Below are 57,671 nucleotides of genomic sequence, written 5' to 3'. Positions count from 1 at the left end.
CCGCTGGGCCGTGATCGTGAAAAATTCCGGCGCCGACATCGAATAACAACAATTTAATGTACGGGTCCGGCGATGGAAGCCTGCAAGGAAGTCTTCAAGCCATGACCGACGCCAACGTCCTCATCGTCGGTGCCGGACCGGTGGGGCTCACGCTCGCGATTGATCTGGCTTGGCGCGGCATCGACGTGACCGTCGTCGAGACGCGCGCGCCAGCCGCACCGCCCGAGCCGAAATGCAATCACGTCGCCGCGCGCACGATGGAGATATTCCGGCGGCTTGGCCTTGCCGACAAGGTGCGCAACGCCGGATTGCCCGCGGACTATCCGCACGACGTCAGCTACCGCACCTCCTTCACCGGACAGGAGCTGACACGGATCAAGATCCCCTGCCGCCGCGACCGCTTCACGGCCAGAGATGGACCCGATTGCAACTGGCCGACGCCGGAGCCGCCGCACCGGATCAACCAGATTTTTCTCGAGCCGATCCTGTTTGCGCACGCCGCCGCTCAACCGCGCATCCGCATCGTCAACCGAACATCAGTCGACAATGTCGTGATCGAGGACACCGGCGCGCGCGTGGACTTGCGCGATCTCGACACCGGCACGATCACGTCCCTCGAGTGCCGCTTCCTGATCGGCTGCGACGGCGCGCGCTCGATCGTGCGCAAGGCGATCGGCGCGGAGTTCGAAGGCGATGCCGTGATCCAGCGTGTGCAGTCGACCTATATCAGCGCGCCCGGCCTGATCGATCTGCAACGATGCGAGCGCGCCTGGGGGACGGGTGCGATCAATCCGCGCCGCTCCGGCATGGTCTATGCGATCGACGGACGCGAGCGCTGGCTGGTGCACAATTACATGAAGCCGGGGGAGGGCGATTTCGAGGACGTCGACCGCGATGCGTCCTTGCGCACCATCCTCGGCGTCGATGCTGATTTCAAATACGAGATGCTGTCGAAGGAGGACTGGTACGGCCGCCGCCTGATCGCCAGCCGCTTCCGTCATCGCTGCGCGTTCATCGCCGGCGACGCGGCGCATATCTGGGTGCCCTATGCCGGCTACGGCATGAATGCGGGCATTGCGGATGCGATGAACCTGTCATGGCTGCTGGCGGCGCATCTCAACGGCTGGGCGCCGGCTGCGATCCTCGATGCCTACGAGGCCGAGCGCTTGCCGATCACAAGCCAGGTCTCGAAATTCGCGATGTCGCATGCGGAGGCCGAGATCCGCCGCCGCGGCGCGGTGCCGGCCGAGATCGAGGAGGAGGGGCCGGACGGCGATGTCGTGCGCGCGGCGGTCGGCCGGCTGACCTATGAGATCAACGTGCAGCAATATGCCGCCGCAGGTCTCAATTTCGGCAGCTACTATGATCGCTCGCCGATCATTGCCTATGACGGCGCCGTGCATCCCGCCTACACGATGAACAGCTACACGCCGTCGACCGTGCCGGGCTGCCGTACGCCGCATGTGGCGATGGCGGACGGCGGCTCGCTTTACGATGCGATGGGGCCGGAATTCACGCTGCTGCGGCTTGATGCCGCGATCGACGTCACGTCGCTCGTGGCCGCGGCCGAACGTCGCGGTGTGCCGCTCAGGGTTCTCGACCTTCAAAGTCAAAGCGATTTGCAAAACAAAAGCGCCGCCATCGATGACGGCAGCGCTCTGATCCTGTCGCGACCGGACCAGGTCGTCGCCTGGCGCGGCAAACACCCTCCGGTCGACTCGCTTGCGCTGATCGACCGGGCGCGCGGGGCTGCCAGCCAAAGCGCGATCGGGATCGCGCCTTAGTTTTCGTTTTGAGCATGATCTTTCCGGAAAACCGCTTCGCACTTTTCCGGATCATGCTCGCGAACGATTAGTCCTCGTTGGCGGCAATCGATTCCATCAAGGACACCAGCTGGCGTTGCACGGTCTGGTCCTTGATCTTGCTGTAGGCGCGCAGCAGGCGCAGGCTGAACGCGCTGTCGAGGAACAGCAGGCTCTCGACCTCGCGGGCCTTGTTGTCGCCGTCGTAGAAGAAGGTGACCGGCACGTCGAGCGCGGTCGCGATCTGCTGCAGGCGGGCTGCGCCAACGCGGTTGACGCCCTTCTCGTACTTCTGGACCTGCTGGAAGCTGACACCAAGCTTGTCGCCGAGCTCGGCCTGGGAGATCTTCTGCTCCACACGGCGCAGGCGAATGCGCTTGCCCAACTCAATGTCCGGCTTGCCGGCACTGCGCTGTTTCATCTTCTTTGCTGCTGATCTGTTCATTCTGGTGACCCGTCCTTCAATCGGGAATCCCTGAGCGGATGCGTCAGGGATTCGTCCATAATGTACCGCGTTAAAGTTCCTTTGGACCGTTCAGTTCGTTCAGTCAGAACCACGGACATCCAAGAGATCTCGGGATGGCATCCAAACGCATGCGCGCAGTGGATACACCCGGATACCGACACCCTCAACTACCTAAAGTCGCTGATGTCCGAGATACCCGAGGATATCTCGCCCAGTACATTTGGCAAAATATTGGCCGATACACAACTAGCGCGAGTTTGATCGCCACAGATTTTGCCTGCATGCTTACCGCGGCTATTCGCCGGCCAAACCAGTATTTCTACGGAGCTGGCGCGACGCACTGATCTTACGGGCGCGGAATGACGGATGCAACCCTTGATGGTGAGCTACCCAAGGTCGAAACATCCCGACACGGTAGTGCCGGTCATATTTGATGAAATACAGCATCGATTGTGACCGGCCGCGCCCGGATTCGCTTGTCCGATTGTTGCTGGACAATTGCTCAAAAGTTCTTGATCATCAGGAACTATACTGATTGCCCGACCACAGCGTGTAATATTGGTGGAGAGGCCTATGAAACGTAAATCGGGAACGCCTCGGATTTATCTGGCGAGTTCGGGAATGGGGAACATGCCGGTCGCAAATACTGAAGAACGATTGCTGTCGCTGTTGGCGACGTTGGAAGAATGCCGGGCCTTTTTGCTCGACAAGGCGAGTGCCGAGACCGCACAGCTGTTGTCGCTCGCCATCCTCGAACTGCGGATGGAACTGCACAAGGTCACGGACGGCGAGTTGAAGGCGCTCTGCGACATGATGTCCGAGGAGCACCAAGCGCCGGAGCCGCCGCCTCCCGCCCTGACCAGACGGCTGCCGCCGTACCTGAAGCTGGTGAAGTAGGCGGTCCCTCAAACCAAAACGCCCCGCGCAGCCCGCGGGGCGTTTTTGTCTGGTCCGCGTTTGCCGGATCCGCGACGGCTTTGCTTGATTCAACCGGCGGTGACGTCGACGGTCTCGGCACCGTCGAGCACGCGGTGCGCCTGGTCGCGGTCGAGATCGCCTTCCCAGGCCGCGACCACGACGGTGGCGACGCAGTTGCCGATCAGATTGCCGAGCGCGCGCGCCATGCCGATGAACCAGTCGACCGACAGCACCAGCACGAGACCGATGGCGGGGATGCTGGGCACCGCGTTCAGCGTCGCCGCCAGGATCACGATCGCCGAACCGGGCACGCCATGCGCGCCCTTGGAGGTGATCAGCGAGACCCCGAGCACCAGCAAGAGGTCGCCGAACGACAGCGGCGTGTTGGTGGCCTGCGCGATGAACACCACCGCCAGCGTCAGGTAGATCGAGAAGGCGTCGAGGTTGAAGGAGTAGCCGGTCGGGATCACGAGCCCGACCACCGACTTCTTGACGCCGAGCGCCTCCAGCTTCTTCATGATCTGCGGCAGCACGGCGTCGGACGAGGCGGTCGCCAGCACGATCATCAGTTCCTCGCGCAGGTAGCCGAGGAATTTGAGGATGTTGACGCCGGCGAGCGCCAGCACCCCGCCGAGCACGCCGAGCACGAAGATCGCCAGCGAGACGTAGAACAGCATGACCAGCGACAGCAGCTGCTTCAGCGAGCCGACGCCGTATTTGCCGACGGTGTAGGCGACCGCGCCGAGCACGCCGAGCGGGGCGACGCGCACGATCAGGCCCATGGCGCGGAACAGCACGGTCGAGGCCGCGTCGATGAAGGAGGTGATCTTCTCGCCCTTCTCGCCGCCGACCAGCGCCAGGCTGGTGCCGAAGATGATGGCGAAGAACAAGACCTGCAGCACGTCGTTGCGCGCCAGCGCGTCGAACGAGGTGGTCGGGATGATGTTCATCAGGAACGAGCCGATGCCGCCGCCCTGCAGCTTGTGCGCATTGTCGGCATAGGAGCCGAGCGCCTTGGCATCCAGCGTCGCGGTGTCGATGTTCATGCCGTGGCCCGGCCCAAAGAGATAGGCGAGCAGCAGGCCGACGATCAGCGCGACCGTCGTCATCGCCTCGAAATAGACCAGCGCCTTGACGCCGACGCGCCCGACCTTCTTGAGATCGCCGGCGCCGGCAATGCCGTGCACCACGACGCAGAACACGATCGGCGCCACGATCATCGAGATCAGCTTGAGGAAGGCGTCGCTGAGGATCTTCAAGCCGACGGCAAAGTCGGGCGCGGCCATGCCGAGCACGATGCCGAGCACCAGCGCCGCCAGCACCTGGACGAACAAGGACGTGTAAAGCGGCTTGCGCGCCTCGGTGGCGGCTTCCGCGGTGATGGTCGACATGACTGCTACTCCCCCATGATGCCGGTCGAGCCCGAACCCCGGATCACGTAGCAACTTGCGTGCCAAAATGTCGCATCAGGACGTGCGCGAATCCGGCCCCGGCGACGCGCGGCTGCCCAAATTTGCGGCGGAAGCTGCAGGTGTTAGGTTGCCTGGTCGAGCGCACAGGTCACGGTGGTGACGACGCCGCGGGGCAGGAAGTCGACGGTTGCCGAGCCGCCGAGCTGGTCGCGGGCGCTGCGCTCGATCAGCCGCGAGCCGAAGCCGCGCTGCACGGGGGCGGTGACCAGCGGGCCGCCGGCCTCGGTCCAGATCAGCCGCAACTGCTTCCCCGAGCTCTCCTGCAGGATCTCCCAATCCAGCGTCACGGTGCCGGTGTCGTTCGACAGCGCGCCATATTTCGTCGCGTTGGTCGCGATCTCGTGCACGATCATCGACAGCACCACCGCAAGCCGCGGCGACAGCGGCACGGGCGGACCGAACATCCTGACCCGGTCGGGATTGTTGATCCGGTAGGGCTGCAGCACGCGGTTGATCACGTCCTGCAGATCCGAGCCCTGCCATTTCGCGGTGCTGAGCAGATTGTGTGCTTCGGCGAGTGCGCCGAGGCGGCCCTCGAAGGTCTGGCGCTCGGCGCGGGTGGCGCTGCGGAAGGTCTGCGCCGCGATCGACTGCAGGATCGCCAGCGTGTTCTTGACGCGGTGGTTGAGCTCCTCGATCAGGAGATCGTGCAGCATCTCGCCGCGCGCGATCGTGGTCGCCATCCGCAGCGCAAAGGCAAGGCCGACCAGCAGCAGCACGCCGCCGATCACAGAGGTGATCGCCAGCGTCCGCCACAGTGGCGCCACCAGCGAACTTTCCGGAATGCCGGCCGCCACCGTCCAGCCGGTGAGCTTCGATCGCGTGAAGCTCGTGATCAGCGGGACGCCTTCGAGCGAGACCGTCGGCAGGGTGGCTTCCTCACTGCGAAACATCTCGGCATGGAGCGAGGGCGAGGCGCGCTGGCCGATGGTCTGCTCCGGGTTCGGAACGCGTCCGAGATTGACGCCTTCGCCGTCGAAGATAGAGATGGTCCACTCCTGGCTCAGGCGTTGTTGTTCGATGATTTTCTGGAACACCTCGATCGGCGGGCTGAAGGAGAGATCGTAGATCACTTCGCCGCCTCGGATTGCCGGCACCTCGACGGTGACGATCGGGCGCTTCTTCACGGCGCCGACGAACAGGTTGGAATATTGCGGACGCTTGGTCGAAAACACCTTCTCGACGATCTCGAGGTTGTTGCGTGGCGGCAGGCTCGCGGTATCAGACGTCACCGAGGAGAACAGCTGCCGTCCGCGGCGATCGGCGACCAGTATGACGCCGTCCTTGCCGTACTGGTCGAGGAAGCCGGTCGCGACCCTGCGGAAATTGTCGAAGTCGCCGTTGCGCAGCGAGTTGGTCAGCGCCAGCACCTGCAGGCCGCCGGTCATGCGCTGCATCTCGGCGTCCAGCACCAGGCGAATGCTGCGCACCGTCTCGAGCACGCGCTGGCTCGCGTCCTTGCGGTCCTGGGCGTAGTTGTTGAAGACGATGCCGACCGCGAACACGATCAGCGGCAACATCGTCCCCGCGACCAGGAGCGCGAGACGCACTGGCAATGTCAGTTTCGGCACAAAGAATCCGGATCCACGCCCAATGGCAGGGAGCATAGGAGAGGCGGCGAAAAACCGCCAAACAAATAGCCGGGATTAAAGTCGTAGGCCGCGGTGCAGCAGCGTGCACCGCGGAAAGTGCGCGCCTCAGAGATTGCTCTCGGTGATCGCCGCATAGACCATGGTGCGCAGCTCGCGGCGCAGCGGGTAGGCGCTCGACGGCAGCACCTGGGTCATGAAGATCGTGATCAGCTCCTCGGCCGGATCGATGAAGAAGGAGGTCGTCGCCGCGCCGCCCCAATTGTACTCGCCGGGGCTGCCGGCGATCAGCGTCAGTGCGGGGCTCATGGTGACGGCGAAGCCGAGGCCGAAGCCGATCCCGTTATAGGTGGCCTCGGAGAACAGCGAGCGCGACATGCCCGGCAGGTCCATGCCGCCCGGCAGATGGTTCGAGGTCATCAGCGCCAGCGTCTTCGGCCCGATCAGCCTGACGCCGCCGAGCTCGCCGCCATTGAGCAGCGCGCGGCAGAAGGTGAGGTAGTCGGCGGTGGTCGAGCACAGCCCGCCGCCGCCCGAGATCAGCGAGGGCGGTTGCAGGAACGAGCTCGTGGTCGGATCGTCCTGCAGGGTCAGCGTGCCGTCGCGTTCGGCGGCCATGCCGATCTGGGAGGCGGCGGAGTAGCAGGCGGCGAAGCGGTGCGCCTTGTCGGCCGGCACGAAGAAATCGGTGTCATTCATGCCGAGCGGCTTGAAGATGCGCTCCTTGAGAAACTGCTCGAACGGCTGACCTGAGATCTTGCCGATGAGATAGCCGAGCACGTCGGTGGCGACGGAATAGTTCCAGGCTTCGCCCGGCGAGAACTCCAGCGGGATCTTGGCGAGTTCCTCGATCATGCTGTCGAGCGTGCCGGTCTTGATGACCTCGCCGATCTTCTTCTCGCGATAGGCCGCATCCACATTGGAGCGCTGCTGGAAGCCATAAGTCAGACCGGACGTGTGGCGGAGCAGGTCGACGATCAGCATCGGCCGGGTCGGCGGCCGCGTCAGGAAGGCCGGCGCGGTGCCGGCGACGAACACGCCGAGGTTCTTCCATTCCGGAATGTAGCGGGAGACCGGCTCGTCGATCGCAACGCGGCCTTCCTCGACCAGCATCATGAAGGCGACCGAGGTGATCGGCTTGGTCATGGAATAGATGCGGAAGATGGTGTCGTCCTTGACCGGCACCTTGCGCTCGAGATCGGCAAAGCCCTGGCTCACCGAATGCACCACCTTGCCGCGGCGATAGATCATCACCTGTGTGCCGGGGAAGCGGCCGCCGTCGATGTAGCGGGACTTCAGATGCGCTTCGAGGCGATTGAGGGCGGCAGTCGACATGCCCGCGGATTCGGGCGAGGCGGGGGTGGGGGCTAGCATGGGGCTCTTCTCCGGTTGGATTTCAGGCCTTGATAGCCGAAAAGTGTGCCGCGTTCCAAGCGCTTGGCGCTTAACCGCACGGGAGCGCTGGTGTAGGCTCGTATCAGCCATTTGGGCCAAGGAAACGCCAAAAATGCCCCAGTTCAACGAAGCCGAACTCACCGCCGCCGTCATCCGCAGCTTTGACAATACGCCGAACCCGCGCGCCAAGTTCCTGCTGCAGGAATTGGTGAAGTCGCTGCACGACTATGTCAGCAAGACCAACCTCACTTTCGACGAGTGGGACTACGCAATCAATTTCCTCACCCGCACCGGCCACACCTGCACCGACATCCGCCAGGAGTTCATCCTGCTCTCCGACGTGCTCGGTGTCTCCATGCTGGTCGACGCCGTCAACCATCGCGACCGCGACGGCGCCACCGAGACCACGGTGCTCGGCCCGTTCTATGTCGGCGAGCACAAGGTGACCGCGCACGGCACGGATATTTCCGAAGCGCTCGACGGCGAGCGGATGTACGTGCAGACCCGCGTCACCGACCTCGAGGGCAAGCCGATCGCGAATGCGCCGGTCGATGTCTGGCATGCCGATGGCGACGGCTACTATGATTCACAGAAGCCGGAGTTCCTCACCGAAGGCCCGGTGTCGCGCGCGCGCTTCATCACCGATGCCGACGGCAGTTTCCATTTCAAGACGATCCTGCCCTGCAGCTATCCGGTGCCGACCGACGGCCCGGTCGGCGAGATGATCAAGCAGACCAACCGTCATCCGATGCGCCCCGCGCACATCCACTTCCTGGTCGCGGCCAAGGGCTACGAGCCCCTGATCACCCACGTCTTCATGGAGGGCGACAAATATCTCGACTCCGACGTGGTGTTCGGCGTCAAGGATGAGCTGATCGCGAAGATCGAGAAGCGCAGCGATGCGACGATGCCCGACGGCAGCAAGGCCTCCGCGCCATGGCATCTGATGACCTACGAATTCCACGTCAAACCGGGCGAGGGCGCGCCGCCGGCGCCGCTCGGCACCAAGCCCGCAAAGGTTTCCGAGCCCGCCGAGTAACGCCTGAAAGTTGATCTGCTCAATCCTTGTGCGACGCACAAGGATTGGGCGAATCGCAAAAATCGAATGCGGTCGCCCGCCGCGCCGCGAGCTGCGACATCCTGCGCAAGCTTATCTGTTCCATCGTCTTTTTGCGCTGCAGCGTATCTGGCACGATGCTTGAATAGTTAGTCGTCGACGCCATCGACGCCGTCCCTTGAGACCAATGATCCGAATTGTGTTGCCGCAAACCGGGGCCACCCCGGAACGCGCCCCCGTGCGCGATTGGCGTGCGGCAGTACCAGACGGACGGCAGCCCTCAGCACAGACGCAGAAGGACGAAGACACGACATGACCAAGCGCAACGACCGTCTTGCAGGCCGCGGAATGAACCGTCGCCAGCTTCTCAAAGCGGCCAGCGGCACGGCGGCCCTGCTCGCCGCCGCCAAACTGAATTTCCCGGCCGGCGCGTTTGCGCAAGGCGCGGGCCCCGAAGTGAAGGGCGCCAAGCTCGGCTTCATCGCACTGAGTGACGCCGGTCCCCTGTTCGTCGCCAAGGACAAGGGCCTGTTCGCCAAATACGGCATGCCCGATGTCGACGTGCAGAAGCAGGCCTCATGGGGCACCACGCGCGACAATCTCGTGCTCGGCTCCGAAGGCAACGGCATCGACGGCGCGCATATCCTGACCCCGATGCCGTATCTGATCTCGGCCGGCAAGGTGACGCAGAACAACCAGCCGACACCGATGTACATCCTGGCGCGGCTCAATCTCGACAGTCAGTGCATCTCGGTCGCCAAGGAATATGCCGACCTCAAGCTCGGCGTCGACGCCACGCCGTTCAAGGCGGCGCTGGAGAAGAAGAAGGCGTCGGGCAAGGCGGTGAAGGCGGCGATGACCTTCCCCGGCGGCACGCATGATCTCTGGATCCGCTACTGGCTCGCCGCCGGCGGCATCGATCCTGACAAGGACATCGAGACCATCGTGGTGCCGCCGCCGCAGATGGTCGCCAACATGAAGGTTGGCACCATGGATTGCTTCTGCGTCGGCGAGCCCTGGAACCTGCAGTTGATCCACCAGGACATCGGCTACACCGCCGTCAACACCGGCGAGCTCTGGAACAAGCATCCGGAGAAGTCGTTCGCGATGCGCGCCGCCTGGGTCGACAAATATCCGAACGCGGCGAAGGCGATCACGATGGCCGTGATGGAAGCTCAGCAATGGTCCGACAAGGCCGAGAACAAGCAGGAGCTCGCCACCATCATGGGCAAGCGGCAGTGGATGAACTGCCCGGTCGAGGACGTCTACGACCGCACCGCCGGCAAGTTCGACTACGGCATTCCGGGCAAGGTGGTCGAGAACTCGCCGCACATCATGAAGTACTGGCGCGACTTCGCCTCCTATCCCTACCAGAGCCACGACCTCTGGTTCCTCACCGAGGATATCCGCTGGGGCAAGTACGAGGCGAACTTCGATACCAAGGCGCTGATCGGCAAGGTCAACCGCGAGGACATCTGGCGCGCCGCGGCCAAGGATCTCGGGGTGCCTGCAGCCGAGATTCCGACCTCCACCTCGCGCGGCAAGGAGACCTTCTTCGACGGCAAGGTGTTCGATCCCGAGAATCCCTCAGCCTATCTGAAGTCGCTGTCGATCAAGCGCGTCGAAGTCTGATTTGAACTTGGCCGCGCGCCTCTCGCGCGCGGCTTCTCCCTTTGCATCACGGAGATTCATTTTCAATGTCCATGCCTGCCCTCAAGACCGAAGTCACCACGGCGGCGATGCCGGCGCCCGTGATTGCGGCGCCGGTTGTCACGCTGACGCCGAAGTCGGCGCCGCGCGCCGAGAAGTACGCCAAGATGGCAAGAGAGGCTGCGGTGCGCGTGGTGCCGCCGCTGATCGTGCTCGCGCTGCTGCTGGTGGTGTGGGAGTTGATCTGCCGCCGCGCCGGCTCGACCCTGCCGCCGCCGTCGCGCGTGTTCAAGGACACCAAGGAGCTGATCCTCGATCCCTTCTTCGATCATGGCGGCATCGACAAGGGCCTGTTCTGGCATCTCTCCGCGAGTCTCCAGCGCGTCGCGCTGGGCTATTCGATCGCAGCCGTCGCCGGCATCGCGCTCGGCACGCTGGTCGGGCAATCGGTCTGGGCGATGCGCGGGCTCGATCCGCTGTTCCAGGTTTTGCGCACCATCCCGCCGCTCGCCTGGCTGCCGCTCTCGCTCGCCGCGTTCCGCGACGGCCAGCCGAGCGCGATCTTCGTCATCTTCATCACCTCGGTGTGGCCGATCATCATCAACACCGCGGTCGGCATCCGCAACATCCCGCAGGACTACCGCAACGTCGCCGCCGTCGTGCAGCTCAATCCGCTGGAGTTCTTCGGCAAGATCATGATCCCGGCGGCCGCGCCCTACATCTTCACGGGCCTGCGCATCGGCATCGGCCTGTCATGGCTTGCGATCGTCGCAGCCGAAATGCTGATCGGCGGCGTCGGCATCGGCTTCTTCATCTGGGATGCGTGGAATTCCTCGCACATCAGCGAGATCATCCTGGCGCTGTTCTATGTCGGCATCATCGGCTTCGTGCTCGACCGCCTGATCGCGGGGCTCGGCAAGTTCGTGACCCACGGCACCTCCGTGAGCTGAAGGAAACAGACCCATGCAGCACGCCTATCTGAAGCTCGACCACATCGACAAGTCCTTCACCCGCGGCAATGCCACGACCGAGGTGCTGAAGGAGATCAACCTGACGATCGACAAGGGCGAATACGTCTCGATCATCGGCCACTCCGGCTGCGGCAAGTCGACCCTGCTCAACATCGTCGCCGGCCTCACCGGCACCACGCAAGGCTGCGTGCTGCTGGAAAACCGCGAGGTCAATTCGCCGGGACCGGATCGCGCCGTGGTGTTCCAGAACCACAGCCTGCTGCCGTGGCTCACGGTCTACGAGAACGTCAAGCTCGGCGTCGACAAGGTGTTCTCGGCGACCAAGACCCGGGTCGAGCGCCACGCCTGGGTGATGCACAATCTCAATCTGGTGCAGATGGCTCATGCCAAGGACAAGCGCCCGAGCGAAATCTCAGGCGGCATGAAGCAGCGCGTCGGCATTGCACGCGCGCTCGCCATGGAGCCGAAGGTGCTGCTGCTCGACGAGCCCTTCGGCGCGCTCGATGCGCTGACCCGCGCGCATCTGCAGGACTCCGTGATGGCCCTGCACCAGAAGCTCGGCAACACCATCCTGATGATCACCCACGACGTCGACGAGGCCGTGCTGCTGTCGGACCGGATCGTGATGATGACCAACGGCCCGAGCGCACGGATCGGTGAGGTGCTCGAGGTGCCGCTGGCGCGCCCGCGCAAGCGGCTCGAGCTCGCGACCAATCCGGCCTACCTCAAATGCCGACAGCGCGTGCTCGAATTCCTCTACGAGCGGCATCGGTTTGTGGAGGCGGCCTGATTCTTCTTTCGGCCTCGCCGCAACGACGCGGCGAGGAAACCTTTGTGCAAGGAGGCACAGATGACCCCGGAACAGATCACGCTTGTCCAGGACAGTTTTGCCAAGGTCGCGCCGATCTCCGAGCAGGCCGCGACGATCTTCTACGATCGCCTGTTCGAGGTGGCGCCCGCGGTGAAGCCGATGTTTCCCGCAGATATGACCGAGCAACGCAAGAAGCTGATGGCGACGCTCGCCGTCGTCGTCAATGGTCTGGGCACGCTCGAAGCCATCCTGCCCGCCGCGAGTGCCCTCGCCAAACGTCACGTCGCCTATGGTGCCAAGCCGGATCATTATCCCGTGGTCGGCAGCACGCTGCTCTGGACGCTGGAGAAGGGCCTCGGCGAAGCCTGGACGCCGGCCGTCGCCGCGGCCTGGACCGCAGCCTACGGCACGCTCTCGACCTACATGATCTCGGAAGCCTACGGCACCGCGCAGGCCGCGGAGTAGAGCAAGCGAAGCGGCCTCGAAAGTCACCTCGCCCCGCTTGCGGGGAGAGGTCGGATCGCATGCAGCGAAGCGCAATGCGATCCGGGTGAGGGGGAGCCTCCACGAACTCTTTTGCCAATTATTTTGCGGAAGCTGCCCCTCACCCCAACCCTCTCCCCGCGAAGAGCGGGGAGAGGGGGAAGAGCGACGCGCACTCACCCGTCCCCGTGCATCTTCTCCAAAAACTCCTTCACGCCGCTCACCACACCCGTATTCACCGCGACGTACCCAGGCAGCGCACCGACCGCCTTGCGAAACTCCGCGCTCCGCATGATGTCGAGCACCCGCTGCATCGGCTCGCTCTCCAGGAAGCCGCGTTTGCAGACGAAGAAATAGTCCTCGGTCAACAGGCGGATGAAGTCGAGCCCGAACTGCGTTGCCGCGGCCTCGACGCCAAAGCTCGCATCCGCCATGCCGCTGGCGACATAGGCCGCGACCGCGGCATGGGTGAATTCGATCTGCTGCGCGCCGTTGATCCTGCTCTCGGGGATCTTGTGCTGCGCCAGGAGTTGATCGAACAGCAGCCGTGTCCCGGAATCATGATCGCGGTTGACGAAGCGCGCCTTGCGCGCGACCAGATCCTTCAGTGAGGCGATCTTCAAGGGATTGCCGCGCTTCACCATCAGCCCCATCTCGCGCGTCACAAAGCTGATCACGCGATCCTCGCGCGGGTCGAGCCATTCCTTGCACGCTCTTATGCCCTGCGCGCGCAATTCGCCGCGCGGCAGGTGCACGCCGGACAGATCGCAGGCGCCCTGCGCCAGCGAGACCAGCGAGTTCTGGTTGCTGACATAGCGCAGGTCGACGCCCATGCCGCTCTCGCGGTCGAGGAATTCGCGCAGCTTCGACACCGCAAAGCCGTGGCTGGCATGGACGCGGATCACCGAGGGACGCTGATGCAGGAACGGCTTGATCTCGGTCGCAAGCTCCTGCGCGAGGTTTTCCAGCTGCAGCCCGAGCCGCGCCTGCATGCGTTCGCCGGCCCACACCAGCTTCTCGCCGAACGGCGTCAGCTTCGAGCCCTTGCCGCGCTGCGTCTCCACCAGCGGCACACCGAAGAACTCCGACCATTGCTCGATCAGGTTCCAGACATGGCGATACGACAGCTGCGCATCGTTGGCGGCGCTGGTGATCTTCCCCGTCTTCCTGATCTCGTTGAGGATGCCGAGCATCACGACCGCAGTCTGCGGGCTTTTTTCCTTGCGAAACCGCCAGACGGTCTCGATCTCGATCTGCAGCATCGTGGCCTCACTTATGAAGTCTGATTCATATTAGGGCATGCCAATAGGCACAACATATCATATTTACTGCGGTTAAAATCCCCCTAGGCTGGATCCAGCACAGGAAGAAATATGATGTCGATTGCATATGATTATGCCGAGGCAACTCCCAGCCGGTCCGCCATCCGGGACGAACTGCTGCTGATCGACGGTGCCCGCGTCCGCGCGGCGTCCGGCCGAAGCTTCAAAACCCTCAATCCCGCGACCGAGCAGGTCATCGCGTTAGTCGCGGAAGGCAACGAGGTCGATGTCGACCGCGCCGTCGCCGCCGCGCGCCGTGCTTTTGAAGGACCATGGCGCACCATGCGCGCCGCCGAGCGCGGCCATATCCTCGCGCGCTGGGCCGAACTGCTGAAGCAGCATGTCGACGAGATCGCTGCACTCGAAAGCCTCGATGCCGGCAAGCCGATCTCGGCGGTGTTGCGTCAGGATTTCAAGGCCGCGGTGGACACGCTGACCTATTACGCCGGCTGGGCCGACAAGATCTCAGGCGACGTGGTCGCAACCCGCGATGACGCGCTGACCTACACCGTGCGCGAGCCGGTCGGCGTGGTCGCCGCCATCGTGCCGTGGAATTTCCCGCTGATGATCGGCATGTGGAAACTCGCGCCGGCGCTGGCCTGCGGCTGTACCATCGTGATGAAGCCGGCCGAGCTGACGTCGCTTTCCGCGCTGCGGATCGCCGAGCTCGCGCTCGAGGCCGGCCTGCCGCGCGGCGTGTTCAACGTCGTCACCGGCCCCGGCCGCGTGGTCGGCGATGCCCTGGTCAATCATCCCGATGTCGACAAGGTGACGTTCACGGGCTCGCCCGGCGTCGGCCGTGGAATCATGAAGGGCGCGGCGTCCAACTTCAAGCGCGTGTCGCTCGAGCTCGGCGGCAAATCCGCCAACGTGATCTTCGACGACGCCAATCTCGAAGCCGCATCCAAGGCCGCCGCCGCCGGCATCTTCTTCAACGCCGGCCAGGTCTGCTCGGCGGGCTCCCGCGTGCTGGTGCAGAAGAAGGCCTATGACGAAGTCGTCGATCGCCTGGTCGCCCGCGCCGAAGCGCTCCGTATTGGTGATCCCGCCGACCGTGCCACCGCGCTCGGCCCCGTCATCTCCGAGAAGCAGATGCGTTCGATCCTCGACTATGTGGAGATCGGCCAACGTGAAGGCGCGCAGCTTGCGACCGGCGGCGAGCGGGTCGGTGATCGCGGCTATTTCATCCGGCCGACGGTGTTCGCCAACGTCGCACACGAGATGCGCATCTCGCAGGAGGAGATTTTCGGCCCCGTCGTCAGCGTGATCAGGTTCAAGGACGAGGCCGATGCGCTGCGATTGGCCAACGGCACCGCCTACAGCCTCGCCGCCGGCGTGTGGAGCGCCGACATCGGCCGCGTGCAGCGCTTTGCGAAGAAGGCGCGCGCCGGCACGGTGTGGATCAACACCTATGGCTACACCGACGTCCGCCTGCCATGGGGCGGCGAACGCGACTCCGGCCTCGGTCGCGAGCACGGCACATCAGCGCTCGACAATTTCACAGAGCCGAAGGCGGTGTGGATGAACCTCAACGTTTGACGGCGCGTTGCGCCGGTGACCAAGGGCGGCGCAACAGACACAACTGTCGTCCTGGCTTTCGCCTGGCTTTCGCCGGGACGACGATGAGGAGGCACGATCGCCTGCTTTCCTCAAATGACCGTGCGGCCGCAGCAACGTGAAAAGGGGTCGCGCGTTGTTCCACCGCGGTCGCAAGAATCGAAAATTGCAGTGGCTCGCACCGCCGGCGAGCGTTTGCGTCCGTTCCGCGCGGGTGTCTCGCGTGGCATAGGCATCAAAATCGAGCCCGCAAATGTTCGGCAGGATGTCCTTGTCGCCATGGCGCGCCCGTGCTTGGCTGCGCGGCCTGCCGGCCGCAAATTCGCCCGCGATGCGTGGTCGTTGTCTCGTCGGCGTCATCAGGAGTTGAGGTTAGCTGTGCAAACAAGACCCTTCGGCAGAGGCGGCCCGCATGTGTCCGTGATCGGGCAGGGCACCTGGTATCTCGACCGTGGTGACCGCAAGGCTGCAATTGCAGCGCTGCGCTGCGGCGTCGAGGCCGGCATGACGCATATCGATACCGCGGAGATGTATGGCGACGCCGAGCTCGTGATTGCGGACGCGGTGGCGAATGAGCGCGACAAACTGTTCCTGGTGTCAAAGGTGCTGCCGAGCAACGCGTCGCGCAAGGGCACCATCACCGCCTGCGAGCGTTCGCTGAAACGGCTGAAGACCGATCGGCTCGATTGTTATCTGCTGCACTGGCGCGGCACCTATCCGCTCGCCGATACCGTTGCGGCATTCGAGGAGCTGAAGGCCGCCGGAAAGATCCGCTCCTGGGGCGTCAGCAATTTCGACGCCGACGATCTCGATGAGCTGCGCGAGGTCGCCGGCGACGGCAAGATCGCCTGCAACCAGGTGCTCTATCATCTGCAGGAGCGCGCAATCGAGCACGCGGTGATTCCCTGGTGCGAGCAGCACGGCGTCACCGTGGTCGCCTATTCACCGTTCGGCCACAATGATTTTCCGCCTGCGTCGAGCAAGCGCGGCGCGGTGCTGCAGTCGATCGCGGACGCGCACAAGGTCAGCGCGCGCCAGGTCGCGCTGGCCTTCCTGACGCGCGCACCATCCGTGGTCGCAATTCCCAAGGCGTCAAGCGCGGCGCACGCAGCCGACAATGCCGCAGCGGGGGACCTGAAACTCAGCGCGGGCGAGATCGCTGCACTCGACGAGGCGTTTCCGCGCGGGCCGAAGCCGCGCGGGCTGCCGATGCTGTGAGCATGATCGCGGATTAGTCACGCTCGCGTCAGAGAGTTCTTAACAAAACCTTTCGATTCCGTAAGCGTACGGTATGCGGCGCGCCGTCGCGTGCGCTGATGCATATCGGAGTCCCGTTTTCGGGCATTGTCCTTGTGCACGAAATGTCGTTTTTTAGAGCATCGCCAGTTCGATTCATTCTGCTCCGAGATTGCCGTGACTCCGCCCCCCGCCGCAGCCGCCAGGCTGGACAGCGTTGATTTGCCTTTGCCCGAGAAAAAGTCCGCCGCGCGAAAAGCGTCTGCGCGTGTCGATCGACCGTTCAAGGGCATTGCGCTGATCCTCACTTCCACGGTGTTTTTGGGAACCTCCGACGTCACCGCAAAATATCTCTCGGCCACGCTGCCTTCGATCGAGATCACCTGGATCCGCTTCCTGGTGTTCGCGCTAATCATGACGCCGGCGATGGTGCCGGGCTCGCCGCTGTATGCGATGCCGACCAAGCGCCTCGGCCTGCACATGGCGCGTGGCGCCACGCTGCTCGGCTCGTCGCTGTTCTTCATCTCCGGTCTGAAATTCCTGCCGATCGCTGAGGCCTCCGCCACCGGCTTCGTCGCGCCGCTGTTCGTGACCGCGCTGTCGATCATCTTCCTCAACGAGAAGGTCGGCATGCGCCGCTGGATCGCGACCGGGTTCGGCCTGATCGGCGTCTTCATCATCCTGCGGCCGGGCACCGGCGCATTCCATCCCGCGGCGTTCTTCCCGATCGTCTCGGCGCTGGCCTGGGCCTGCACGCTGATCATGACGCGCATGATGAGCGGCGGTGAACGCTCGATCACCATCATGACCTATTCGTCGATCGCGGGCCTTGCGATCCTCACCGCGCTGGTGCCGTTCGTCTGGGTCACGCCGACCTGGCACGACATCATGTTCGGCATCCTGATCGGCGTCGCCTCGACCGCCGGCCAGTGGATCGTGGTGCTGGCCTTCCGCTACGGTGACGCCTCGGTGCTGGCGCCGTTCTCCTACACGCAACTGCTGTGGGTCAGCATCCTCGGCTTCTTCGTGTTCGGCGAGGTGCCGGATCGCTGGACCATCCTCGGCGCCGCCTTCATCGTCGCCAGCGGGCTCTACACCGCCCATCGCGAGCGAATCCGCCGCTCGCAACTCGCGGCCGTCTCCGCCGAGCCGACCCCGAACGCCTGACATCTTTTGGCGTGCCGCTGCGATCGTCCGTGCTACTGTGAATCAACAGTCAGCACAGCATGATCCGGAAAAGTGCGTAGCGGTTTTCCGATAAGATCATGCTCAAAAAAAAGCGGAGGAACCATGCGCGCAGCGATCTTCAGGAACGGCGAGATTGTCGTCGACACCATGCCGGAGCCTGTGCCGGGTGCGGGGCAGGTGCTGGTCAAGTCGCTGGCCTGCGGCATCTGCGGTTCCGACCTGCACGCGCGCAAGCACGCCCACCGCATGGTCGAGCTGACCAAGTTCTTTCCCGGCCGCAAGCCGATGGACCTGTCGCGCGACGTCGTGTTCGGCCATGAGTTCTGCTGCGAGGTGCTCGATTACGGTCCGGGCACCGAGCGCAAGCTGAAGCCGGGCACGAAGGTCTGCTCGCTGCCGGCGCTGGTGACGCCGCAGGGCCCGATCGGCATCGGCTATTCCAACGACAGCGTCGGCGCCTATGCCGAGCGGATGGTGCTCAGCGAGCCGTTGCTGCTGGAAGTGCCGAACGGATTGTCGGCCGAGCACGCCGCGCTGACCGAGCCGCTTGCGGTCGGCGTCCATGCGGTGGAGAAGGCCGGCATCCGCGGCGGCGAGGTGCCGCTGGTGATCGGCTGCGGTCCGGTCGGGCTCGCTGTCATCGCGGCGCTGAAGCTGAAGGGCCTGCACCCGATCATCGCCGCCGACTATTCGCCGACGCGGCGCCGCCTCGCCGAGATCATGGGCGCCGACGTCGTGCTCGATCCCGCCAAGACGCAACCTTACGCGAGCTGGGCCGAGCACGCGCAGATGTCGGAGCAGGAGAGGGCGGCGCGGCCGCCGTTCCAGGCGCATCTGCCGGCGCTGAAGCCGGCATTGATCTTCGAATGCGTCGGCGTGCCCGGCCTGCTGCAGCAGGTGTTCGAAGGCGCGCCGCGCGATGCGCGCATCGTCGTGGTCGGCGTCTGCATGGAGACCGACCGCTCCGAGCCGATGCTCGGCATCATGAAGGAGCTCAACGTCCAGTACGTGCTGGGCTACACGCCGGAGGAATTCGCCCGCTCGCTGCGCCTGATCGCCGACGGCAAGGTCGACGCCGCCTCGCTGATCACCGGCCGCGTCGGCATCGACGGCGTCGCGCAAGCCTTCACCGATCTCGCCAATCCCGAGGCGCACACGAAGATCCTGGTCGAGCCGTGGCGGTAATTTCTTCACCTCTCCCCGCGCTTCAGCGGGGAGAGGTCGAAATTCGCATAGCGAATTTCGGGTGAGGGGCATGGCACGCTACCTACCGCAGGCTCGATGTTTGCCGACTGGTCCATCGGGGAGTCGGAGAGGCTGATTGCCGGGCACCGTCGTGCACAGCCCCTCACCCGGATCGCATCTTTGATGCGATCCGACCTCTCCCCGCCAAAGAGCGGGGAGAGGTGAAAGCAGCGCCTGCTCGCATTGGCCGCGAGCTGTGATAAGACGCTCCGAAGAACCGTTACGGAGGAACTGCCGATGATCTCGCTCACGCCCAAAGACGTCCTGCCGGAAGACGGCACGCGCGGCACGCTGGTCGGCCGCGTCTGGCTGCCGCAGGTGGGGCCCGCCGTGGTCGCGGTGCGCGAGGACGGCGCGTTCGACGTCACCGCGCGGTTTCCGACCGTCACCGCGCTGTGCGAGGAGGCCGATCCGGCGGCCGCGCTCCGCGCCGCCAAGGGCGAGCGGATCGGCGATCTTGCCGCGATCCTCGCCAACACGCCGCCCGACGGCCGCGATGCGACAAAGCCGCATCTGCTGGCGCCGGTCGATCTGCAGGTCCTGAAGGCCGCCGGCGTCACCTTCGCGATCTCGATGCTGGAGCGCGTGATCGAGGAGCGCGCCCGCGGCAATCCAGCCTCAGCCGAAGCGATCCGCAAGGAGGTCGTCAGCCTCGTCGGCGATGACTTTTCAAAACTGAAGCCGGGCTCCGCGCAGGCGATGAAGCTGAAGCAGGTGCTGATCGAGCAGAACGCCTGGAGCCAATATCTCGAAGTCGGCATCGGCCCCGATGCGGAGGTCTTCACCAAGGCGCCGACGCTGTCCTCCGTGGGCACTGGCATGGATGCCGGCCTGCATCCGAAATCGACCTGGAACAATCCGGAGCCGGAGGTGGTGATGATCGTCTCCAGCACGGGCCAGATCGTCGGCGCCGCGCTCGGCAACGACGTCAACCTGCGCGACTTCGAGGGCCGCTCGGCGCTGTTGCTGTCGAAAGCCAAGGACAACAACGCCTCCTGTTCGATCGGCCCGCTGGTCCGCCTGTTCGACGCGACCTTCTCGCTCGACGACGTGCGCAAGATGGATGTCGGCCTGACCGTGAAAGGCACCGACGGCTTCGTGCTCGACGGCCATTCCTCGATCAGCAAGATCAGCCGCGATCCGACCGACCTGGTCGCCCAGACCATCGGCGCCGTGCATCAATATCCCGACGGTTTCGCGCTGTTCCTCGGCACGATGTTCGCGCCGGTGAAAGACCGCGACGCCCCCGGCCAGGGCTTTACCCACAAGCGCGACGATATCGTCACGATTGCCGCTCCGCAGCTCGGCAAGCTCGTCAACCGCATGCGCAACAGCGACGAATGCGAGCATTGGACGTTTGGTGTCAGTGCGCTGATGGCGAGCCTGGCAAAGCGGAAGGTGATTTGAAGAGGCAGAGCGATCGTGAGGTGAGCACTCTCGTGGGCTCCCTCTCCCCTTGCGGGAGAGGGTGGGGAGAGGGGTGGCCCCGGGCGAGATACTCAATGGGTCCATCGCTCGCGCAATCTTTCGATCGTATTTCATCGCAATGCATACGGAGAGAGCGCGCCGTGTGGTACCCCTCTCCCTAACCCTCTCCCGCAAGGGGAGAGGGAACCCTTCCGCCCGTGCGTCCCTCACATGACAACGCTCCCGCTGACATTAGACCGCTGATTTGCCCGACGGCGCAAGGCCGTCAGGCTAAAATAATGTTCTTTACACGAACTTCGGAATATGCTAACAATGTCGCGTCTCACCCGACACGAGGGGCGCTCGCGAACGCCACGAACGTGGGTGCAGATGCGGTGGCCGCTGGGCGTGCAACAGGCGTGTGTGCGCAAGGCGGACGGTGAAGTCGTGTGGGCCTGTCGCCCCGATGCTGGTGGCAAGTCCGCGAGAGGTTCAAAGCCGATCGTGGACGATGGTGGCACAAAAGCAGAGTCTCACCAGGGCGAGCACGTATAAGCCGTAAGACCATCGCGCAGGGAAGGCCGGGATGTCTCAGCCAAACCTGTATGCTCGTGTGCGCACTTTCTTTGTGCACATTGCACGCGAGACCGCGGGTGCGGCGTGCACCCGGTCTTCCCTGCGCCCTCGCTCAAGAGAGAGGGCGGAACGAACGGCAAGACTCGGACAAATCATGTCGCGAGAATGCGGACGCATGTTTTGTGGTTTAACGGCGATACAAATTCAGTGTCGTCCCGGCGAAGGCCGGGACCCATAACCACTACTCTGTCTTGTTTTGCACCGCTGGAACGACGAGTCCCTTTCACAACATCTGCTGCGGCGTATGGATCCCGGCCTTCGCCGGGACGACACCGGTGTTTTGGCGCAATCACGACCACGAAAGGCATAGCCCTACACCGGCAGCGCGATCGAATACTTCACCTGGCTCAGCGCAAAGCTCGACTCGATCGACGCGATGCCGTCCAGCCGGGTCAGCTTGTTCTTCAGGAACGCCTCATACGACGACAGGTCCGCCGCCACCACGCGCAGCAGGTAGTCGCGATTGCCGGTCATCAGATAGCACTCCAGCACCTCGTCCCATTTGGAGATCGCCTTGGCAAAACGATTCAGGTCCTCCTCCTTCTGCCGCGCGAGCTTGATCGAGATGAAGACGCTGACATGCAGCCCCAGCGATTTCTGGTCGACGGTCGCGACATAGCGCGTGATGACGCCGCGCTCCTCCAGCAGCTTCACGCGGCGATGGCAGGGTGAGACGGAGAGGCCAACCTGGTCGGCGAGCTCCTGCATGGTCATGCGGCTGTCGGTCTGCAGCAGGCTGAGGATCTTGCGGTCGATGGCGTCTAGCGAAGGCATTGGGATAAACTCGCAGTCTGAGGCCAAGTTATGGGAAACTATCCCAATTTTGCCAGTTCTGTCGCGAAAATTTGAGATTTCTGGCCGCCGCCGCAGGGCTAAAATCCCAAGATACTTGCAAAGCCCGAAGATACCGCCAGGGAGCATTGCCATGGGAATTGCGCCGCAACGTCTCGAATTGTTGTCCGCGCTGGCGCGCAAGGTGCTGTGGCTGTCGTCCTGGACGATCCACCACGCCAACCATGTCCGCCCCAACACCGACGGCCTGAAGGTCGGCGGCCACCAGGCCTCGTCGGCCTCGCTCGCCAATATCATGTCGGCGCTGTATTTCTCGGTGCTGCGCCCGCCGGATCGTGTCGCGGTGAAGCCGCATGCGAGCCCGGTGTTCCATGCCATCCAGTATCTGTTCGGCCACCAGAGCAAAGAGAAGCTGGAGAACTTCCGCGGCTACAAGGGCGCGCAGTCCTATCCGTCGCGCACCAAGGATGTCGACGACGTCGACTTCTCGACCGGCTCGGTCGGCCTTGGCGTCGCGCAGACGCTGTTCGCCTCGCTGGTGCAGGACTACGTCACCGCGCATGGCTGGATGAAGGACCGGCCCGAGGGCCGCATGATCGCGCTGGTCGGCGACGCCGAGATGGACGAAGGCAACATCTTCGAGGCGCTGGCCGAGGGCTGGAAGCACGGCCTGCGCAACACCTGGTGGGTGGTCGACTATAACCGCCAGTCGCTCGATGCCGTCGTGCGCGAAGGGCTCTGGGAAAAGTTCGAGACCATGTTCCGCAATTTCGGCTGGGACGTCGTCATCGTGAAGTACGGCAAGTTGATGGATCGGGCGTTTGCCGAGCCCGGCGGCGCGGCGCTCAAGCGCTGGATCGACAATTGCCCGAACCAGATGTACGCGGCGCTGTGCTTCCAGGGCGGTGCGGCGTTCCGCAAGCATCTGCATGACGACATCGGCGACCAGGGTCCTGTCACCGCGCTGATCGACCGCCGCAGCGACGATGAGCTGCTGGCGCTGATGTCGAATCTCGGCGGCCATGACATGGCGAGCATGATCGAGGCCTTCGAGTCCATCGATCACGATCGTCCAGTCTGCTTCATCGCCTACACCATCAAGGGTGTCGGCCTGCCGATGCAGGGCCACAAGGACAACCACGCCGGCCTGATGACGGTCGCGCAGATGGAGAAGTGGCGCGCGGCGCAGAACATCCGCGTCGGCCATGAGTGGGACAAGTTCGAGGGGCTGTCGCAGGATACCGCGAAGCTTGAAGCGTTCCTGGCCGAGGCGCCGTTCAATCGCGATGGACGGCGGCGCCTGTCAGCGCCCGTGATCGAGGTGCCGCAACAGCTCACCTTCAAGCCATCCGCGCAGATGTCGACCCAGCAGGGCTTCGGCCTCGTGCTGCACGAGCTCGCGCGCGGCGACACCGAGCTCGCCTCGCGCATCGTCACCACGTCGCCCGACGTCACCGTGTCGACCAATCTCGGCGCCTGGGTCAATCGCCGCGGCCTGTTTGCCAAGGCGGAGAACCACGACCTGTTCCGGCAGGAGAAGATCCCCTCGACCTTCAACTGGGATTTTTCGCCGAAGGGCCAGCATCTCGAGCTCGGCATCGCCGAGATGAACCTGTTCATCATGCTCTCGGCGCTCGGCCTGTCGCACCAGATCAATGGCGCGCGGCTGCTGCCGGTCGGCACGCTCTACGATCCCTTCATCGAGCGCGGCCTCGATGCGCTGAACTATGCCTGCTACCAGGATGCCCGCTTCATGGTGGCGGCGACGCCCGCCGGCATCACGCTGGCGCCGGAGGGCGGCGCGCATCAGTCGATCAAGACGCCGCTGATTGGGATCGGGCAGGATGGCCTGGCCTCGTTCGAGCCGGCCTTCGTCGATGAACTTGCCGTGATCATGGCTTTCGGCTTTGGCCACATGCAGCGCGAGGGCGCCGACGGCGGATCGGTGTACCTGCGGCTGTCGACGCGGCCCCTGGAACAGCCGCAGCGGATCATGTCCGGCGAGCTGCAGCAGGGCATTACCGATGGCGCGTACTGGCTGCGCAAGCCGGGGCCGAATTGCGATCTCGTCATCGCCTATACCGGCGCGGTCGCGCCGGAGGCGATCGAGGCGGTCGGCCTGATCGGCGAGAGCCACCGCGACGTCGGTCTCCTCGCGATCACCTCCGCCGACCGGCTCTATCGCGGATGGTCCGAGGCGCGGAATTTGCGCCGCGACCGCCGCGCCGTGCAGCATTTGAGTCATATCGAGCAGTTGCTGGCGCCGCTCGGCCGCGACTGCGGCATCGTGACCGTGCTCGACGGCCATCCGGCCTCGCTCGGTTGGCTCGGCAGCGTGCGCGGCCATCGCGTCGAGGCGCTCGGCGTCGAGCATTTCGGCCAGACCGGCACGATCGCCGACCTCTACCGCCACCATCGCATCGACGCCAACGCAATCATCGATGCCGCGGAAGGGCTGACGGTCGGTGCGCCGGTGCGGCATCGCAAGATGGCGGTGTGATGCGTCAGCCGATCAGGTGCCAGTCGCCTGCGGCGTTGATCGCGCCGACCTGTGCGGCGTGCTCGATCTGGGTGCCGTTGAGCTCCCAGGCCGACACTGCGTGCGTGGTGTCGTTCTCGAACAGCAGATCGGATTTGCCATCGCCGTTGTAGTCGCCCTGGCCGACATAGTGGAAGCCGGCATCCATGATGCCGATCTGGGGATTCGCGGTCACTTGCGTGCCGTTCATCTGCCAGACCGCGACGCCGCCGGTCGTATCGTTGAGGAACAGCAGGTCGGACTTTCCATCACCGTTGAAATCGCCGACATCGGCAAAGTGCCAACCGCTCGCGGCATTCATGATTCCGATCTGCGGATTGGCGGTGACCTGGGTGCCGTTCATCTCCCAGATCGCCACGCCATGGGTGGTGCTGTTGAGGAACAACAGGTCGGTCTTGCCGTCGCCGTTGAAGTCGCCGGTACCCTCGAACTGCCAGCCGCCGGCGGCATTGATGGTGCCGATCGTCGTCTGCGACGTCGCCTGCGTGCCGTTCATCAGCATGACCGCGGCCTGGTGGGTGGTGTCGTTGATGGTCAGGAGATCGGTCTTGCCGTCGCCATTGAAGTCGCCGGTGGCGGCAAAATGAAAGCCGCTCGGCATGATGGCGACCTGGCCGTCCTGCGTCATGTGCGCGCCGTCCATTTGCCAGACCGCGACGCCGTTGGTGCTGCTGTTGGTGAACAGCAGGTCCGTCTTGTGGTCGCCGTTGAAATCCCCGGTGTCGGCGAACTGCCAGCCGCCGGCCGCGTTGATGGTGCCGACGGTGGCGCTGTTCGCGATCTGCGTGCCGTTCATGTCCCAGACCGTGACGTCGTGGGTGCTGTCGTTCACGAACAACAGGTCGGTCTTGCCGTCGTCGTTGAAGTCACCGGTGCCTGCGAGTTGCGCGCCGGACGGCGCGATGGCGACCTGGGGATTTGCGATCACCTGGGTGCCGTTCAGCTCCCAGACCGCGACACCGTGCGTGGTGTTGTTCTGGAACAGCAGGTCCGACATGCCGTCGCCGTTGAAATCCAGCGGCGCGGCGACCGGCGGAGGCGGTGGGGGAGGCGCGGTCGGCGCGCCGACGAAGCCGTGCTGGCCGCTGGCGTCGTTGTAGTAGCCGAAGATATCGCCGGCATCGTTGACGCCAAGGATGTTGGTGTCGATGGCATTGGGCACGTCGACGGTCGTCACCGTGCCGCCGATGTCAGTGAAGCCGTGGACGCCGGTGCCATCGGTGTAGTTGCCGACGATCTCGCCGGATGCGTTGATGCCGGTGATCGACGTGTCGACCGCGCCGGCCACGTCGAACGCCACCGGCGTGCCGCTGGCGTCGATGAAGCCGTGCTGATGGTTGGACAAGTCCTGGAAGTCGCCGACGATGGTCCCGTTGCTGCTGACGGCGACCACGGTGGTGGAGTAGGCGTTGGGGGCATTGAATGTCGTGGTGACGCCGTTCTTGATCACGAAAGCGTGCTGAACGTAGGACTGATCGGAATAGGTCCCGACGATCTCGCCGGTGGCGACGTTGATCCCCGCCACCGAGGTCGCCTGCGATCCCGCGACATCGATCACCGAGAATGTTCCGTTGATGTCGACGAAACCTTCGACCGACGTGCCGTTGAAGTAGTCGCCGAACATGTTGCCGGCGTCGTCGAGGCCGGACAGAATGGTGTACTGGTTGGGAACGAAGTCGAACTTGCTCACGGTGCCGTTGGCATCGATGAAGCCATGCTGCCGGTTGGCATAGTCGACATAGTCGCCGTAAATCTCGCCGCCAGCCGTGATGTACATGCCGTTGGTGTTGCTGGAGCCGGTCGGATCGAAGGTGACGCCGACATTCGGCTCGCTGGTTGTGAATCCGTGGAAAGTCGAGTCTCCGTCGCCGTCCGAGCTGCCGTAATAGCCGACGGCCTCGCCGGCGGCGTCGACGCCGGTGACGCCGATATAGGTGTAGGTGCCGGCGGCGTCGGGGACATCAATCGTGCGGAACGTGAAATTGGACATGTTCGAATTCCTGGTTGTGTCTCTCCACAGGCAGTCGCCCCCTCGCTGGCGAGGGTTCGTTTCGGCATATTTCCGCGCGATGAAATCTTGGTAATATCGGCAGGGTTGTCCGGCCGGCCGTCATGGCAAACAGGCCGCGCATCCGGCGAGCGGCGTGCAAGGCTAAGGAACGCGCGCGCCGACGTTGGCGTCAGACCCGAACCGCCGGCCGGATCGACCGGGCGCGCGGGGAGAGAGTGGGCGTCTGCTGCGGCAAATGGCCCGTCGGCCGGGCGGCGGGGTCATGCATGGAATGCAAGGGGCGTCTTGCCGGGGTGCCACCGGAGAGCCTATATCCGACCTGCGCGCACGAGCCGCGTCCCGCTTGTGGCGGGTTCAATTCGCCTGGCTTTCGTGCAAGGATGCCTGCCGAACGCTTCGTTCCCCCTTTCCATACGCCCCGTAAAGAGGTTTCCGATGGTCAATCGCATGCAATTCTACATCGACGGCGCCTGGGTCGACCCCGTCGTCAAAGGCAAGTCCACCCCCGTCGTCAATCCGGCGACCGAAGAAGCGATGTATGAGATTGCGCTCGGCTCCAAGGCCGACGTCGACAAGGCGGTCGCCGCCGCCAAGCGCGCGTTCACGACGTATTCGCAGACCACCCGCGAGGAGCGCGTCGCGCTGCTCACCAAGGTGATCGAGATCTACAAGGGCCGCATGAAGGAGATCGGCGCCGCCGTCTCCGACGAGATGGGCGCCCCGCTGCCGATGGCCGAGAAGCTGCAGGCCGGCGCCGGCCTCGGCCATCTCATGAACACCCTCGAAGTGCTGAAGAAGTACGAGTTCGAGGAAACCATGGGCACCGCCGTGATCGTGCGCGAGCCGGTCGGCGTGATCGGCATGATCACCCCCTGGAACTGGCCGCTCAACCAGATCGCCTGCAAGGTCGCGCCCGCGCTCGCCGCCGGCTGCACCATGATCCTGAAGCCGTCGGAGTTTACGCCGACCTCGGCGCTGATCTTCGCGGAAATCCTCCATGAAGCCGGCGTGCCGAAGGGCGTGTTCAACCTCCTGAACGGCCTCGGACCGGAAGTCGGCGCCGCCATGAGCGAGCATCCGGACATCGACATGATCTCGTTCACCGGCTCGACCCGCGCCGGCGTCGATGTGGCGAAGCGCGCGGCTCCGACCGTCAAGCGCGTCAGCCAGGAGCTCGGCGGCAAGTCGCCGAACGTGATCCTGGAAGGCGCCGACCTCACCAAGGCGGTGACCGGCGGCGTGATGCACATGTTCAACAACTCGGGCCAGTCCTGCAACGCGCCGTCGCGCATGATCGTGCCGCTCTCCAAGATGAAGGAAGTGGCCGCAATCGCGAAGGGCGTCGCCGACAAGACCAAGGCGGGCGATCCCCGCGGCGATGGCACCACCATCGGTCCGGTGGTCAACCGCGGCCAGTGGGACAAGATCCAGGCGCTGATCCAGAAGGGCATCGACGAGGGCGCAACGCTCGTCGCCGGTGGTCCGGGCCTGCCCGAGGGCGTCAACAAGGGCTTCTATGTCCGTCCGACCATCTTCGCCGACGTCACCAACGAGATGACGATCGCACGCGAGGAAATCTTCGGGCCGGTGCTGACCATCATCGGCGCCAAGGACGAGGCCGATGCCGTGCGCATCGCCAACGACACGCCCTATGGTCTCGCCGGTTACGTCTCGGCCGATACCGTGGAGAGCGCGCGCCGCGTCGGCCGCCAGATCCGCGCCGGCAACGTCAACCTGCAGGGCGTGCCGAACGAGCGCACCGCGCCGTTCGGTGGCTACAAGCAGTCCGGCAACGGCCGCGAGTGGGGCCGCTACGGTCTGGAGGAGTATCTCGAAGCCAAGGCCGTCGCGGGCTACAACGCGGCCTAAGGCTGATGCGGCCGCTTGCGCCGCTTTGCGACAGAGAATGCCGGCCCCGCAAGGCGCCGGCATTCATCGTTAAGGGTCTGGCCGTCAAATGACGGCAAGACGTAAGACTTAAAAAAAGAACAAAGGGACGGAACGTGAAGAAACTGATTGTCGCGCTTGTCGCATTGTTGCCGCTGACCTCGGCCGTTCAGGCCCAGTCGCTCAAAGACATGATGGTGTTGCTGCGGGCGAAGTGGAACAAGCCGACCGAGCCGTTCAAGATCATCGACAATGTCTATTATGTCGGCACCGACGGTCTCGCGTCCTACCTGATCACCTCGCCGCAGGGGCATATCCTCGTCGATACCGTGATGCCGGAATCGACGGGCCAGATCAAAGCCAGCATCGAGAAGCTCGGCTTCAAAATCTCCGACATCAAATATCTCGTCAACACCCACGCCCATATCGACCACACCGGCGGCTTCGCCGAGCTGAAGCAGGCGAGCGGCGCGCAGATGGTGGCCGGCGAGCGCGACAAGCCGCTGCTCGAAGGCGGCTACTATCCGGGCGCGCAGGAGGAGAAGGCGCTCGACTTCCCGCCGGTGAACGTGGATCGCACGGTGCGCGAGGGCGATACGGTCAGTGTCGGCAACGTCACGCTGACGGCGCGCGAGACGCCCGGCCATTCGCCGGGCTGCACCAGCTGGGCCTTCTCGGTGAAGGACGGCGATGCCACGCGCTCGGCGCTGATCTTCTGCAGCGGCACCGTTGCGCTGAACCGCCTCGCCGGCAATCCGACCTATCCCGGCATCGTCGACGACTACAAGAAGACCTTTGCCCGCGCCAGGGGCATGAAGGTCGACATACTTCTCGCGCCTCACCCTGAAATGTACAAGATGCCCGAGAAGCGCGCCAAGCTCGCCGAGGGCGGGCCAAATCCGTTCGTCAATCCCGGCGAGTTCAACGCCTATGCGGCGTCGCTGGAAAAGCTGTTCGAGGAAGCCCTCGTCAAACAGACCGCCGCGGCCCAGGAGAAGAAGGGCTGAGCGAAGGCAGGGGCTCCGGCATTTTCTTTTGGGGAACCCCGCCGTGGTTAATGCCAAGCTGCAGAAGGATACTCGCTGCGTGCAACTACAAACTGACGGTGCGAAAGCACGCAATTCGAATGAATTTCCTCGACCGAATAAATCAATCGTTCGTCTTCTGTGCTCACTATGCCGCCCAAGGTGAGCCTGTGGTTGGGCAGAGGGAATGAAGAATTTCTTGTGGGTTGCATGGGCGGCGCTACGCGCGGCGCTCTGGAGAAGGACGGCGGCCGACCGCTCTGTCACCATTGGTACGGTTCTTCTGTGCGCCCTTGTAGTGGCGGCATCCGAGGCGGCCGATCAATATCTCACCGCGGAGGGGGCAGCCCGATTCAGCATCTATGGTATCAACTCGATCATTGCCGAGATTGCAGTTTGTGGTGTGGTGACCTTGCTGTTCGTTTCGCGCGATCGCGCCGTCGTTCTGGCGCAGTTCCTTGTGCTGAACGCGCTTGTGAACTGGGTGATAACAGCCGCAATCCACTTTCCATCTAGGTTTCAGAGCTCGATGCCGGGGACATGGACCCGCGCGGATGCGACGATTCTTGTCGTCGTGCTTCTTGCCACTTGGTGGGTGGGCGCAGTTGTCGCCATCCTGCGAGGGGCTGGCCTCGGTACGTATCAAAGCCCGGCGATCAGAGGTTTTGGGCTTGCTGTCGTATCGCAGCTCGCGGTCGCGGCCATGCCATCATTCCCGACATTCGTTGGTAGCGATTTCAACCTGGCGTCCTATAATGTCTGGGAATGGGCCTCCGCGAAATTCCACAAGGGCGCCGAGGAAAGGATTGCTGAAGTCGACGCCGCAGCTCTTGAGCTTTTGCAGCCATCACTTCTCGAAGTTGAGATGAAGAAGCTGCTGCCGGAGCGGAAAGGGACGACGGACATCTACGCTATTGGAGTTGCGGGCTGGTCCGACCAGGACGTCTTCATCAAGGAGTTGAACGGCGGTCTGTCGGTCCTGAACAGGTCTCTCGGCCTGGATCGCGGCGCGATCCAGCTCGTCAACCATCGGGATACATTGGAAACCTTGCCGATTGCCAGCCGCACAAATTTTGCAGCGGCGGTGCATGCCATTGCTGGCATCATGAACAAGGACGAAGATGTCCTGCTCGTCTTCATAACGTCGCACGGCGGCCCGGAAGGCGTAGGGCTCGTCCTCGCGGATGCAATTAGTTCCGTGCTCAGTCCGGATCATGTCGCGTCCGTCCTCGATCGTGAAGGAATCCGCAATCGCATTGTGATCGTTTCGGCCTGCTATTCCGGTGTCTTCGCCAAGCGGCTCGCCTCGCCAAGCAGCATCGTCCTGACGGCCGCGGATGAAAACAGCCCGTCATTCGGCTGCTCCAACGAGCGCGAATGGACCTACTTCGGGGATGCCTTTTTCAATCAGAGCCTTAGCGAGGGCGTCTCGCTAGAACGAGCCTTCCAAGATGCGAAGGCGAAGATCTCGCAATGGGAGGCCCGCGACGAGGTGCCTCCGTCGTCGCCGCAGGGCCATTTCGGCGTGGCGATTTCCGAGAAACTTGCGAAGCGCAAGCTCGACAGAAAAATGCAGGCGTACACCGAGGGGCGCTAGCTTTGTCGAAGGTTCACGGTTTTACTTCAACCTCCAAGCGCGCCCTGCGTGTTGACATAGAGCGCGTAAATCGACTGGCTCGCCGCCATGAACAGGCGGTTGCGCTTCAACCCGCCGAAGCAGAGGTTGGCGCAACGCTCAGGCAGCGCGATGCGGCCGATCATGACGCCGTCAGGCGCGAACACGACCACGCCGTCGAGCTCGGGATCGCCCATGCCCCAGCCGCACCAGAGGTTGCCGTCGATGTCGAGGCGGAAACCATCCGGCGTGCCGGGGCCCGCATCGACGAACACGCGCTTGTTCGACAGTCTGTCGCCGGACGGCGAGACGTCATAGGCGAGGATCTTGCGGTTCGGCACGCCGCGGGACTCGATGACGTAAAGGATATTCTCGTCCGGCGAGAAGGCGAGGCCGTTCGGCCCGAGCACACCTTCGGCCACGATCGTCGCCTTGCCGGTCGCGACATCGAGGCGATAGACATTGGCGTCGATCTCGGGCTCGGCCTTGTAGCCCTCGTAATTGCCGAGCAGGCCGAAGGTCGGGTCGGTGAACCAGATCGTGCCGTCGGATTTCACCACGACGTCGTTCGGCGAGTTCAGCCGCTTGCCGTCGAAAGAGTCGATCAGCACCGTGATCGAGCCGTCATATTCGGTGCGGGTCACGCGGCGGCCGCCGTGCTCGCAGGTGATCAGCCGGCCCTGGCGGTCGCGGGTGTTGCCGTTGGCGAAGTTGGAGGGCTTGCGGAAATTGCTGACCGCGCCGGTCTCCTCTTCCCATTTGATGATGCGCTGGTTCGGGATGTCGCTGCACAGCAGATACCGCCCGTCGCCGAACCACACCGGACCTTCGGCCCACCGCAGACCGGTGGTCAGCCGCTCGACCGCGGACAGCTTCAGCCAGTATTTCTCGAAGCGCGGATCGAGTGCATGAATCGCCGGATCGGGATAATAGGTCGCCGGACGCCAGCCTGCGGAATGAGCATCGGACATTTGCTGTTCTCGTTGTTGTGTTTGGTTGGTATTTCCCTGGGCGGTTGGTTTGCTATCATTGTCGGCCTGCGACCGCAATTCAGTCGCGGCAGCCAGAGAAGACGAGGAACGGAATGCCACGCATATTGATGACCGGCGCGTCGGGTGGAATCGGCACGAGCTTGCGCAAGCTGTTGCCGCCGATCTATCCGGATCTGCTGCTGAGCGATTTGAAGCCGCCGGCCGATCTCGGACCGAACGAGACATTCAAGGCGGCCGACCTCGCCAATCTCGCAGAGGTCGAGGCGATCTGCGAGGGCGTCGACGGCATCATCCATTTCGGCGGCTATTCGGTCGAAGGCCCCTGGGACCCGATCCTTCAGGCCAACATCATCGGCGGCTATAACCTGTTCGAAGCCGCGTACCGGAAGGGCGTCAAGCGCGTGATCTTCGCGTCTTCCAACCATGCCGTCGGCTTCTATCCACGCCACCATCGCATCGGCACCGACGTGACGCCGCGGCCGGATGGTCGCTATGGCGTCAGCAAGGTGTTCGGCGAGGCCGTCGGCGCGCTCTATGCCGACAAGCACGGGCTGAAGGTCACCTGCATCCGGATCGGCAATTTCGGCGAGGTGCCACTGGATCACCGCCGGCTGTCGATCTGGCTGAAGCCTGAGGATCTCGTGCAGCTCTGCCGCATCGGGCTCGAGCATCCCGACATTCATTTCGAGATCTTCTACGGCGCTTCCTACAATGAGCGCGCCTGGTGGGACAATCACCGCGCCTATGATCTCGGCTATCGCCCGACCGGCCGCAGCGAGGAGCATGTGCAGCATGCCATGGCCGAGCAGGCCAAGCTGAAGCCTGATCCGGTCGGCGATTTCTACCAGGGCGGCTCGTTCTGCAGCATCGAATTCGATGGCGACAGGGAGAAGATCATCGATTGGAAGAAGTAGTCAATCCTCGCAGGCGGGCGGCGGCGGTTGCTTCTCGGCGCGCTCCTGCAACTTCTGTTGCGTTTCCTCTACGACTTTGGGTTCGATTCCGGGTCCGTGATAAGCATTGGCAAAGCCGGTCATCGAGAAGGAGAAGCTGAATTTCTGACCCGTCAGGCTCGTCGCTTGCATGGTGATGTTTTGCGCGCTCGCCAACCGGTCGAACATGTCGCTGTCGAGCGCGAACGTGCCGCCGCAACCGTTAGCATGGCAATGCTGGTTGGTGATCTTGATCGGAGCGTCTTGGTCAATCTGAATGCTGATGGGACCGTCGAGCATGGTGCGCGTGCCAACGTTCGCGCTCAGAACGGCTCGCTTGTTGCTCTGCAGGGCAAGCGTGATGAAACCACCGGAGGGCGCGCATTGACCTTTCGCTTCGATACCAACGAAGCAATTCGTCTCGGTTATGCAGTGCTTGATCCAGGGCTGATAGGTGAGCTCCGCCGCGCGCGGATCGGCCGCATGGCTGACGCCGGCGAGCGCGAGCAGCGCGGCCATCGATCCAGGTATCACGTAGCGCATCGCCGTTTCCTCCACGACAGGCCACGTAAGCTTCTATTGCGGCATTTTCTCGCCAGCGATCCGCGCCAGGTAGTCCGCCTTGCTGAACTGCATGTGATCGACGCAGAGCTGCGCCAGCGCCCAGCTGTCGCGGCCCTTCAGAAGTTCGATCATCAATTCGTGCTGGCGCCGCGACAATGCAAGGCCCTCGCTGTCGGCGAGATTTTTCGCGCGCATCGGCAAGGTCAGGTTCATGTAGTCCTGCAGCGAGCGCACCAGATAGGGATTGCCGCAGGCCGAGAATAGCGCAAGGTGGAAGGCGTCGTTGGTCTCGTGGATGCCGCGCATGTCCTGCGCGTCGGCGCGGGCGCAATACTGCCGCTGCAATTCGCTCAGTTCCGCGATCAGGCTCGCAGATGCGGGCAGGGGGATCATCAGCGCCGCCTGCCGTGTCAGCATCTCGCGCACCTCGTAAATCTGGCGGACCTCCTCGGCCGAGTAGAACCGCACCGTCGCGCCGACATTCTTCTCGCGCAGCACGATGCCCTGCCGCTCCAGCTGGAACAGCGCCTGACGGACAAAATGCCGGCTCGCGCCGTAGCGCTGCATCAGCGTATCCTCGACCAGCCGCAGGCCCGGCGCGAAGCGGCCGAAGATGATGTCCTCTTCCAGCCGGCGGATCACTTCCGCCTGTTCGTCCTCGCGGGAAGTGGGTGCAATGTCTGGTGGAGCGGCCTGGGCTTTCATGTGGTCCGGCTTCGATGGTCGCCGAAGGTCAGCATAGCGGTACCACCATTGTCAATAATAAGGCCTCCGTTGCGGCAATCTGTGGCACAAGAGCGTCAAGATTATCTCGTATTGACAATAATCCCCCGCGCTCCTTTAGTGCGGGCAAACCACCACAGGACACAAGAAAATGGCCGAAGGACTTCGCAAGGGACTGACGAGCTACGGCGATGCGGGCTTCTCGCTGTTCCTGCGCAAGGCCTTCATCAAGGCCATGGGCTATTCCGACGACGCGCTCAATCGCCCGATCGTCGGCATCACCAACACCTATAGCGACTACAATCCCTGCCACGGCAACGTCCCGCAGATCATCGAAGCGGTGAAGCGCGGCGTGATGCTGTCGGGCGCGATGCCGTTCGTGTTCCCGACCATCTCGATCGCCGAGAGCTTTGCGCATCCGACCTCGATGTATCTGCGCAATCTGATGGCGATGGACACCGAGGAAATGATCCGCGCCCAGCCGATGGATTCGGTCGTCGTGATCGGCGGCTGCGACAAGACCTTGCCGGCGCAGATCATGGCGGCGCTCAGCGCCGACCTGCCGACGGTTGTGATTCCGGTCGGGCCGATGGTGGTCGGTCATCACAAGGGTGAGGTGCTCGGCGCCTGCACCGACTGCCGACGGCTGTGGGGCAAATACCGCGCGGGTGAGATCGACGACGTCGAGATCGAGGCGGTCAACGGCCGTCTCGCACCGTCGGTCGGCACCTGCATGGTGATGGGCACCGCCTCTACCATGGCCTGCGTCACCGAAGCGCTCGGCCTGTCGCTGCCGATGAGCGCGACGATCCCGGCACCGCATGCCGAACGCTTCCGCTCCGCCGAGGCGAGCGGCCGCGTTGCCGCCGCGATGGCCAAGTCCAAGGGACCGAAGCCGAGTGAGATCCTGACTCCGTCGTCGTTCCGCAATGCGCAGATCGTGATGCAGGCGATCGGCGGCTCGACCAACGGCCTGATCCATCTGACTGCGATCGCCAACCGCTCGCCGCACAAGATCGACCTCCAAGCGTTCGACAAGCTCGGCCGCGAGGTGCCGGTGCTGGTCGACCTCAAGCCGTCGGGCGAGCATTACATGGAGCACTTCCATCACGCCGGCGGCGTGCCGAAGCTGATGGCGCAGCTCGGCGATCTCATCGATCTCGACGCCAAAACCATCACCGGCCAGACGCTGCGCGAGGTGGTCGAGGACGCGGAGGATGTGCCGGGCCAGGACGCGATCCGGCCCAGGACCAATCCGATCAAGTCGGAAGGTGCGATGGCGATCCTGCACGGCAACCTCGCGCCGCGCGGCGCCGTCATCAAGCAATCGGCGGCGAGCCCGAAGCTGTTGCAGCACACCGGCCGTGCCGTGGTGTTCGAGTCGGTCGAGGATATGACCCTGCGCGTCGATGATCCCGCGCTCGATGTCAGCGCCGACGACGTGCTGGTGCTGCGCAACGCCGGTCCCAAAGGGGCGCCGGGAATGCCGGAGGCGGGTTACCTGCCGATCCCGAAGAAGCTTGCGCGTACCGGCGTCAAGGACATGGTCCGCATCTCGGATGCGCGCATGAGCGGCACCGCGTTCGGCACCATCGTGCTCCACATCACCCCGGAATCGGCCGTCGGCGGTCCGCTGGCGCTGGTGAGGAACGGCGACATGATCCGCCTCGATGTCGCCAGGCGCAGCATCGATCTGCTGGTCGATGCGGCCGAACTCGAGAAGCGCCGCGCCGCGCTCGCACCCGCCATGACGCCCGGCTGGGCCAAGCGCGGCTACGCGCATCTCTTCAACGAGACGATCCTGCAGGCCGACGAAGGCTGCGACTTCGACTTCATGCGCGCCAAGGGGAAGTAGAGCCGGCGCACGAACACATCCGCTGCGAGCGTTGGCGCGCGAAAGCGTGGCAGGCTGGCTCAGGTGACTAGCGTCCGCCCGCTTGTTAGATTGTCGATAATCGTTCGCCATTTGCGATCGACATAGGCAATTCGGCGGTATCGCCGGCTGCTTTATTGACAATCCCGTGACCTTGATGGGATGATCCCTGCAATTAAAAACAGGGGAGGGGTCGCGATGGGTCATCCAGCGAATTTCATTGGCGCCGTGGCGGCTGCGGCCGTCGTGCTGCTGTCGTCCGCTGTGGGGGCGCAGGAGGTCAAGCACTACCGCTTCGCCTACGATCAGCCGCGCAACACCGGCTATTCGATCGCGGGCGATCTGTTCGCCGACAAGCTCAAGGAATTGAGCAAGGGCACCATGATCATCGATCAATATCCCGGTGCGCAGCTTGGCCAGGAGCCGCAGGTGCTGCAGCTCGTCAAGGCCGGCGACGTCGAGTTCGCGATCATTTCCTCGGCCAACACCGCGACGATCTCGCCGCAGGCCGGCGTGATGTCGCTGCATTTCCTGTTCCGCGACGAGAACCACGTGGTCAAGGGCTTGGCCGATCCCCGCGTCTTCGAAGCGCTGAAGACCATGATCGACGAGACCACGCAAGGCTTGCATGTGATCGCGACCGGCTCGCAGGGCGTGCGGCACATGTATTCGAAGAAGGAGATCCACAACGTCGGCGACATCAAGAGCCTGAAGATCCGCGTGCAGGCGACCGCGACCGAGGACACCATGTTCCCGGCCTATGGCGCGCAGACTGTGCACATGCCGTTCGGCAGCGTCTACACATCGCTGCAGACCGGCGTGGTCGACGTCGCCGAGAACAGCATCAACGTCTATCTCGTCAACAAGCACTACGAGGTCGCGCCGGTGCTGAACATCACCGAGCACGAGGCCAACAACGCGCTGGTGTTCGTCTCCGACAAGCTGTGGCAGAGCCTCTCCGCCGAGCAGAAGCAGTGGGTGCAGACCGCGGCGAACGAGATCAGCGCGAAGGAGCCGCAGAAGGCCTTCGACCTCGAGCGGACCGCCGCCGCCAAGCTGAAGTCGATCGGCGTCAAGATCGTCGACAATGTCGACAAGAAAAGCTTTACGGCGATCGCCGATCCCTATCTCGACAAGCTCGCCAAGGAGCTCGGCCCGCATGCGGTGAAGATCAAGGATCTGATCCGCTCGATCAACTAGACGCGCAGTCCGCGGCGGAGAGTTCGGGTCATGGCGATCGCCGATCGACTGGTGCTGCAGCGGCAGCGGCATCTGAAATGGCGGGCGCTCGACTGGCTCGAACTGGCGCTGATGGTGATCTGCGGCGTGCTGTGCTTCGGCTTCTCGCTGTCGGTCACCGCCGACATCGTCACGCGCACCATCGGCCATCCCTGGCTGTGGCTGCAGGAAGTCACGTCCACGCTGTTCATCTACGCGATCTTCATCGGCACGGCCGCGGCGACACGGCGCAACGACCACCTCTACCTGACCGCGATCTCGGAGGCGATGCACGGCGTGCCGCGGCTGATCGTCGAGATCATCATTCGCCTGGCGGTGCTCGGCGTCGCGTTCTGCCTGATCTGGTACGGCTACCAGAACTATCTGCGCGGCTTCGGCAGTTTTCGCCTGCCATCGGGCACGCCGATCGCCTCGCTGTATGCGATCATTCCGCTGTCGGGCATCCTGATCGGGCTGTTCACCGTCGAGCAGCTGGTCAACGGCATTCGTAACGGCTTCGATCATCCGGAGCCTCCGGAGGAGGAGGCCGCGATACCTGCGACGGATGCCAGCGTGCGGCCGGGAGTGCAGATATGAGCGCACCGGTCATCCTCGCCCTGATGTCGTTCTGCTTCCTGTTTTTCGGCTATCTCGGCGTCCCCGTGCCGTTCTCGCTGATGGCCGGCGTGTTCGTCGGCGCGCTGCTGGCGGATGTGTCGCTGGCGGCGATCATCCAGAAGATCTTCGACGGCGTCGATTCCGAGGCGCTGCTGGCGATTCCGTTCTTCCTGCTGGTCGGCGAGCTCATGAGCTCGGCCAATGTGGTGGTGCGCATCGCCAACCTCTCGATCTCGCTGGTCGGGCATATCAGGGGCGGGCTGTCGCAGGTCGTGGTCGTCTTCAGCATGTTCTTCTCGGAAATGTCCGGCTCGACCACCGCCGACGTCGCCGTGATGAGCCGCGCGCTCGGCGGGCCGATGAAGCGCGAGGGCTACGAGCCGGCCTTCATCGCTGCGATCATCGCCGCGGCCTCGACGATTGCGGCGCTGGTGCCGCCGAGCATCACGGCGGTGGTTTATGGCGCGGTCGGCAACGTGTCGATCGCCGGACTGTTCATGGCGGGGGTGGTGCCCGGGTTGATGATCGGCTTTGGGCTGATGATCTACTGCTACTTCTTCGGTCCCTCCGGCATGCGCAAGCCGCGTGCCCCCCTTCGACAAGTTGCGTTCGCGGCCGGAGATGCGGCGCTGCCGCTGATGATCCCGGTGATCCTGCTCGGCGGCATCCTCACCGGCTGGTTCACGCCGACCGAGGCCGGCGTCGTCGCGGTCGCCTACATCATCCTGGTCGTGATCCCGGCGCTGAACCGTGGGCACTTCACGAAAATCCCTTACGACTTCTGCCTCGCCGGCCTGATCTTCTCGCTGCCGCTGATCACGATCGGCGCCGCCAATGCGTTCGGCTGGATGCTCGCCTACCTCCGCGGCGCGATCTACATCGCGGACTGGATCACTTCGATTGCCGGCAATGATCCGCACCTGATCATGCTGCTGATGGTCCTCCTCTTCACCGTGGTCGGCGACTTCATCGAGCCGGTGCCGACCATCATCATCTTCATGCCGCTGGTCAACGCGCTCACCGACGCCGGCAGCATCAACGGCGTCCATATGGGCGTGGTGCTGATCGCAACGCTCGCCTTCGGCCTGATCACGCCGCCCTACGGCCTCGTCTTGCTGATGGCGTCGAAATTCGTCGGCATCAGTTTTGCGAAAGCCTTACGCGCGGCGCTGCCGATCTATGTCGTGTTCTTGGTCACCATCTGCTTCACGATCTACTTCCCCAAGGTCGTGCTGTGGCTGCCCAAGCAGGTGATCCCGGAATCGGTCGGCTGCTTCAAGGCGCCCGGCGGCACGGGTTACACTTGTCCAAACTGATCCTCATTTCGACTTGCTGGTGAACTTCTTCACCGCGACGCGGAAATCCTCCGTGTGCATCGACGCGACGATCCTGTGCTCCTCGGCATCGAGCTGCTGCTTCACCGGCGTATTGGCGGCCTGATAGACCAGCGACTTGGTGCCTGCGATCGCGGCCGCCGGATTTTGCGCGAGACGTTCGGCGAGCTGCCGCGTCGCCGCCTTCAATTCGGTTGCGGGCACGGTCTTGATGACCAGCCCCCATTCGACGGCTTGCTGTGCCGTGAACGTATCCTCTGCGAGGAAGATCTGCAGCGCGCGCCGGGTGCCGACCGTGCCGACGATGCCGACCGTGCTGCCGCCATCGGGTGAGACGCCGATCTTAGCATAGGCCGGGGTGAACTTGGCGTCATCAGCGGCGATGCAGAGGTCGGTCACGAAGGCGAGCCCCATGCCGGCGCCGGCGGCCGAACCATGCACGCTCGACACCACGATCTTCGGCATCCGGCGTACGCATTCGATGAAGGCGTGATAATGCCCGAGCATCTCGCCGACGACGGGCGTGACGTTATTCGCGCCGGCCGCGGCACCGATGGTCTGCAGATCGCCGCCGGCGCAGAAGGCGCGGCCTTCGCCTTCGATGACGAGCACGCGGACATCCTTGTTGGCCTCGACCTCGGCGCCGAGTTGTTCGAGCTTCTTCGCGATCGAGAGGTCGATCGAATTGAACGAGGTCGGGCGGTTCAGCGTGATGGTCGCGATCGGGCCGTCGATCCGGAGCAGAGCGGGTTCGGTGGCGGGCGAGGGGGCGGGTTCTGGCATAATGAAGACCTCCGGCAGGGTGTTTTCAGGCATTTAAGTCCTCGCCGGCAGGGGACGCAATCCGCCACAGACCCCCTTGCGTCGGCGCCCCCCATGGGGCCAAATGGCGCCGCCTTCGGGACGCAGACACGAGCGCTGCGGGGACGGGGCAAGCAAGCGAAACATCAGTGACAAGAGGAAACGGCATGGGTTGCTCCTGCTCGCTCGTATCCGGGCTGGTCCGATGACCGGCGCGGTCATCATCGTCGGTGCGGGACACGCCGGCTTCCAGCTCGCGGCGTCGCTGCGCCAGGCTGGCTTTGCGGAGCGCATCGCGCTGCTCAACGACGAGGGCCATCTGCCGTACCAGCGGCCGCCGCTCTCGAAGGCGTACCTGAAGGGAACCGGCGGGCCCGACAGCCTGATGTTCCGCCCCGACAAGTTTTACCAGGACAACAAGATCGAGCTGATCACCGACCGCGCCCACGCCATCGACCGCAATGCGCGGAAGGTGGCGCTGGCCTCCGGCAGTACGCTCGACTACGGCCATCTCATATTGGCGACTGGCGCGCGCAACCGCCTGCTCGATATCCCCAACGCCAGGCTCGAAGCCGTCCGTTACCTGCGGACGCTCGACGAGAGCCAGGCGCTGCGTGATCTGCTGAAGCCCGGCATGCGCGTGGTCGTGATCGGCGCCGGCTTCATCGGGCTTGAATTCGCCGCGACCGCGCGCGGCAAGGGTCTCGAGGTCGACGTCGTCGAGCTCGCCTCCCGCGTGATGGCGCGCGCCGTGACCGCGGAGATCTCCGAGTTCTCGCAAAGCCGCCACGCCGCCGCCGGCATCCGCATCCATCTCGGCGTCCAGGTGACGGGCATCGAGGCCGATGGTGCCAAAGTTACCGGCGTCAGCCTCAGCAACGGCACGCATATCCCGGCCGATCTCGTCGTGGTCGGTGTCGGCGTGCTGCCGAATGTCGAGCTCGCGGCCGAGGCTGGCCTTCCAACGGCGTCGGGCATCATCGTCGACGAGCACCTGCTGACCGCCGATCCCAACGTCTCCGCGATCGGCGACTGCGCGCTTTACACCAGCAAGCGGTTCGGCGGCTCGCTGCGGCTGGAGTCGGTGCAGAACGCGACCGATCATGCGCGCTGTGTGGCCGCGCGGCTCACCGGCAAGACCGAGGTCTATGACGGCGTGCCGTGGTTCTGGAGCGACCAGGGGCCGGACAAGCTGCAGATGGTGGGCCTCACCACCGGCTATGACCGTGTCGTGGTGCGCGGCGACCGCGCGCAGGGCGCGTTCTCGGCCTTCTGCTACAAGGGCGACGCGCTGCTCGGCATCGAGTCGGTCAACCGCGCCGGCGACCACATGTTCGGCCGCCGGCTGCTCGGTGCCGGCGGCTCGATCACGCCGCAGCAGGCGGGGGATGCGGGGTTTGATCTGAAGAGTGCGCTGGCGTGATCTTGTAGGGTGGGCAAAGCGTAGCGTGCCCACCATTCCCAGCGTTGCTCGTGATGGTGGGCACGGCGCAAGCGCGCCTTTGCCCACCCTACGCACCAAGCACCTCCCTGACCTCCTTCGCCGTCGGCATCGACGGCGCGGCGCCCATCCGTTGCACGCAGATGGAGGCGGCGGTGTTGGCGTAGGCCAGCGCATCGCGGAGCGGCTTGCCGCCGGCGAGCTGGGAGGCGAGGGCGCCGACGAAGCAATCGCCGGCGCCTGTGGTGTCGACCGCCTTCACCGCGCGGCCGGCGACCTGCAGCGGCTTGCCGTCGACCAGCGCCAGCACGCCGCGCTTGCCGAGGGTGACGCAGACGATCTTGCCTTGCGCCAGCGATCTTGCGGCCTCCGCAAAGCGCTCGGGCGCGTCGCTGTCACGCAGCTCGGTGCCGGTGAGGAAGCCGAGCTCGGTCTCGTTGAGGATCAGGATGTCGACGAGATCGAGCAGCGCCTTGTCGGCCTGCTTCGCCGGCGCCGGGTTGAGGATCGTGGTGGCGCCGGCGGCGCGGGCGCGCGCGAAGAACGCCGCGATCGTCGGCAGCGGAATCTCGAACTGGCTGACCGCGACATCGCCCTTGGCAAGCACGGGAGAAGCGACATCGTCGCCATCGACCCGCGCATTGGCGCCGGGCACAACGACGATGGTGTTGTCGGCGTCCGCGATGGTGATGATCGCGGTGCCCGAATGCACATCGGCGGTGTCCTTGACGAAGCCGACATCGACCCCTTGCGCGCCCAGGAACGTCCGCAACTCCTGCCCGAACGCGTCATTGCCGAGCCGGCCGATCAGCGTCGTCGGCACGCCCTGCTTGGCGGCTGCGACGGCCTGATTGGCGCCCTTGCCGCCCGGGAAATACAGCACGGCCTGTCCCGCGACGGTTTCGCCGATGCGCGGATGCCGTTCGGCGGTCGCCACGACATCCATGTTGATGCTGCCGGCGACGAAGACGCGCCCCATTCTCGTTTCCCCCCAATTATCTTTGTCTTGTGTGTCTTGTGCTTTGTATCTCGTCGGGCATGATCTCGGGGATCATGCCTCAAGCGGTCAAGCCTCGGCGCGATATTCCTGCTTCACCGCAGCGATATCGGTCAGCGTCGGCAGGCCGGCCTCGTTGCCGAGCTTCTGGATCTTGAAGGTCGAGGCCGCGCGCGCAAACTTGAAATGCTCCTGCCAGCCTTTGCTCGGATTGGAGAGATAGGAATAGACGTAGGCCCCGTGGAAGACGTCGCCTGCGCCATTGGTGTCGATGACGCGCTCGCGCGGGATCGGCAGCGCCGGCAGCGTGCGCACTTCGCCGGCCTCGTCATACCAGAGCAGGCCGCGCTCACCCTGGGTGACGCCGCCGACCTTGCAGCCGCGGCTCTTCAGATAGTCGAGCATCTGCTCCGGTGTCTTGTCCATCTGCTCGCAGAGCCGTTCGGCGACGATCGCGACGTCGATGTAGCCGAGCAGCTCATGGGTGTTGGTGCGCAGGCCGCCGCCGTCGAGCGAGGTCATGATGCCTTCCTCGCGGCACTGCTTGGCGTAGTGGATCGCAGCGTCCGGCTGGTGGCCGTCGATATGCAGCGCCTTGCAGCCCTTCAGGTTGAGCAGCGGGAAGGGGTGGATGTGCTGGTCGTCGCGGCAGCGGACGATGGCGCGCTTGCCGTCCTTGGGCATGATGAAGGACAGCGAGGAGGAGTTGACCTTCCGGGGATGCAGCGAGATGCCGTAGCGGTCGGTCATGTCCCAGAACATCCGCCCCAGCCAGTCGTTGGCCATGGTGGCGATCAGGTCGGGCGCGATGCCGAGCTTGGCGCAGCAAAATGCCGCGGTGACGGCGTTGCCGCCGAACGAGACCGCATAGGCGTCGGCGACATGCTTCTCGTCGCCGGTCGGCATGTGGTCGGTGATGAAGGTGACGTCGATATAGGTCTGTCCAATGAAGAGAGCCTGCATTCGCTTTCCGTCGTGGCTTGGGGTGATCCCGGCCGGCGCGGCAACACTAGCACCGCCGCCGGTTCGAGTTCGCTGAAATTATTCGCATCCCTGCCTGGTTTGCGGCTAAAAGCGGGGGATGTGACGCGACTGCGACGGGTTCGGATCACGCCATAACCGCCGACGCGCGCCTTGGGTTCCTGATAGCATCGCTCAAGGGAGGGGATCATGACGGCAGATTTGAGGACAGGGCGGCCATGATCAGCGGTCTCGACCACGTCGTCGTACTGACCAGCGATATTGCCGCGGCTGCTGCCTCCTACGAGACGCTGTTCGCCCGCGCGCCGGCCTGGCGCAACAGTGGCGACGGCGCCGACCGCGTGCTGTTCACGCTGGACAACACCACGCTGGAATTGATGGCGCCTGATGGCAGCGGGGAGGCGGCCGACCGGGTCCGCAGCGCGCTGGTGACGCAGGGCGAGGGGCTGGCGAGCCTCTGCTTCCGCACCTCCGATATCGCGAAGCTGCACCGCCGGCTCGACCGGCTGACGTTGCGGCCGGAGCCGGTCGCCGAGGTGGTGAGCCGCGACGCGACCAGCGGCGCCGTGCTGTCGTGGAAGCGCACCCGCGCCGCGACCGAGGCGACGCGGGGCGTGCGAATGTTCTTCCTGGAGCGCGACCAGGAGCGGCCGCTTTCGGTGCGCACCACGCCCGGGTCGATCACCGCGATGGATCATGTCGTCGTCTCCACCGCCGACCCCGAGCGGGCCGCCGCGCTGTACGGCGCGCGGCTCGGGCTCGACATGGCGCTCGATCGTTCGCATCCGGACTGGGGCCGGCTGATGTTCTTCCGCTGCGGCGATCTCATCGTCGAGGTCACGCACAAGCCCGGCAAGGAAAAGAACAAGGCGAGCGCCGAGGCGCCCGATCGCCTGCGCGGCATCTGCTGGCGCGTCGCCGATATCGAGGCCACCCACGCGCGGCTGGTGGCCGCCGGCGTCGGCGTCTCCGAAATCCGCACCGGCCGCAAGCCGGGAACGAAGGTGATGACCGTGCGCAACGGCACCTGCGGCGTGCCGACGCTGCTGGTGCAGCCATCGGCGGGGAAGGGGGAGTGATCCCTAAGCGCCGCCATTCGATCGGTGTCATCGCCCGGCTTGACCGGGCGACCTAGTATTCCAGAGACGGCCGCGATTGAGCCGATGGGCCGCGGCGTACTGGGTCGCCCGCTTTCGCGGGCGATGACAGTTGAGTGTGAGGATACAACTTCGCATTCTCGCGGCATGATCTGCCCGAGTTTTCCATCTCGTTCCGCCCTCTCTCCTGAAAGAGGGCGCAGGGAAGACCGGGTGCACGCTGCACCCGCGGTCCCGTGCGCAATGATAGAAAGTGGCGCACACGGGCATACAAATGCAGCGGAGGCACGCCGGCCTTCCCTGCGCGATGGCTTTACGGCTTATACGTGCTCGCCCTGGTGAGACTCTGCTTTTGTGCCACCATCATCCGCAAGGAACTTTCGTCCCTCGCTGACTTGCCACCAACATCGGGGCGGCAGGCCCACACGATTTCACCGTACGCCTTGCGCGCGCATGTCACTCGCACGCTCGGCGTCCACCGCATCCCAGCCCGCGTTCGTGACATTGCGCAACGCCCCTCAGTGGGTGAGATGGCCTATCTATAGCATAATCAGAAATTCGAGTAAAGTGGAAATATTTTTGCGCACAGGCCTTGCGCCGTCGGGCAAATCAGCAGTATGGGGCACGAAGCCGCAGGGCGGATTAGCCGCAGGCGTAATCCGCCGACCGGTGTCGCCGCGAAGGATGGCGGATTACGCTTCGCTAATCCGCCCTACGCATTGGCGACATCCTTCATTCTCAATGCGCGCAGCCCATGCTACATTCATCCACCCGCCACCATTGAGCGACCCAATTGGCAAAAGCAAAACGGACACTGCGATGGCAGCGCGACCCTGAGGGGATGCGGCTGCGCATCCTGGAGGCGGCGAAGCAGGAGTTTGCCGCGCATGGGCTTGCCGGCGCGCGGGTCGACCGCATTGCGGAGCAGGCCGGCGCCAACAAGCGCATGCTGTACTACCATGTCGGCAACAAGGAGGATCTCTATCTCGAGGTGCTGGAAGGCGCCTATGAGAAAATCCGGGCCGAGGAGCGCACGCTCGACCTCGAGCATCTCGATCCGCCCGAGGCGATCGCGCGGCTGATCGACTTCACCTGGAACTATTTCCTGCGCAATCCCGAGTTCCTGGCGCTGCTCAACACCGAGAACCTCGCGAAAGCCAAGCACCTGAAGCGCTCGACCAAGGTCAAGTCGATGCATTCGCCCTTCGTCGAGATGATCCGCACCGTGGTGACGCGCGGCGTCGCGAGCGGGGACTTCCGCGCCGCGGTCGATCCGGTGCAACTGTACATCTCGATCGCCGGGCTGGCGTTCTTCTACCTCTCCAACAGCGCGACGCTCAGCGTGATCTTCGGCCGCGACCTCCTGAAGAAGGAGGCGCGCGACGAGCGGCTCGAGCACATGACCGCGCTGGTGCTGGCGGCGCTGACGGGGAAGTCGACGGCGGTGTTCGGCAAGGGCAAGCTGCGTGGGCTTACGGCGGCAGAAGCCATTTGATCAAGCCATTTGATCGTCGTCCTGGCGAACACCAGGACCCATTACCACCATTATTGGTTGTTGAAGAACGCTGTGCCCCCAGCGCAGCAAGCCAATGCGCATTTGGGGTAATGGGTCCTGACTTTCGTCAGGACGACATCGAAGAGTTGGAAGCGCCGGACCGCGGACTCCTCGACGGTAAAATCATCACCCTGCGAAAGTAGCGATTTTGCCGCGGACGGAGGGCTGGACAGTATTTATCCAACGGGTTAAATTCTCCGCCGAATAAGCAAGAAGCTCAGGGAGTACGAAGTGGCGGAGGCGAGGAGCCCTTCAGGTCTGTCGAAGCTGCTGAACGCGGCGTGGGTGCGGCCGTTTCTGTTCCTGGTGTTCATCGTGGTCGCATGGGATTTGGCGATCCGGCTGTTCCATATTCCCGCCTATCAGATCCCGTCGCCCGGCGACGTCGTTGCCGTCCTGAAGACCGATTGGCCTGAGCTGCTGCGGCAATCCTGGCCGACGACTTATGCGACGATCTGCGGCTTCCTGCTGTCGGCGCTGTTCGGCATTCCCGTGGCGATGCTGATCGCGGGGTCGAAGACGGTGGAGACCTATGTCTATCCGCTGCTGGTGTTCTCGCAGTCGGTGCCGAAGATCGCGATCGCGCCGCTGTTCGTGGTGTGGTTCGGTTTCGGCATCATCCCGAAAGTGATCTCCGCATTCCTGCTCGGCTTCTTCCCGGTGGTGGTCTCGGCGGTGCAGGGGTTCAAATCCGTCGACCCCGACATGGTCGATCTCGCGCGCGCCATGCAGGGCAGCCGCTTCAAGGTGTTTTGCGCGGTGAACCTGCCGCATGCGATGCCGGCGATCTTCTCCGGCCTGAAAGTGTCGGTGACTTTGGCTGTGGTCGGCGCCGTCGTCGGCGAGTTCGTCGGCTCCAATTCCGGGATCGGCTATGTGATGCAGCGCTCGATCGGCACCTTCGATCTGCCGACGATGTTTGCTGCGCTGGTCATTCTCGCACTGCTCGGCGTGATCCTGTTCTGGATCGTCGACCGCATCGAGCGGCTCGTCATCCCCTGGCACGTCAGCCAGCGCGACGACATCATTTTTGCTTCGTAGAGAGAAGAACCGTCATTGCGAGCGAAGCGACTTGTCCGCCGTAGCCTTGGCGAAGGCGGAAGCAATCCATAGCGCCACAAGTTGAGAGATGGATTGCTTCGTCGCTTCGCTCCTCGCAATGACGGAAAACAAGAGCGAGATTAAGGGAGAACGAGACATGATGAAGTGGATTTTGGCCCTCGTTGCGACGCTGGCCTGGACGGCCTCGGCCTCCGCGGCCGACAAGGTCGTGCTGATGCTGAACTGGTATGTCTATGGCGAGCACGCGCCGTTCTATTACGGCAAGGCCAAGGGCATCTATGCCGCCGAGGGCATCGACCTCGAGATCCAGGAAGGCCGCGGCTCGGCCGCGACGACGCAGGCCGTGGCCGCCAAGACCGCCGATTTCGGCTATGTCGACGTGCCCACCATGATGCGCGCGGCGGTGAAGGGCGCGCCTGTGATTGCGACCGGCGTGCTGCTACAGACCAGTCCGATGTCGGCGATGGGCTTTGTCGACAAGAACATCAGGAAGCCGGAAGACATCAAGGGCAAGACGGTGGCGATCACGCCGGCGGATTCGATGACGCAGATCTGGCCGCTGTTCCTGAAGAAGACGGGCCTGAAGGAAAGCGACTTCCAGACGGTGGCCGGCGACGGCCAGACCAAGCTCAACGCCGTGATCAACGGCCAGGCGGACTTGCTGCTCGGCTATGTCATGGACCAGTCGATGAAGATCAAGGACGCGACGGGTAAGGACGTCTATCCGATCAAGTTCGCCGACTACGGCATCAACATGGTCTCCTCGGGCATCATCGCCAACACCGATTATGTGAAGGCCAATGCCGACCTGGTCCGCCGCTTCATGTCGGCGACGACCAAGGCTGTCGAAGCCGCCGAGAAGGAGCCGAAGGCGGCGGCGCAATCGATCCTCGATGCCAACCCCAAGGGCGGCAAGATCGATACGCTGACCCAAGGCTTCGAGCTGACGATCCCGCTCTATCGCACGGCGGAGACCAAGGCCAAGCGGCCGTTCCAGGTCACCGACCAGAACATGACCGACACGGTCAACCTGATGGTCGAATATGGCGGCCTCGATGCCAAGGCCAAGGACAATCCGAAGGCGTTCTACACCAACAGCTATCTGCCGAAAGGCTACTCGTGATCGACGGCCTCGTGGTTCGAGACGCGCGGCGTTGCCGCGCTCCTCACCATGAGGGTCCAAGACCTCATCCTGAGGAGGCGCGCAGCGCCGTCTCGAAGGATGAAGCCCCCGAATTCGAAGTTGTTGAACTGGACTTGGCTGAATGACTCCATTGTCGAAAGCAACCGATATCAGCCAACCGGCCGCCCATCTGCGCCTGGTATCCGATCGCGCAGGCGGCGCCACGCCGGGGATCAAGCTCTCAGGCGTCTCAAAGACCTACCGGTCGCGCGACGGCGATGTGCCGTCGCTGCGGCCGCTCGACTTCACCATCAATGACGGCGAGTTCTTCGTCGTGGTCGGACCAAGCGGCTGCGGCAAGTCCACGCTGCTCAAGATGATCTCGGGCCTGTTGCCGCCGACCACCGGCGAGGTGCTGGTCGACGGCGAGAAGGTCACGAAACCGCACGGCAATGTCGGCATCGTGTTCCAGAACGCGCTGCTGCTGCCCTGGCGCAACATCCTCTCCAATGTGATGCTGCCGATCGACATGAAGGGGCTCGCACGCGACAAATATCTCGCCCGCGCCAAAGAGCTGTTGAAGCTGGTCGGTCTCGAGGGTTTTGAGAAGAAGCTGCCGTGGCAGCTGTCCGGCGGCATGCAGCAGCGCGCCTCGATCTGCCGGGCGCTGGTGCATGATCCCAAGATCATGCTGATGGACGAGCCGTTCGGCGCGCTGGATGCCATGACGCGCGAGCGCATGAATGTCGAGCTGATGCGGATCCAGCGCGAGACCGGCAAGACGGTGCTGCTGATCACGCATTCGATCCCGGAAGCGGTGTTCCTCGCCGACCGCGTGCTTGTCATGACCGAGCGCCCCGGCGCGATCGCCGCGATCTACGACGTGCCGCTGCCGCGGCCGCGCTCGCTGGACACGATGTCGGACCCCGTTTTCACCGAGATGGTGGCGCGGATCAGGAAGCATTTCTTCACCCAGGGTACGCTGGACTGAGATGGGCACGAAGATCACCGCGCGCTTCACCTCGCCCCGCTTGCGGGGAGAGGTCGGGATTCGCCTTAGCGAATTCCGGGTGAGGGGGAGCTTCCGCGAGTCCCGCTGTGGAGAGAGCCCCTCACCCCAACCCTCTCCCCGTGAAGAACGGGGAGAGGGGGAACTGGCACCTCGCTCAATGTCTGATCAGTTGTAAGAGCCCTCGATGCCGCTTCGCCTCGCCGTGCGCGATATCGCCTTCTTCGAACGACCGGTGCCGTTTGCGCGGCCGTTCCGCTTTGGCGCGGTGACGATCACGGCCTCGACGCAAGTCTTCGTGCGGGTCGAGATCGAGGTGGAGGGCAAGGGCCGCGCGGTCGGCGCCAGCGCCGAGATGCCGGCGCCAAAGTGGTTCGACAAGCGGCCACATCTGTCGGCGGAGCAGACGGTCAGCCAGTTGCCGCGCGCGCTCGACATCGCGCGCGAGCTCTATCTGGCGGACAAGCGTTTTGACACCGCGTTCGGGCTGCATGCCGGATGCATCGGTGCGCAGGTCGTGGCGTGTGCGAAGGAAGACATCCCGCCGCTCGCCGCAGCCTTTGGGCCGGCGGAAATCGACAAGGCGATTCTGGACGCGCTGCTGCGTGCCGCGGGCGTCAACTTCTTCGACGGCATGGCGGCCAACATCGCCGGAATCGATGCGCGGCTGTCACGCGATCTCGATGACATCGAGATTGCGCAGTTCCTCGCTCACCGCAGGCGTCTCGATCGCGTCGCGGTCAGGCATACGGTCGGCATGGACGACACGGTCGAAGGCGACGGCGGTGTTGCCGACGCAAAAGAGAACGCCGGCGCGCGCTACTTCAAGCTCAAGCTGAACGGCGATCCCGTGCATGACGCGGAGCGGCTGGTGCGGATCGGAAAGGAACTGGCGAAGCTGCCCTATGCGTACAAGGTGACGCTCGATGCCAATGAGCAGTATGCCGACCTCGCCGCGTTGAACGCGCTGGTCGATCGCCTCGAGCATGACCGCGCGCTGGAGCCGATCGCCTCAAAACTGCTCTACATCGAGCAGCCGATGCCGCGCGATATCACCAGGACGTCTCCGCTGGGCGCGCTCGCCGCGGGAAACTTCATCATCGACGAGGCCGACGATTCCTACGATGCATTCCCGCAGGCGCGGACGCTGGGCTATCGCGGCATCTCCTCGAAATCGTGCAAGGGGCTGTACAAGTCGGTCATCAATGCCGCGCGCGCCGCGAAATGGAGCGCCGATGGCGCGACGTATTTTATCAGCGGTGAGGATTTGACTTGCCAGGCCGGGCTTGCCGTGCAGCAGGATCTCGCGCTCGGCGCGCTGATCGGCGTGACCCATGCCGAGCGCAACGGGCATCACTATGTCGACGGCTTTGTCGATACGCCGGCCGCGGAAGCCGACGCGTTTCTTGCCGCGCATCCCGATCTCTACAGGCGCGAGGCCGGCAAGGTTCGTCTCGCGATTCATGACGGCGATCTCCTGACGGAATCGCTGACTGTCCCCGGTTTTGCCAGCGCGGTTCATCCGGACTGGTCCACCCTCCAGCCGCTGCAGCGGCCACACCCACGCGTTTCAAGGGAGTACACCCAATGACCACCCAACGCCTCGGCCTGATCATGAACGGCGTCACCGGCCGGATGGGGCTCAACCAGCATCTGATCCGCTCGATCGTCGCGATCCGCGAGCAGGGCGGCGTGCTCCTAGAGAATGGCGACCGCGTGATGCCTGATCCGATCCTGGTCGGCCGCGATGCCGAGAAGGTCGCTAGCCTGGCCAAGCGCTTCAACATCGAGCGCCACACCACCGATCTCGACCGCGCGCTCGACAACAGAAGTGACACCGTGTTCTTCGATGCCGCGACCACGCAGGCGCGGCCCTCGCTGCTGACGAAAGCGATCAACGCCGGCAAGCACGTCTATTGCGAGAAGCCGATCGCGACCAACCTGGAAGAGGCGGTCGCGGTGGTGAAGCTCGCCAACGCAAAGGGCCTCAAGCACGGCACGGTGCAGGACAAGCTGTTCCTGCCGGGCCTGAAGAAGCTCGCCTTCCTGCGCGACTCCGGCTTCTTCGGCCGCATGCTCTCGGTGCGCGGCGAGTTCGGCTACTGGGTGTTCGAGGGCGGCTGGCAGGAGGCGCAGCGGCCGTCGTGGAACTACCGCGCCGAGGACGGCGGCGGCATCATCCTCGACATGGTCTGCCACTGGCGCTACGTGCTCGACAATCTCTTCGGCGAGGTGCAGTCGGTGACCTGCCTCGGCACGACGGATATCCCCGAGCGCTATGACGAGAAGGGCAAGGCCTACAAGGCGACCGCTGACGATTCCGCCTACGCCACGTTCCAGCTCAAGGGCGGTGTGATCGCGCATATCAACATGAGCTGGGTGACGCGAGTCTATCGCGACGATCTCGTCACCTTCCAGGTCGACGGCACGCACGGATCGGCGGTCGCCGGCCTCACGGACTGCATGATCCAGGCCCGCCAGGCGACGCCGCGGCCGGTGTGGAACCCCGACGAGAAGCGGCTGCATGATTTCTACGGCGACTGGCAGCGGGTGCCCGAGAATGTCGTCTACGACAACGGTTTTAAAGAGCAGTGGGAGATGTTCATCCGCCACGTCTGTGAGGATGCGCCCTACAAGTATACGCTGCTCGAAGGCGCCAAGGGCGTGCAGCTCGCCGAATGCGCGCTGAAGAGCTGGAAGGAGCGGCGCTGGATCGACGTCGCGCCGATCGCGGTCTGAGGAGGACGTCATGAACAAGCCAGTCCTGCCGATGTCTTCGCTGTCGCTAAAGTTGCCGACCGCCGGCGGTGGCATCGAGACCTATCGTCTCGCGGCCTCGCGGACGTTTCCCGCCAAGCTGGAGGGGACGCTGAACCGTGTCGCCTTCTCCGCGGCGCATGTCGTCGCCGATCCACGTGCCGACGTCGATCCCTGGTTGACAGCGGCAATCGATTGGGACCGGACGATTGCCTTCCGCGAGCACGTCTGGGACCTCGGCCTTGGCGTGGCCGAAGCGATGGATACCGCGCAGCGCGGCATGGGGCTCGACTGGACAACCTCACTGGAGCTGATCCAGCGCTCGGTGAAAGCCGCGAAGGCGCGCGGCAATGCGCTGGTGTTCTCAGGTGCGGGCACCGATCACCTCGCAGTGGAAAATGCAAAATCGATCGACGACGTGATCCGCGCCTATGAGGAGCAGATCGCGGCGGTCGAGAAGGCCGGCGGCCGCATCATCCTGATGGCGTCGCGGGCACTGGCCAAGCTCGGCAAGAGCGCGGAGGACTATGCGAAGGTCTACGACCGCGTGCTGGGTCAGGTCCGCGAGCCCGTCATCATCCACTGGCTCGGCGACATGTTCGATCCGGCGCTCAGCGGCTATTGGGGCACCGCCGATCTCGACCGTGCCATGGACACGGCGGTTGCGATCATCAACGCCAATGCGGCGAAGGTCGATGGCGTCAAGGTGTCTCTGCTCGACAAGCAGCGCGAGATCGACATGCGCCGGCGGCTCGACAGCCGCGTGAAGATGTATACCGGCGACGACTTCAACTATGCCGAACTGATCGCCGGCGACGACAAGGGATTTTCCCACGCGCTGCTCGGCATCTTCGATGCGATCGCGCCCGCGGCGTCCTACGCGCTGTCGCGGCTCGCGGCCGGCGACGAGGCCGGCTTCCACGACGTGCTCGGCCCGACGGTGCCGCTGTCGCGCCATATCTTCAAGGCGCCGACCCGGTTCTACAAGACCGGCATCGTATTCATGGCGTATCTCAACGGCCACCAGGATCACTTCACGATGGTCGGCGGGCAGGAGAGCACGCGCTCGACCCTGCATCTCGCCGAGCTGTTCCGTCTTGCCGACAAGGCCGGCCTGCTCGCCAATCCGGAGCTCGCGACGAAGCGGATGCAGGCGGTGCTGGCCACGCGCGGCATTGAATCCTGATGCGTGACTTTTCCAACGACCACCGCTGGCTGTCGCTGAACACGGCGACGGTCCGCAAGCAGGGCGATCTCGTGGAGATCATCGACGCCTGCGCGCGTCACGGCATCCGCGCCATCGATCCCTGGCGTGACCAGGTCGCCAGCGTTGGACTCGAACGCGCGGTGCGTGCGGTGCGCGATGCCGGGCTCGATCTGTCAGGCTATTGCCGCGGTGGCATGTTTCCGGCTGATGCCGCCCACCGCATCGAAGCGCGCGACGACAATCGCCGCGCGGTCGATGAGGCCAAGGCGCTCGGCGCCAGCTGCATCGTGCTCGTCGTCGGCGGCCTGCCGCAATATTCGCGCCCGGGCAGCGCAGCCTCGAAGGATATCGTCGCGGCCCGCAACCAGGTGCAAGACGGCCTCGCCGAGATGCTGGAGTATGCCAAGCAGGCCAAGCTGCCGCTCGCGATCGAGCCGCTGCATCCGGCCTATGCCGCCGACCGCGCCTGCGTCAACACGACCAAACACGCGCTCGATCTCTGCGATGCGCTCGATCCCAATCGGACCGGCGTGATCGGTGTCGCGCTCGACGTGTATCACATCTGGTGGGATCCGGAGCTGATGGGCCAGATCGCGCGCGCCGGAAAGGATCGGCTGCTCGCGTTCCATGTCTGCGACTGGCTGGTGCCGACCAAGGACATCCTCAACGACCGCGGCATGATGGGCGACGGCGTGATCGACATCAAAGCTGTGCGCGCGGCGGTCGAGGCGCAGGGCTATGCCGGCTATTCGGAGATCGAGATCTTTTCCACCGACTGGTGGGGCAAGCCGATGGATGAGGTTTTGCAGACCTGCGTCGCGCGGCACAAGACTGTCGTGTGAATTGTAGGGTGGGCAAAGCGCAGCGTGCCCACCTTCGCGAGCGCGTCGCGAATGGTGGGCACGGCGCTACGCGCCTTTGCCCACCCTACATATTCGGGGGCGCTTAGGGACCTGCGACCTGCTGCAGGGTGTTGAAGCGCGCCTTCTGCTCGCTGCCCAGCGTGGCATAGAATTCGTCCAGCGCCGGCTCGATCAGTTTGGCCGCCTTCAGCATGGCCTCCAGCCGCTGCTGCATTGCCTCCAGCCGGCCGACCGGCGTCAGCGGCACCGCGTTCGGGCACGCGGCCTGCAGCTCCTCGATCGCCTTTGCGGTTCCCTCGCTCAGGCGGTCGAGCGCCTCCTTCTGCTTGCCGGCCGGCTGCAGCGAGGCCTCGATCCGCTTGATCGGCAATTGGGCGAGGTCGGACTTCGGATCACCGCAGCTCGCCGGCTGCGCTCCCGCGTCCTGCTGTTGCGGCGCGCGCTCGCCGACATGCGGGCCAAGCGCGTTGAAGCGCGCCTGCTGCTCGTCATTGAGCGAGTTGTAGAAACTCTCCAGCGCAGGCCGCACGATCCTGACCGCCTCCAGCGTCGCGCTCATTCGGCTCATCATCGCGCGCAAGCGGCCGGGCGGGGTCAGGGCATAATTGTCGGTGCAGGAGTCCTTGAAGGCATCGGCCGCCTTCGTTGCCGCGGTCTTCAATTCGTCGAGCAGGGCGCGCTGCTCCGCCGTCGGCCGCACCGCCCGTGTGATGTCCGCAAGCGGCCAGGCCGTGACGCCCTTGTCCGGCTCTCCGCACAATTGCCGGACCGCCTGCGCGCCCGCAGCGCTGCGTTGACGCGTCCGATAACCGGCGGCTCCCCGATCGTCGTACGGGGTGAGGCTCGCATAGGCCGAATAGCGACTGTCGCCACCCCAGAACACGGTGTCGACGAAGTCATCATAGGCATAGGCCCAATAGCCGGGGTCGTAGGCATAGGACCAGAACGTGTAGTCGAAGATGTCGGAATAGGCGTAGGGCCAGAACACCGGGCCAAGCCACGCCACGAACGCCGCGCGATGGCCGCGTCGCCAGGCATGCCGTGGCGCCCAGCCGCCTTCACGCGCGGCCAGCGCCGTCTGAACGCGCGGCTGGTCGCGGAAGCGCGCGGCAAATCGCTCGCGCTGCGCCGCCTGCGCGGCGGCGGTGGTCGCAGCGGCTGCACCTGCGGTCGCCGCCAGTCCCAATCGCTGCTGGCGCGCCAGGTCGGTTTGCTGGATGCGCTGCTCCCGCTGCAGCAGGCGGTTCTGCGTCTGCAGGGTGCGATCGTGCAGGCGCTGCGCGCGCGCGCCTTCGACCTTCTGCGACTGCAATTGCTGCACGCGTTGCTGCAGGCGATCGATCCGGGTCTGCCGCTCCGCGGTCTGGCGCGACAGCGTCTCACGCTGCCGCTGCTGCACCATCTGCTGGCGCTGCTGGATGAACTGCTGATGCTGTTGCGCGCGCTGCTCGATCCGCTGCTGCCGCTCGCTCACCTGCGGCGCGCTCGGACGTGACGGCGCGGCGATGCGTGGCGCCTGACGTTGCGGCGGTGCCTCACGGCGGAATTCGGGACGTGGCGCCGCGCTGCGTGGCGCGGCAATATGGGGAGCCATGCGCGGTGGTGGCGCTGCGATGTGTGGTGTCGGGCGCGGCGCCATCGCCGGCCGCTGTGCCGGATGGAACGCAGGTGCGGCTGGCCGGGCCATGGCCGGTGGCGGGGCGGCGCGCATCGGGGGCGGCGCGGCCGGACGCGCCATTGCGGGGGGCGGAGAGGGGTGTGCCATGGCCGGTGGTGCTGCGGGCCGTGCCGCCTGTGCTGGCGGTCCACCACCTCCCTGTGGTCCACCCCGTCCATGCGGCTGCGCAGAAGCGCCGACGCTCACCGCCAGCATCGAGACACCAACCAAAAACGCCGAAAGGCAGCCGCTCCGGGGAAGCATGGGCGTAGCTCTCCGTTTGTCCCAATCGCCCGCAGGAACCAACGCCTGGACAGCGGAATCGTTCGTTACGGGACGTGGCGGGCGGTTGCGATCTTCCGACGCAGGCGGCGGTCAGAGATCCTGCGTCAGCGCGGCATCGATCCGTTCCAGCGCCCAATCGACCTGATCGGCGGTGATCACCAGCGGCGGCGCGATGCGGATGGTGTGCTCGTGGGTGTCCTTGGCGAGCAGGCCGCGCGCCTGCAGCGCCGTGCAGTAGCGGCGGGCGCCGCCGGCCTCCGGGTGAAGCTCGACCGCCAGCATCAATCCGCGCCCGCGCACCTCGCGGACGATGTTGGCGCGGATCTCCTGCAGCCCGGCGAGAAAGCGTGCGCCCTGCCGCGCCGCGTTCTCGATCATACCTTCCTCGACCAGCACGCGCAGCGCCGCCCGCGCCACCGCGCAGGCGAGCGGATTGCCGCCGAAGGTCGAGCCGTGCTGGCCGGGCTTCAGCGTGCCGAGCACATCGTTGTTGGAAAGCACCGCCGACACCGGATAGAAGCCGCCCGACAGCGCCTTGCCGAGCAGCGTCACATCGGCCTCGATGCCTTCGTGCTGCTCGGCGAGAAGCTTGCCGGTGCGGCCGAGCCCGGTCTGGATCTCGTCGAGCACCAGCATGACATTGTGTGTGGTGCAGAGTTCGCGCACGCGGGTGAAATAGCCCGGCGGCGGGATGATGACGCCGGCCTCGCCCTGGATCGGCTCGACCAGGAAGGCCGCGGTATTCGGCGTGATCGCCTGCTCGAGCGCGGCGGCGTCGCCGAACGGGATGATCCTGAAGCCTGGCGCGAACGGCCCGAAATGTCCGGTCGTGGCCGGATCGGTCGAGAAGCCGACGATGCCGAGCGTGCGTCCATGGAAGTTGTCGGCGCAGACGATGATCTCGGCCTGGCCATCAGGCACGCCCTTCACCTCATAGGCCCATTTGCGCACCGACTTGATCGCGCTCTCCACCGCCTCGGCGCCGCTGTTCATCGGCAACACCTTGTGCGAGCCGGTCAGCTGCGCGAGCTCTTCGTAGAACGGCGCGAGCTGGTCGTTGTGGAAGGCACGCGAGGTCAGCGTCAACCGGTGTGCCTGCTCGATCATCGCCGCCAGGATTTTTGGATGGCAGTGGCCCTGGCTGACCGCCGAATAGGCCGAGAGACAATCGAGGTACCGGTTGCCGTCAGTGTCCCACACAAAGACGCCTTCGCCGCGGGACAGCACGACCCCGATCGGCGCGTAATTGTGGGTGCCGAAGCGTGCTTCGGTTGCGAGGAAGTCGGCGACCGATGAGCTCATGCCACGTCACTCCCGCCTGCTGCGCAGTCAAGACTACACCAAACTGCGTTTGCAGTTGATTTGGGCATCAGCCCGTCCACAGGGAAGTCCCGTGGCCGGCCAAATTCACGAGGGGCTTATAGACGGTGCGTAGATTCCATGGGCGGTGAGCGTGGCCTCTCCGATAGGTTTGGGTTTCCACACTCGAACCCACGGAGAGTCAGATG

The 57,671-nt window shown here is 64.3% G+C and carries 49 protein-coding genes and 1 pseudogene (1 of these 50 running past the window's edge); 33 read left to right on the top strand and 17 right to left on the bottom strand.

Going from position 1 to position 57,671, the window contains the following annotated elements; translation table 11 throughout:
• Together JQ604_RS34915 and JQ604_RS34910 are read left to right on the top strand one after the other, a co-directional pair.
• Positions 1-46, top strand: partial view of a Bug family tripartite tricarboxylate transporter substrate binding protein gene (locus JQ604_RS34915; RefSeq protein WP_212365269.1) — the 3' portion only. Its footprint begins 938 nt before the window's first position; the window shows 46 of its 984 coding nt (coding positions 939-984); the start codon falls outside the window, past its left edge; it ends in the stop codon at positions 44-46.
• Positions 47-101: 55 nt separating this feature from the next.
• Positions 102-1,784, top strand: a complete 1,683-nt coding sequence (locus JQ604_RS34910; RefSeq protein WP_212365268.1) for an FAD-dependent oxidoreductase — start codon at positions 102-104, stop codon at positions 1,782-1,784.
• A 67-nt stretch (positions 1,785-1,851) separates the two neighbouring features.
• Here JQ604_RS34910 and JQ604_RS34905 read toward each other — a convergent pair whose 3' ends face one another.
• Entirely contained in the window at positions 1,852-2,247 is a 396-nt protein-coding gene (locus tag JQ604_RS34905; RefSeq protein WP_016844123.1) for a helix-turn-helix domain-containing protein, read from the bottom strand.
• Between the two features lie 594 nt (positions 2,248-2,841).
• Here JQ604_RS34905 and JQ604_RS34900 point away from each other — a divergent pair.
• On the top strand, positions 2,842-3,165 hold the full coding sequence (locus JQ604_RS34900; protein ID WP_212365267.1) for a hypothetical protein: 324 nt from the start codon (positions 2,842-2,844) through the stop codon (positions 3,163-3,165).
• Positions 3,166-3,254: 89 nt separating this feature from the next.
• Here JQ604_RS34900 and JQ604_RS34895 read toward each other — a convergent pair whose 3' ends face one another.
• The 3 genes from JQ604_RS34895 to JQ604_RS34885 form a co-directional block, all read right to left on the bottom strand.
• Positions 3,255-4,577: a dicarboxylate/amino acid:cation symporter gene (locus JQ604_RS34895; RefSeq protein ID WP_212365266.1), complete on the bottom strand. Its 1,323-nt coding sequence runs from the start codon at positions 4,575-4,577 to the stop codon at positions 3,255-3,257.
• Positions 4,578-4,720: 143 nt separating this feature from the next.
• Positions 4,721-6,229, bottom strand: coding sequence for a sensor histidine kinase (locus JQ604_RS34890; protein ID WP_212365265.1), 1,509 nt, complete (start codon positions 6,227-6,229; stop codon positions 4,721-4,723).
• A 126-nt stretch (positions 6,230-6,355) separates the two neighbouring features.
• The gene (locus JQ604_RS34885; protein ID WP_212365264.1) at positions 6,356-7,621 is read right to left on the bottom strand and encodes a serine hydrolase domain-containing protein; all 1,266 of its coding nucleotides are present in this window, start codon (positions 7,619-7,621) and stop codon (positions 6,356-6,358) included.
• Between the two features lie 133 nt (positions 7,622-7,754).
• Between JQ604_RS34885 and JQ604_RS34880 the strand changes: the two genes are divergently transcribed.
• Positions 7,755-8,681 carry an intradiol ring-cleavage dioxygenase gene (locus tag JQ604_RS34880; protein ID WP_212365263.1) on the top strand — a complete coding sequence of 309 codons (927 nt, stop codon included), beginning with the start codon at positions 7,755-7,757 and terminating at the stop codon, positions 8,679-8,681.
• Positions 8,682-8,700: 19 nt separating this feature from the next.
• On the opposite strand, the gene JQ604_RS34875 is transcribed toward JQ604_RS34880, so the two are convergent.
• Positions 8,701-8,865 (bottom strand): hypothetical protein, encoded by a 165-nt coding sequence (locus JQ604_RS34875; protein ID WP_212365262.1) that lies wholly within the window; start codon positions 8,863-8,865, stop codon positions 8,701-8,703.
• 146 nt (positions 8,866-9,011) lie between these two features.
• Here JQ604_RS34875 and JQ604_RS34870 point away from each other — a divergent pair, with 146 nt between their 5' ends.
• The 4 genes from JQ604_RS34870 to JQ604_RS34855 all read left to right on the top strand — a co-directional run bounded on the left by JQ604_RS34870 (position 9,012) and on the right by JQ604_RS34855 (position 12,596).
• Positions 9,012-10,331: a CmpA/NrtA family ABC transporter substrate-binding protein gene (locus tag JQ604_RS34870; protein ID WP_212365261.1), complete on the top strand. Its 1,320-nt coding sequence runs from the start codon at positions 9,012-9,014 to the stop codon at positions 10,329-10,331.
• A 65-nt stretch (positions 10,332-10,396) separates the two neighbouring features.
• On the top strand, positions 10,397-11,299 hold the full coding sequence (gene ntrB / locus JQ604_RS34865) for a nitrate ABC transporter permease (protein ID WP_212365260.1): 903 nt from the start codon (positions 10,397-10,399) through the stop codon (positions 11,297-11,299).
• A 13-nt stretch (positions 11,300-11,312) separates the two neighbouring features.
• The gene (locus tag JQ604_RS34860; protein WP_212365259.1) at positions 11,313-12,110 is read left to right on the top strand and encodes an ABC transporter ATP-binding protein; all 798 of its coding nucleotides are present in this window, start codon (positions 11,313-11,315) and stop codon (positions 12,108-12,110) included.
• A gap of 60 nt (positions 12,111-12,170) precedes the next feature.
• Positions 12,171-12,596 (top strand): globin family protein, encoded by a 426-nt coding sequence (locus JQ604_RS34855; protein ID WP_212365258.1) that lies wholly within the window; start codon positions 12,171-12,173, stop codon positions 12,594-12,596.
• 194 nt (positions 12,597-12,790) lie between these two features.
• Here JQ604_RS34855 and JQ604_RS34850 read toward each other — a convergent pair whose 3' ends face one another.
• Entirely contained in the window at positions 12,791-13,876 is a 1,086-nt protein-coding gene (locus JQ604_RS34850; protein ID WP_212365257.1) for a substrate-binding domain-containing protein, read from the bottom strand.
• Positions 13,877-13,990: 114 nt separating this feature from the next.
• Between JQ604_RS34850 and JQ604_RS34845 the strand changes: the two genes are divergently transcribed.
• The gene (locus tag JQ604_RS34845) at positions 13,991-15,475 is read left to right on the top strand and encodes an aldehyde dehydrogenase family protein (protein WP_212365256.1); all 1,485 of its coding nucleotides are present in this window, start codon (positions 13,991-13,993) and stop codon (positions 15,473-15,475) included.
• Between the two features lie 168 nt (positions 15,476-15,643).
• Here JQ604_RS34845 and JQ604_RS42230 read toward each other — a convergent pair.
• Positions 15,644-15,781 (bottom strand): annotated as a pseudogene (locus tag JQ604_RS42230) (L-2-amino-thiazoline-4-carboxylic acid hydrolase); the annotation flags it as partial.
• Between the two features lie 90 nt (positions 15,782-15,871).
• On the opposite strand from JQ604_RS42230, the gene JQ604_RS34840 reads away from it, so the two are divergent.
• From JQ604_RS34840 to JQ604_RS34825, 4 genes are all read left to right on the top strand, one after another.
• The gene (locus JQ604_RS34840) at positions 15,872-16,711 is read left to right on the top strand and encodes an aldo/keto reductase (protein WP_212365255.1); all 840 of its coding nucleotides are present in this window, start codon (positions 15,872-15,874) and stop codon (positions 16,709-16,711) included.
• Between the two features lie 195 nt (positions 16,712-16,906).
• A complete protein-coding gene (locus JQ604_RS34835) occupies positions 16,907-17,896 on the top strand; it encodes a DMT family transporter (protein WP_212365254.1) in 990 nt (329 codons plus the stop codon).
• Positions 17,897-18,019: 123 nt separating this feature from the next.
• Positions 18,020-19,102, top strand: coding sequence for a zinc-binding dehydrogenase (locus tag JQ604_RS34830; protein ID WP_212365253.1), 1,083 nt, complete (start codon positions 18,020-18,022; stop codon positions 19,100-19,102).
• A gap of 297 nt (positions 19,103-19,399) precedes the next feature.
• Positions 19,400-20,569: a fumarylacetoacetate hydrolase family protein gene (locus JQ604_RS34825; RefSeq protein WP_212365252.1), complete on the top strand. Its 1,170-nt coding sequence runs from the start codon at positions 19,400-19,402 to the stop codon at positions 20,567-20,569.
• A 948-nt stretch (positions 20,570-21,517) separates the two neighbouring features.
• On the opposite strand, the gene JQ604_RS34820 is transcribed toward JQ604_RS34825, so the two are convergent.
• Entirely contained in the window at positions 21,518-21,979 is a 462-nt protein-coding gene (locus JQ604_RS34820; RefSeq protein WP_212365251.1) for an Lrp/AsnC family transcriptional regulator, read from the bottom strand.
• A gap of 151 nt (positions 21,980-22,130) precedes the next feature.
• Here JQ604_RS34820 and JQ604_RS34815 point away from each other — a divergent pair, with 151 nt between their 5' ends.
• Complete coding sequence (locus tag JQ604_RS34815) at positions 22,131-24,497, top strand: transketolase (protein WP_212365250.1); 2,367 nt, start codon at positions 22,131-22,133, stop codon at positions 24,495-24,497.
• Positions 24,498-24,501: 4 nt separating this feature from the next.
• On the opposite strand, the gene JQ604_RS34810 is transcribed toward JQ604_RS34815, so the two are convergent.
• The gene (locus JQ604_RS34810) at positions 24,502-26,526 is read right to left on the bottom strand and encodes an FG-GAP repeat domain-containing protein (RefSeq protein WP_212365249.1); all 2,025 of its coding nucleotides are present in this window, start codon (positions 26,524-26,526) and stop codon (positions 24,502-24,504) included.
• A 456-nt stretch (positions 26,527-26,982) separates the two neighbouring features.
• Between JQ604_RS34810 and JQ604_RS34805 the strand changes: the two genes are divergently transcribed.
• The 3 genes from JQ604_RS34805 to JQ604_RS34795 all read left to right on the top strand — a co-directional run bounded on the left by JQ604_RS34805 (position 26,983) and on the right by JQ604_RS34795 (position 31,056).
• Positions 26,983-28,416, top strand: a complete 1,434-nt coding sequence (locus JQ604_RS34805; protein WP_212365248.1) for an aldehyde dehydrogenase family protein — start codon at positions 26,983-26,985, stop codon at positions 28,414-28,416.
• Positions 28,417-28,550: 134 nt separating this feature from the next.
• Positions 28,551-29,441: a subclass B3 metallo-beta-lactamase gene (bla, locus tag JQ604_RS34800; RefSeq protein WP_212365247.1), complete on the top strand. Its 891-nt coding sequence runs from the start codon at positions 28,551-28,553 to the stop codon at positions 29,439-29,441.
• A 205-nt stretch (positions 29,442-29,646) separates the two neighbouring features.
• Entirely contained in the window at positions 29,647-31,056 is a 1,410-nt protein-coding gene (locus tag JQ604_RS34795; protein WP_212365246.1) for a C13 family peptidase, read from the top strand.
• A gap of 26 nt (positions 31,057-31,082) precedes the next feature.
• On the opposite strand, the gene JQ604_RS34790 is transcribed toward JQ604_RS34795, so the two are convergent.
• The gene (locus tag JQ604_RS34790; RefSeq protein WP_212365245.1) at positions 31,083-32,045 is read right to left on the bottom strand and encodes an SMP-30/gluconolactonase/LRE family protein; all 963 of its coding nucleotides are present in this window, start codon (positions 32,043-32,045) and stop codon (positions 31,083-31,085) included.
• 113 nt (positions 32,046-32,158) lie between these two features.
• Between JQ604_RS34790 and JQ604_RS34785 the strand changes: the two genes are divergently transcribed.
• Complete coding sequence (locus tag JQ604_RS34785; RefSeq protein WP_212365244.1) at positions 32,159-32,980, top strand: NAD-dependent epimerase/dehydratase family protein; 822 nt, start codon at positions 32,159-32,161, stop codon at positions 32,978-32,980.
• Here JQ604_RS34785 and JQ604_RS34780 read toward each other — a convergent pair whose 3' ends face one another.
• Positions 32,981-33,541, bottom strand: coding sequence for an invasion associated locus B family protein (locus JQ604_RS34780; RefSeq protein WP_212365243.1), 561 nt, complete (start codon positions 33,539-33,541; stop codon positions 32,981-32,983).
• A gap of 33 nt (positions 33,542-33,574) precedes the next feature.
• On the bottom strand, positions 33,575-34,267 hold the full coding sequence (locus JQ604_RS34775) for a GntR family transcriptional regulator (protein ID WP_212365242.1): 693 nt from the start codon (positions 34,265-34,267) through the stop codon (positions 33,575-33,577).
• Positions 34,268-34,436: 169 nt separating this feature from the next.
• On the opposite strand from JQ604_RS34775, the gene JQ604_RS34770 reads away from it, so the two are divergent.
• From JQ604_RS34770 to JQ604_RS34755, 4 genes are all read left to right on the top strand, one after another.
• Positions 34,437-36,140, top strand: a complete 1,704-nt coding sequence (locus tag JQ604_RS34770) for an IlvD/Edd family dehydratase (protein WP_212365241.1) — start codon at positions 34,437-34,439, stop codon at positions 36,138-36,140.
• 216 nt (positions 36,141-36,356) lie between these two features.
• Positions 36,357-37,358, top strand: coding sequence for a TRAP transporter substrate-binding protein (locus JQ604_RS34765; RefSeq protein ID WP_212365240.1), 1,002 nt, complete (start codon positions 36,357-36,359; stop codon positions 37,356-37,358).
• Between the two features lie 30 nt (positions 37,359-37,388).
• Positions 37,389-37,973 carry a TRAP transporter small permease gene (locus JQ604_RS34760; RefSeq protein ID WP_212365239.1) on the top strand — a complete coding sequence of 195 codons (585 nt, stop codon included), beginning with the start codon at positions 37,389-37,391 and terminating at the stop codon, positions 37,971-37,973.
• Positions 37,970-39,310, top strand: coding sequence for a TRAP transporter large permease (locus JQ604_RS34755; protein ID WP_212365238.1), 1,341 nt, complete (start codon positions 37,970-37,972; stop codon positions 39,308-39,310). The genes JQ604_RS34760 and JQ604_RS34755 overlap by 4 nt, the downstream gene beginning before the upstream one ends.
• 3 nt (positions 39,311-39,313) lie before the next feature.
• Here JQ604_RS34755 and JQ604_RS34750 read toward each other — a convergent pair whose 3' ends face one another.
• Positions 39,314-40,111, bottom strand: coding sequence for an enoyl-CoA hydratase/isomerase family protein (locus tag JQ604_RS34750; protein ID WP_212365237.1), 798 nt, complete (start codon positions 40,109-40,111; stop codon positions 39,314-39,316).
• 223 nt (positions 40,112-40,334) lie between these two features.
• Here JQ604_RS34750 and JQ604_RS34745 point away from each other — a divergent pair, with 223 nt between their 5' ends.
• Positions 40,335-41,552, top strand: a complete 1,218-nt coding sequence (locus JQ604_RS34745; protein WP_212365236.1) for an NAD(P)/FAD-dependent oxidoreductase — start codon at positions 40,335-40,337, stop codon at positions 41,550-41,552.
• Positions 41,553-41,640: 88 nt separating this feature from the next.
• Here JQ604_RS34745 and rbsK read toward each other — a convergent pair whose 3' ends face one another.
• Together rbsK and JQ604_RS34735 are read right to left on the bottom strand one after the other, a co-directional pair.
• Complete coding sequence (rbsK, locus tag JQ604_RS34740; RefSeq protein WP_212365235.1) at positions 41,641-42,549, bottom strand: ribokinase; 909 nt, start codon at positions 42,547-42,549, stop codon at positions 41,641-41,643.
• Between the two features lie 87 nt (positions 42,550-42,636).
• Complete coding sequence (locus JQ604_RS34735) at positions 42,637-43,530, bottom strand: sugar kinase (protein ID WP_212365234.1); 894 nt, start codon at positions 43,528-43,530, stop codon at positions 42,637-42,639.
• 236 nt (positions 43,531-43,766) lie between these two features.
• Here JQ604_RS34735 and JQ604_RS34730 point away from each other — a divergent pair, with 236 nt between their 5' ends.
• The 10 genes from JQ604_RS34730 (at position 43,767) to JQ604_RS34685 (ending at position 54,200) form a co-directional block, all read left to right on the top strand.
• The gene (locus JQ604_RS34730) at positions 43,767-44,627 is read left to right on the top strand and encodes a VOC family protein (RefSeq protein ID WP_212365233.1); all 861 of its coding nucleotides are present in this window, start codon (positions 43,767-43,769) and stop codon (positions 44,625-44,627) included.
• Positions 44,628-45,486: 859 nt separating this feature from the next.
• Positions 45,487-46,140, top strand: coding sequence for a TetR/AcrR family transcriptional regulator (locus JQ604_RS34725; protein WP_249159104.1), 654 nt, complete (start codon positions 45,487-45,489; stop codon positions 46,138-46,140).
• Positions 46,137-46,343, top strand: a complete 207-nt coding sequence (locus JQ604_RS34720) for a hypothetical protein (protein WP_212365231.1) — start codon at positions 46,137-46,139, stop codon at positions 46,341-46,343. The genes JQ604_RS34725 and JQ604_RS34720 overlap by 4 nt, the downstream gene beginning before the upstream one ends.
• An 88-nt stretch (positions 46,344-46,431) precedes the next feature.
• Positions 46,432-47,241 carry an ABC transporter permease gene (locus JQ604_RS34715; protein ID WP_212365230.1) on the top strand — a complete coding sequence of 270 codons (810 nt, stop codon included), beginning with the start codon at positions 46,432-46,434 and terminating at the stop codon, positions 47,239-47,241.
• A 157-nt stretch (positions 47,242-47,398) separates the two neighbouring features.
• Positions 47,399-48,385, top strand: a complete 987-nt coding sequence (locus JQ604_RS34710) for an ABC transporter substrate-binding protein (protein ID WP_433996315.1) — start codon at positions 47,399-47,401, stop codon at positions 48,383-48,385.
• Between the two features lie 142 nt (positions 48,386-48,527).
• Positions 48,528-49,376: an ABC transporter ATP-binding protein gene (locus JQ604_RS34705; RefSeq protein ID WP_212365229.1), complete on the top strand. Its 849-nt coding sequence runs from the start codon at positions 48,528-48,530 to the stop codon at positions 49,374-49,376.
• A 205-nt stretch (positions 49,377-49,581) separates the two neighbouring features.
• A complete protein-coding gene (locus tag JQ604_RS34700) occupies positions 49,582-50,985 on the top strand; it encodes a mandelate racemase/muconate lactonizing enzyme family protein (protein ID WP_212365228.1) in 1,404 nt (467 codons plus the stop codon).
• Complete coding sequence (locus JQ604_RS34695) at positions 50,982-52,133, top strand: Gfo/Idh/MocA family protein (protein ID WP_212365227.1); 1,152 nt, start codon at positions 50,982-50,984, stop codon at positions 52,131-52,133. The genes JQ604_RS34700 and JQ604_RS34695 overlap by 4 nt, the downstream gene beginning before the upstream one ends.
• A gap of 10 nt (positions 52,134-52,143) precedes the next feature.
• Entirely contained in the window at positions 52,144-53,337 is a 1,194-nt protein-coding gene (locus JQ604_RS34690) for a dihydrodipicolinate synthase family protein (RefSeq protein WP_212365226.1), read from the top strand.
• Complete coding sequence (locus JQ604_RS34685) at positions 53,337-54,200, top strand: sugar phosphate isomerase/epimerase family protein (RefSeq protein WP_212365225.1); 864 nt, start codon at positions 53,337-53,339, stop codon at positions 54,198-54,200. The genes JQ604_RS34690 and JQ604_RS34685 overlap by 1 nt, the downstream gene beginning before the upstream one ends.
• A gap of 103 nt (positions 54,201-54,303) precedes the next feature.
• Here JQ604_RS34685 and JQ604_RS34680 read toward each other — a convergent pair whose 3' ends face one another.
• Together JQ604_RS34680 and rocD are read right to left on the bottom strand one after the other, a co-directional pair.
• Positions 54,304-55,908: a Spy/CpxP family protein refolding chaperone gene (locus JQ604_RS34680; RefSeq protein WP_283818048.1), complete on the bottom strand. Its 1,605-nt coding sequence runs from the start codon at positions 55,906-55,908 to the stop codon at positions 54,304-54,306.
• 345 nt (positions 55,909-56,253) lie between these two features.
• Entirely contained in the window at positions 56,254-57,465 is a 1,212-nt protein-coding gene (gene rocD / locus JQ604_RS34675) for an ornithine--oxo-acid transaminase (protein WP_212365224.1), read from the bottom strand.
• Between the last annotated feature and the right edge of the window lie 206 nt (positions 57,466-57,671).

Source organism: Bradyrhizobium jicamae, from assembly GCF_018130695.1.
Classification (GTDB): Bacteria; Pseudomonadota; Alphaproteobacteria; order Rhizobiales; family Xanthobacteraceae; genus Bradyrhizobium; species Bradyrhizobium jicamae_B.
The sequence above is the reverse complement of the archived record's forward strand: the minus strand, read 5'-3'. Positions and strand labels throughout refer to the sequence as shown.

Coding starts and splice junctions, on each gene's coding strand:
- JQ604_RS34910 (WP_212365268.1), top strand. CDS start 102: ATGACCGACGCCAACGTCCTCATCGTCGGTGCCGGACCGGTGGGGCTC.
- JQ604_RS34905 (WP_016844123.1), bottom strand. CDS start 2,247: ATGAACAGATCAGCAGCAAAGAAGATGAAACAGCGCAGTGCCGGCAAG.
- JQ604_RS34900 (WP_212365267.1), top strand. CDS start 2,842: ATGAAACGTAAATCGGGAACGCCTCGGATTTATCTGGCGAGTTCGGGA.
- JQ604_RS34895 (WP_212365266.1), bottom strand. CDS start 4,577: ATGTCGACCATCACCGCGGAAGCCGCCACCGAGGCGCGCAAGCCGCTT.
- JQ604_RS34885 (WP_212365264.1), bottom strand. CDS start 7,621: ATGCTAGCCCCCACCCCCGCCTCGCCCGAATCCGCGGGCATGTCGACT.
- JQ604_RS34880 (WP_212365263.1), top strand. CDS start 7,755: ATGCCCCAGTTCAACGAAGCCGAACTCACCGCCGCCGTCATCCGCAGC.
- JQ604_RS34875 (WP_212365262.1), bottom strand. CDS start 8,865: ATGGCGTCGACGACTAACTATTCAAGCATCGTGCCAGATACGCTGCAG.
- JQ604_RS34870 (WP_212365261.1), top strand. CDS start 9,012: ATGACCAAGCGCAACGACCGTCTTGCAGGCCGCGGAATGAACCGTCGC.
- ntrB (WP_212365260.1), top strand. CDS start 10,397: ATGTCCATGCCTGCCCTCAAGACCGAAGTCACCACGGCGGCGATGCCG.
- JQ604_RS34860 (WP_212365259.1), top strand. CDS start 11,313: ATGCAGCACGCCTATCTGAAGCTCGACCACATCGACAAGTCCTTCACC.
- JQ604_RS34855 (WP_212365258.1), top strand. CDS start 12,171: ATGACCCCGGAACAGATCACGCTTGTCCAGGACAGTTTTGCCAAGGTC.
- JQ604_RS34850 (WP_212365257.1), bottom strand. CDS start 13,876: ATGCTGCAGATCGAGATCGAGACCGTCTGGCGGTTTCGCAAGGAAAAA.
- JQ604_RS34845 (WP_212365256.1), top strand. CDS start 13,991: ATGTCGATTGCATATGATTATGCCGAGGCAACTCCCAGCCGGTCCGCC.
- JQ604_RS34830 (WP_212365253.1), top strand. CDS start 18,020: ATGCGCGCAGCGATCTTCAGGAACGGCGAGATTGTCGTCGACACCATG.
- JQ604_RS34825 (WP_212365252.1), top strand. CDS start 19,400: ATGATCTCGCTCACGCCCAAAGACGTCCTGCCGGAAGACGGCACGCGC.
- JQ604_RS34820 (WP_212365251.1), bottom strand. CDS start 21,979: ATGCCTTCGCTAGACGCCATCGACCGCAAGATCCTCAGCCTGCTGCAG.
- JQ604_RS34815 (WP_212365250.1), top strand. CDS start 22,131: ATGGGAATTGCGCCGCAACGTCTCGAATTGTTGTCCGCGCTGGCGCGC.
- JQ604_RS34810 (WP_212365249.1), bottom strand. CDS start 26,526: ATGTCCAATTTCACGTTCCGCACGATTGATGTCCCCGACGCCGCCGGC.
- JQ604_RS34805 (WP_212365248.1), top strand. CDS start 26,983: ATGGTCAATCGCATGCAATTCTACATCGACGGCGCCTGGGTCGACCCC.
- JQ604_RS34795 (WP_212365246.1), top strand. CDS start 29,647: ATGAAGAATTTCTTGTGGGTTGCATGGGCGGCGCTACGCGCGGCGCTC.
- JQ604_RS34790 (WP_212365245.1), bottom strand. CDS start 32,045: ATGTCCGATGCTCATTCCGCAGGCTGGCGTCCGGCGACCTATTATCCC.
- JQ604_RS34785 (WP_212365244.1), top strand. CDS start 32,159: ATGCCACGCATATTGATGACCGGCGCGTCGGGTGGAATCGGCACGAGC.
- JQ604_RS34780 (WP_212365243.1), bottom strand. CDS start 33,541: ATGCGCTACGTGATACCTGGATCGATGGCCGCGCTGCTCGCGCTCGCC.
- JQ604_RS34775 (WP_212365242.1), bottom strand. CDS start 34,267: ATGAAAGCCCAGGCCGCTCCACCAGACATTGCACCCACTTCCCGCGAG.
- JQ604_RS34770 (WP_212365241.1), top strand. CDS start 34,437: ATGGCCGAAGGACTTCGCAAGGGACTGACGAGCTACGGCGATGCGGGC.
- JQ604_RS34765 (WP_212365240.1), top strand. CDS start 36,357: ATGGGTCATCCAGCGAATTTCATTGGCGCCGTGGCGGCTGCGGCCGTC.
- JQ604_RS34760 (WP_212365239.1), top strand. CDS start 37,389: ATGGCGATCGCCGATCGACTGGTGCTGCAGCGGCAGCGGCATCTGAAA.
- JQ604_RS34755 (WP_212365238.1), top strand. CDS start 37,970: ATGAGCGCACCGGTCATCCTCGCCCTGATGTCGTTCTGCTTCCTGTTT.
- JQ604_RS34750 (WP_212365237.1), bottom strand. CDS start 40,111: ATGCCAGAACCCGCCCCCTCGCCCGCCACCGAACCCGCTCTGCTCCGG.
- JQ604_RS34745 (WP_212365236.1), top strand. CDS start 40,335: ATGACCGGCGCGGTCATCATCGTCGGTGCGGGACACGCCGGCTTCCAG.
- rbsK (WP_212365235.1), bottom strand. CDS start 42,549: ATGGGGCGCGTCTTCGTCGCCGGCAGCATCAACATGGATGTCGTGGCG.
- JQ604_RS34735 (WP_212365234.1), bottom strand. CDS start 43,530: ATGCAGGCTCTCTTCATTGGACAGACCTATATCGACGTCACCTTCATC.
- JQ604_RS34730 (WP_212365233.1), top strand. CDS start 43,767: ATGATCAGCGGTCTCGACCACGTCGTCGTACTGACCAGCGATATTGCC.
- JQ604_RS34725 (WP_249159104.1), top strand. CDS start 45,487: ATGCGGCTGCGCATCCTGGAGGCGGCGAAGCAGGAGTTTGCCGCGCAT.
- JQ604_RS34710 (WP_433996315.1), top strand. CDS start 47,399: ATGATGAAGTGGATTTTGGCCCTCGTTGCGACGCTGGCCTGGACGGCC.
- JQ604_RS34705 (WP_212365229.1), top strand. CDS start 48,528: ATGACTCCATTGTCGAAAGCAACCGATATCAGCCAACCGGCCGCCCAT.
- JQ604_RS34700 (WP_212365228.1), top strand. CDS start 49,582: ATGCCGCTTCGCCTCGCCGTGCGCGATATCGCCTTCTTCGAACGACCG.
- JQ604_RS34695 (WP_212365227.1), top strand. CDS start 50,982: ATGACCACCCAACGCCTCGGCCTGATCATGAACGGCGTCACCGGCCGG.
- JQ604_RS34690 (WP_212365226.1), top strand. CDS start 52,144: ATGAACAAGCCAGTCCTGCCGATGTCTTCGCTGTCGCTAAAGTTGCCG.
- JQ604_RS34685 (WP_212365225.1), top strand. CDS start 53,337: ATGCGTGACTTTTCCAACGACCACCGCTGGCTGTCGCTGAACACGGCG.
- JQ604_RS34680 (WP_283818048.1), bottom strand. CDS start 55,908: ATGGCCCGGCCAGCCGCACCTGCGTTCCATCCGGCACAGCGGCCGGCG.
- rocD (WP_212365224.1), bottom strand. CDS start 57,465: ATGAGCTCATCGGTCGCCGACTTCCTCGCAACCGAAGCACGCTTCGGC.